The organism is Ferdinandcohnia sp. Marseille-Q9671 (assembly GCF_976954385.1).
Genome location: NZ_CDRJTA010000001.1, coordinates 2,262,501 through 2,320,171 on the forward strand (window position 1 = coordinate 2,262,501; position 57,671 = coordinate 2,320,171).

At 39.2% G+C, this 57,671-nt stretch carries 54 protein-coding genes, 1 tRNA gene, 4 rRNA genes, 1 other RNA gene and 1 other annotated feature (1 of these 61 only partly in view); of the genes, 54 read left to right on the plus strand and 6 right to left on the minus strand.

Annotation, left to right across the window (positions count from 1 at the left end; all coding sequences use genetic code 11):
• Nucleotides 1–114 (plus strand): 5S ribosomal RNA (gene rrf / locus ACWNMY_RS11150); it begins 2 nt to the left of the window's first position.
• Nucleotides 115–809: 695 nt separating this feature from the next.
• On the opposite strand, the gene ACWNMY_RS11155 is transcribed toward rrf (ACWNMY_RS11150), so the two are convergent.
• On the minus strand, nt 810–1,802 hold the full coding sequence (locus ACWNMY_RS11155; RefSeq protein ID WP_449538291.1) for a YaaC family protein: 993 nt from the start codon (nt 1,800–1,802) through the stop codon (nt 810–812).
• Between the two features lie 161 nt (nt 1,803–1,963).
• Here ACWNMY_RS11155 and guaB point away from each other — a divergent pair, with 161 nt between their 5' ends.
• The 6 genes from guaB (at nt 1,964) to ACWNMY_RS11185 (ending at nt 8,489) form a co-directional block, all read left to right on the plus strand.
• On the plus strand, nt 1,964–3,430 hold the full coding sequence (gene guaB / locus ACWNMY_RS11160; protein ID WP_449538292.1) for an IMP dehydrogenase: 1,467 nt from the start codon (nt 1,964–1,966) through the stop codon (nt 3,428–3,430).
• A 138-nt stretch (nt 3,431–3,568) separates the two neighbouring features.
• The gene (locus ACWNMY_RS11165) at nt 3,569–4,924 is read left to right on the plus strand and encodes a D-alanyl-D-alanine carboxypeptidase family protein (protein WP_449538293.1); all 1,356 of its coding nucleotides are present in this window, start codon (nt 3,569–3,571) and stop codon (nt 4,922–4,924) included.
• 218 nt (nt 4,925–5,142) lie between these two features.
• Entirely contained in the window at nt 5,143–6,027 is an 885-nt protein-coding gene (gene pdxS / locus ACWNMY_RS11170) for a pyridoxal 5'-phosphate synthase lyase subunit PdxS (protein ID WP_449538294.1), read from the plus strand.
• An 18-nt stretch (nt 6,028–6,045) separates the two neighbouring features.
• On the plus strand, nt 6,046–6,636 hold the full coding sequence (pdxT, locus tag ACWNMY_RS11175; protein WP_449538295.1) for a pyridoxal 5'-phosphate synthase glutaminase subunit PdxT: 591 nt from the start codon (nt 6,046–6,048) through the stop codon (nt 6,634–6,636).
• Nucleotides 6,637–6,689: 53 nt separating this feature from the next.
• Nucleotides 6,690–6,918 (plus strand) — a binding site (T-box leader).
• Nucleotides 6,919–7,005: 87 nt separating this feature from the next.
• Nucleotides 7,006–8,286, plus strand: a complete 1,281-nt coding sequence (serS, locus tag ACWNMY_RS11180) for a serine--tRNA ligase (RefSeq protein ID WP_449538296.1) — start codon at nt 7,006–7,008, stop codon at nt 8,284–8,286.
• A gap of 110 nt (nt 8,287–8,396) precedes the next feature.
• Nucleotides 8,397–8,489: transfer RNA gene (locus tag ACWNMY_RS11185), tRNA-Ser, on the plus strand.
• Between the two features lie 138 nt (nt 8,490–8,627).
• On the opposite strand, the gene ACWNMY_RS11190 is transcribed toward ACWNMY_RS11185, so the two are convergent.
• From ACWNMY_RS11190 to ACWNMY_RS11200, 3 genes are all read right to left on the minus strand, one after another.
• Nucleotides 8,628–9,296, minus strand: coding sequence for a deoxynucleoside kinase (locus tag ACWNMY_RS11190; protein ID WP_449538297.1), 669 nt, complete (start codon nt 9,294–9,296; stop codon nt 8,628–8,630).
• A complete protein-coding gene (locus ACWNMY_RS11195) occupies nt 9,283–9,939 on the minus strand; it encodes a deoxynucleoside kinase (protein ID WP_449538298.1) in 657 nt (218 codons plus the stop codon). Before ACWNMY_RS11195 ends, ACWNMY_RS11190 begins: the two co-directional genes overlap by 14 nt.
• Before the next feature lie 214 nt (nt 9,940–10,153).
• On the minus strand, nt 10,154–11,440 hold the full coding sequence (locus ACWNMY_RS11200; protein WP_449538299.1) for a LysM peptidoglycan-binding domain-containing protein: 1,287 nt from the start codon (nt 11,438–11,440) through the stop codon (nt 10,154–10,156).
• 163 nt (nt 11,441–11,603) lie between these two features.
• Between ACWNMY_RS11200 and tadA the strand changes: the two genes are divergently transcribed.
• The 10 genes from tadA to rrf (ACWNMY_RS11250) all read left to right on the plus strand — a co-directional run bounded on the left by tadA (nt 11,604) and on the right by rrf (ACWNMY_RS11250) (nt 21,344).
• Nucleotides 11,604–12,092, plus strand: a complete 489-nt coding sequence (gene tadA / locus ACWNMY_RS11205; RefSeq protein WP_449538443.1) for a tRNA adenosine(34) deaminase TadA — start codon at nt 11,604–11,606, stop codon at nt 12,090–12,092.
• Nucleotides 12,093–12,186: 94 nt separating this feature from the next.
• An RNA gene (gene ffs, locus ACWNMY_RS11210) (signal recognition particle sRNA large type) lies at nt 12,187–12,451 on the plus strand.
• A gap of 147 nt (nt 12,452–12,598) precedes the next feature.
• The gene (dnaX, locus tag ACWNMY_RS11215; protein WP_449538300.1) at nt 12,599–14,290 is read left to right on the plus strand and encodes a DNA polymerase III subunit gamma/tau; all 1,692 of its coding nucleotides are present in this window, start codon (nt 12,599–12,601) and stop codon (nt 14,288–14,290) included.
• 37 nt (nt 14,291–14,327) lie between these two features.
• The gene (locus ACWNMY_RS11220) at nt 14,328–14,648 is read left to right on the plus strand and encodes a YbaB/EbfC family nucleoid-associated protein (RefSeq protein ID WP_449538444.1); all 321 of its coding nucleotides are present in this window, start codon (nt 14,328–14,330) and stop codon (nt 14,646–14,648) included.
• Nucleotides 14,649–14,888: 240 nt separating this feature from the next.
• Nucleotides 14,889–15,485 carry a recombination mediator RecR gene (recR, locus tag ACWNMY_RS11225; RefSeq protein WP_449538301.1) on the plus strand — a complete coding sequence of 199 codons (597 nt, stop codon included), beginning with the start codon at nt 14,889–14,891 and terminating at the stop codon, nt 15,483–15,485.
• Nucleotides 15,486–15,495: 10 nt separating this feature from the next.
• Nucleotides 15,496–15,708, plus strand: coding sequence for a YaaL family protein (locus tag ACWNMY_RS11230; protein ID WP_449538302.1), 213 nt, complete (start codon nt 15,496–15,498; stop codon nt 15,706–15,708).
• Nucleotides 15,709–15,827: 119 nt separating this feature from the next.
• A complete protein-coding gene (locus tag ACWNMY_RS11235) occupies nt 15,828–16,094 on the plus strand; it encodes a pro-sigmaK processing inhibitor BofA family protein (RefSeq protein WP_449538303.1) in 267 nt (88 codons plus the stop codon).
• Nucleotides 16,095–16,403: 309 nt separating this feature from the next.
• Nucleotides 16,404–17,953 (plus strand): 16S ribosomal RNA (locus ACWNMY_RS11240).
• Between the two features lie 281 nt (nt 17,954–18,234).
• A 23S ribosomal RNA gene (locus tag ACWNMY_RS11245) occupies nt 18,235–21,168 on the plus strand.
• Nucleotides 21,169–21,228: 60 nt separating this feature from the next.
• A 5S ribosomal RNA gene (gene rrf / locus ACWNMY_RS11250) occupies nt 21,229–21,344 on the plus strand.
• The 16S, 23S and 5S rRNA genes sit together here, the layout of an rRNA operon.
• 779 nt (nt 21,345–22,123) lie before the next feature.
• Here the strand turns inward: rrf (ACWNMY_RS11250) and ACWNMY_RS11255 are convergent.
• A complete protein-coding gene (locus ACWNMY_RS11255; RefSeq protein ID WP_449538304.1) occupies nt 22,124–22,408 on the minus strand; it encodes a hypothetical protein in 285 nt (94 codons plus the stop codon).
• 338 nt (nt 22,409–22,746) lie between these two features.
• Here ACWNMY_RS11255 and ACWNMY_RS11260 point away from each other — a divergent pair, with 338 nt between their 5' ends.
• From ACWNMY_RS11260 to rsmI, 11 genes are all read left to right on the plus strand, one after another.
• The gene (locus tag ACWNMY_RS11260; RefSeq protein ID WP_449538305.1) at nt 22,747–22,965 is read left to right on the plus strand and encodes a sigma factor G inhibitor Gin; all 219 of its coding nucleotides are present in this window, start codon (nt 22,747–22,749) and stop codon (nt 22,963–22,965) included.
• 153 nt (nt 22,966–23,118) lie between these two features.
• On the plus strand, nt 23,119–24,552 hold the full coding sequence (locus ACWNMY_RS11265) for an aminotransferase class I/II-fold pyridoxal phosphate-dependent enzyme (protein WP_449538306.1): 1,434 nt from the start codon (nt 23,119–23,121) through the stop codon (nt 24,550–24,552).
• A gap of 15 nt (nt 24,553–24,567) precedes the next feature.
• Nucleotides 24,568–25,200, plus strand: coding sequence for a dTMP kinase (gene tmk, locus ACWNMY_RS11270; protein ID WP_449538307.1), 633 nt, complete (start codon nt 24,568–24,570; stop codon nt 25,198–25,200).
• Between the two features lie 505 nt (nt 25,201–25,705).
• Nucleotides 25,706–26,035, plus strand: coding sequence for a cyclic-di-AMP receptor (locus ACWNMY_RS11275; RefSeq protein ID WP_449538308.1), 330 nt, complete (start codon nt 25,706–25,708; stop codon nt 26,033–26,035).
• A 121-nt stretch (nt 26,036–26,156) separates the two neighbouring features.
• Nucleotides 26,157–26,597 (plus strand): YaaR family protein, encoded by a 441-nt coding sequence (locus ACWNMY_RS11280; protein WP_449538309.1) that lies wholly within the window; start codon nt 26,157–26,159, stop codon nt 26,595–26,597.
• A 19-nt stretch (nt 26,598–26,616) separates the two neighbouring features.
• On the plus strand, nt 26,617–27,621 hold the full coding sequence (gene holB / locus ACWNMY_RS11285; RefSeq protein WP_449538310.1) for a DNA polymerase III subunit delta': 1,005 nt from the start codon (nt 26,617–26,619) through the stop codon (nt 27,619–27,621).
• Nucleotides 27,614–28,441 carry a PSP1 domain-containing protein gene (locus ACWNMY_RS11290; protein ID WP_449538311.1) on the plus strand — a complete coding sequence of 276 codons (828 nt, stop codon included), beginning with the start codon at nt 27,614–27,616 and terminating at the stop codon, nt 28,439–28,441. The genes holB and ACWNMY_RS11290 overlap by 8 nt, the downstream gene beginning before the upstream one ends.
• Nucleotides 28,442–28,454: 13 nt before the next feature.
• Nucleotides 28,455–28,808: a DNA replication initiation control protein YabA gene (gene yabA / locus ACWNMY_RS11295; protein WP_449538312.1), complete on the plus strand. Its 354-nt coding sequence runs from the start codon at nt 28,455–28,457 to the stop codon at nt 28,806–28,808.
• Between the two features lie 95 nt (nt 28,809–28,903).
• Complete coding sequence (locus ACWNMY_RS11300; RefSeq protein WP_449538313.1) at nt 28,904–29,647, plus strand: tRNA1(Val) (adenine(37)-N6)-methyltransferase; 744 nt, start codon at nt 28,904–28,906, stop codon at nt 29,645–29,647.
• Complete coding sequence (locus ACWNMY_RS11305) at nt 29,634–29,933, plus strand: GIY-YIG nuclease family protein (protein ID WP_449538314.1); 300 nt, start codon at nt 29,634–29,636, stop codon at nt 29,931–29,933. Before ACWNMY_RS11300 ends, ACWNMY_RS11305 begins: the two co-directional genes overlap by 14 nt.
• Entirely contained in the window at nt 29,899–30,774 is an 876-nt protein-coding gene (gene rsmI, locus ACWNMY_RS11310; RefSeq protein ID WP_449538315.1) for a 16S rRNA (cytidine(1402)-2'-O)-methyltransferase, read from the plus strand. The genes ACWNMY_RS11305 and rsmI overlap by 35 nt, the downstream gene beginning before the upstream one ends.
• Before the next feature lie 78 nt (nt 30,775–30,852).
• On the opposite strand, the gene ACWNMY_RS11315 is transcribed toward rsmI, so the two are convergent.
• Nucleotides 30,853–31,137, minus strand: a complete 285-nt coding sequence (locus tag ACWNMY_RS11315) for an AbrB/MazE/SpoVT family DNA-binding domain-containing protein (protein WP_449538316.1) — start codon at nt 31,135–31,137, stop codon at nt 30,853–30,855.
• A 585-nt stretch (nt 31,138–31,722) separates the two neighbouring features.
• On the opposite strand from ACWNMY_RS11315, the gene metG reads away from it, so the two are divergent.
• From metG to ACWNMY_RS11445, 26 genes are all read left to right on the plus strand, one after another.
• Entirely contained in the window at nt 31,723–33,675 is a 1,953-nt protein-coding gene (metG, locus tag ACWNMY_RS11320; RefSeq protein WP_449538317.1) for a methionine--tRNA ligase, read from the plus strand.
• A 94-nt stretch (nt 33,676–33,769) separates the two neighbouring features.
• Nucleotides 33,770–34,537, plus strand: coding sequence for a TatD family hydrolase (locus tag ACWNMY_RS11325; protein ID WP_449538318.1), 768 nt, complete (start codon nt 33,770–33,772; stop codon nt 34,535–34,537).
• A gap of 237 nt (nt 34,538–34,774) precedes the next feature.
• A complete protein-coding gene (locus tag ACWNMY_RS11330; RefSeq protein WP_449538319.1) occupies nt 34,775–35,965 on the plus strand; it encodes a ubiquitin-like domain-containing protein in 1,191 nt (396 codons plus the stop codon).
• Nucleotides 35,966–36,131: 166 nt separating this feature from the next.
• Nucleotides 36,132–36,695 (plus strand): ribonuclease M5, encoded by a 564-nt coding sequence (gene rnmV / locus ACWNMY_RS11335; protein WP_449538320.1) that lies wholly within the window; start codon nt 36,132–36,134, stop codon nt 36,693–36,695.
• Complete coding sequence (rsmA, locus tag ACWNMY_RS11340) at nt 36,688–37,566, plus strand: 16S rRNA (adenine(1518)-N(6)/adenine(1519)-N(6))-dimethyltransferase RsmA (protein ID WP_449538321.1); 879 nt, start codon at nt 36,688–36,690, stop codon at nt 37,564–37,566. Before rnmV ends, rsmA begins: the two co-directional genes overlap by 8 nt.
• 241 nt (nt 37,567–37,807) lie before the next feature.
• Nucleotides 37,808–38,695 (plus strand): sporulation peptidase YabG, encoded by an 888-nt coding sequence (gene yabG / locus ACWNMY_RS11345; protein WP_449538322.1) that lies wholly within the window; start codon nt 37,808–37,810, stop codon nt 38,693–38,695.
• Nucleotides 38,696–38,939: 244 nt separating this feature from the next.
• Nucleotides 38,940–39,209 (plus strand): biofilm formation stimulator Veg, encoded by a 270-nt coding sequence (gene veg / locus ACWNMY_RS11350; protein ID WP_449538323.1) that lies wholly within the window; start codon nt 38,940–38,942, stop codon nt 39,207–39,209.
• Between the two features lie 280 nt (nt 39,210–39,489).
• The gene (locus tag ACWNMY_RS11355; protein ID WP_449538324.1) at nt 39,490–39,675 is read left to right on the plus strand and encodes a small, acid-soluble spore protein, alpha/beta type; all 186 of its coding nucleotides are present in this window, start codon (nt 39,490–39,492) and stop codon (nt 39,673–39,675) included.
• A gap of 181 nt (nt 39,676–39,856) precedes the next feature.
• Complete coding sequence (gene ispE, locus ACWNMY_RS11360) at nt 39,857–40,726, plus strand: 4-(cytidine 5'-diphospho)-2-C-methyl-D-erythritol kinase (protein WP_449538325.1); 870 nt, start codon at nt 39,857–39,859, stop codon at nt 40,724–40,726.
• Nucleotides 40,727–40,781: 55 nt separating this feature from the next.
• Nucleotides 40,782–41,642 carry a pur operon repressor gene (gene purR / locus ACWNMY_RS11365; RefSeq protein ID WP_449538326.1) on the plus strand — a complete coding sequence of 287 codons (861 nt, stop codon included), beginning with the start codon at nt 40,782–40,784 and terminating at the stop codon, nt 41,640–41,642.
• Entirely contained in the window at nt 41,639–42,013 is a 375-nt protein-coding gene (locus ACWNMY_RS11370; RefSeq protein ID WP_449538327.1) for a RidA family protein, read from the plus strand. The genes purR and ACWNMY_RS11370 overlap by 4 nt, the downstream gene beginning before the upstream one ends.
• A 218-nt stretch (nt 42,014–42,231) precedes the next feature.
• Nucleotides 42,232–42,522 carry a septation regulator SpoVG gene (spoVG, locus tag ACWNMY_RS11375; protein WP_193470921.1) on the plus strand — a complete coding sequence of 97 codons (291 nt, stop codon included), beginning with the start codon at nt 42,232–42,234 and terminating at the stop codon, nt 42,520–42,522.
• A gap of 377 nt (nt 42,523–42,899) precedes the next feature.
• Nucleotides 42,900–44,279, plus strand: coding sequence for a bifunctional UDP-N-acetylglucosamine diphosphorylase/glucosamine-1-phosphate N-acetyltransferase GlmU (glmU, locus tag ACWNMY_RS11380; protein ID WP_449538328.1), 1,380 nt, complete (start codon nt 42,900–42,902; stop codon nt 44,277–44,279).
• Between the two features lie 16 nt (nt 44,280–44,295).
• Nucleotides 44,296–45,249 carry a ribose-phosphate diphosphokinase gene (locus ACWNMY_RS11385; RefSeq protein ID WP_449538329.1) on the plus strand — a complete coding sequence of 318 codons (954 nt, stop codon included), beginning with the start codon at nt 44,296–44,298 and terminating at the stop codon, nt 45,247–45,249.
• Nucleotides 45,250–45,448: 199 nt separating this feature from the next.
• The gene (locus tag ACWNMY_RS11390) at nt 45,449–46,081 is read left to right on the plus strand and encodes a 50S ribosomal protein L25/general stress protein Ctc (protein ID WP_449538330.1); all 633 of its coding nucleotides are present in this window, start codon (nt 45,449–45,451) and stop codon (nt 46,079–46,081) included.
• A 196-nt stretch (nt 46,082–46,277) separates the two neighbouring features.
• The gene (pth, locus tag ACWNMY_RS11395) at nt 46,278–46,841 is read left to right on the plus strand and encodes an aminoacyl-tRNA hydrolase (RefSeq protein WP_449538331.1); all 564 of its coding nucleotides are present in this window, start codon (nt 46,278–46,280) and stop codon (nt 46,839–46,841) included.
• A gap of 87 nt (nt 46,842–46,928) precedes the next feature.
• A complete protein-coding gene (locus tag ACWNMY_RS11400) occupies nt 46,929–47,159 on the plus strand; it encodes an anti-sigma-F factor Fin family protein (protein ID WP_449538332.1) in 231 nt (76 codons plus the stop codon).
• A 334-nt stretch (nt 47,160–47,493) separates the two neighbouring features.
• Nucleotides 47,494–51,030, plus strand: coding sequence for a transcription-repair coupling factor (gene mfd, locus ACWNMY_RS11405; RefSeq protein WP_449538333.1), 3,537 nt, complete (start codon nt 47,494–47,496; stop codon nt 51,028–51,030).
• Between the two features lie 408 nt (nt 51,031–51,438).
• Nucleotides 51,439–51,975: a stage V sporulation protein T gene (gene spoVT / locus ACWNMY_RS11410; RefSeq protein WP_449538334.1), complete on the plus strand. Its 537-nt coding sequence runs from the start codon at nt 51,439–51,441 to the stop codon at nt 51,973–51,975.
• 282 nt (nt 51,976–52,257) lie between these two features.
• Complete coding sequence (locus ACWNMY_RS11415) at nt 52,258–53,877, plus strand: putative polysaccharide biosynthesis protein (RefSeq protein ID WP_449538335.1); 1,620 nt, start codon at nt 52,258–52,260, stop codon at nt 53,875–53,877.
• Complete coding sequence (gene yabN / locus ACWNMY_RS11420; RefSeq protein ID WP_449538336.1) at nt 53,874–55,337, plus strand: bifunctional methyltransferase/pyrophosphohydrolase YabN; 1,464 nt, start codon at nt 53,874–53,876, stop codon at nt 55,335–55,337. Before ACWNMY_RS11415 ends, yabN begins: the two co-directional genes overlap by 4 nt.
• A gap of 21 nt (nt 55,338–55,358) precedes the next feature.
• Nucleotides 55,359–55,625, plus strand: coding sequence for an RNA-binding S4 domain-containing protein (locus tag ACWNMY_RS11425; protein WP_449538337.1), 267 nt, complete (start codon nt 55,359–55,361; stop codon nt 55,623–55,625).
• 165 nt (nt 55,626–55,790) lie between these two features.
• Nucleotides 55,791–56,096, plus strand: coding sequence for a sporulation protein YabP (gene yabP / locus ACWNMY_RS11430; protein ID WP_449538338.1), 306 nt, complete (start codon nt 55,791–55,793; stop codon nt 56,094–56,096).
• The gene (yabQ, locus tag ACWNMY_RS11435; RefSeq protein ID WP_449538339.1) at nt 56,093–56,728 is read left to right on the plus strand and encodes a spore cortex biosynthesis protein YabQ; all 636 of its coding nucleotides are present in this window, start codon (nt 56,093–56,095) and stop codon (nt 56,726–56,728) included. Before yabP ends, yabQ begins: the two co-directional genes overlap by 4 nt.
• Before the next feature lie 15 nt (nt 56,729–56,743).
• On the plus strand, nt 56,744–57,118 hold the full coding sequence (locus tag ACWNMY_RS11440; RefSeq protein ID WP_449538340.1) for an FtsB family cell division protein: 375 nt from the start codon (nt 56,744–56,746) through the stop codon (nt 57,116–57,118).
• Between the two features lie 79 nt (nt 57,119–57,197).
• Nucleotides 57,198–57,620, plus strand: coding sequence for a S1 domain-containing RNA-binding protein (locus ACWNMY_RS11445; protein ID WP_449538341.1), 423 nt, complete (start codon nt 57,198–57,200; stop codon nt 57,618–57,620).
• Nucleotides 57,621–57,671: the final 51 nt, after the last annotated feature.

Consider the following 57,671-nt stretch of genomic DNA (forward strand, 5'->3'; position numbering starts at 1 on the left):
TAGTGACGATGGCGAGAAGGTCACACCCGTTCCCATACCGAACACGGAAGTTAAGCTTCTCAGCGCCGATGGTAGTTGGGACTTTGTCCCTGTGAGAGTAGGACGTCGCTAAGCAAGTGGAAGATCAGTCTATATGGCTGATCTTTTTTTGTGTCTATTCAAAGAAACATCCTTTGTTTTATGATTCAATGACTGATAGATATGCGGTTGGAAAAACAGACGGTAAAGGCCAGGCAATTTGATATCCTATGGCAGGTATAAACAGTATAAGCCTAGGCTGAGAAACGATAAGTGATACACCGCAAATGCTCTAAACAGTATAAGCCTAGGCTGAGAAACGATAAGTGATACACCGCAAACGCTCTAAACAGTATAGGCCTAAGCTGCAAAACGATAAGTGATACACCGCAAATGCTCTAAACAGTATAAGCCTAGGCTGAGAAACGATAAGTGATACACCGCAAATGCTCTAAACAGTATAAGCCTAGGCTGAGAAACGATAAGTGATACACCGCAAATGCTCTAAACAGTATAAGCCTAGGCTGAGAAACGATAAGTGATACACCGCAAACGCTCTAAACAGTATAGGCCTAAGCTGCAAAACGATAAGTGATACACCGCAAATGCTCTAAACAGTATAAGCCTAGGCTGAGAAACATAAGTGATATACTCAAACGCTCTAAACAGTATAAGCCTAGGCTGGGAAACGATAAGTGATATACCGCAAATATCAAAACTGTAAAAAGTGAAAGTAAAAAGAGCTCCTACTTAACCGCAATATGCTGTTCAATTTCTTAAAAGATAGTCCCCTAGACACCATCAATCTTCCCCTTTAAAAATAAATAAAGTAAAAAAGGTACTTTATCCGCTGAAATGGCTAAGAATTGTCTTATAAAAGGATAGTCATTGCTAGAGTAAGTATGGAGAAGCTCACTCCACCATTCGGTTTCATACCTTGAGATCATACTTAGGTTGTATAGTAGTAAATAATGAGTCATAACCTCCGGGAATACAGATAACAACTCGCGCTCCCTTGGTAAATAGAAAGTATCTTCATAAATTTGATACAAAAGTGGAGAGCTGGAGAGTGGTAATAAATAGTTTGGTGTATTTACTTTGAAATTCATCATGTCACTCGCCCCTGTTCCCCCATCATTTGGGATAAGAGAAATAGGAAAAGGAATTGTACTCTCAATAAAATCTAAAAACCTACGTGATGTCATATGGTAGGTATCTAATGCTTCATTAGGGATTGTTAAAATATTTTCAACAGAAATAGGTGTATGAATATATAAACTCTGTTGAAAATGAAGTGTAAATAAATTATGTAATTCTGGAATTCGTTTAAACAATTGTTCCATAGTAAACTTTTCTCCCTCCATTTGTTTCACATGAAACATCTGTTCTGAAAAGTGGGAGAAGAGCCCATTCTTTTGTACCTTTACTTCATCATGAAAAAACTCATAGCTTTGTTTTTTTCTTTTTCGAGTAGATACCCCATGTGCCAGTACTGAAGTTGATTCTGGATATTGTGGATCAACGGTGAGAAGACAGGCCTTTAACAACTGGACCATTCCATAAAATAGCAATACGGGTTTGATCGCTAAGGGTGCATCTTTTGAAAGCTGATAATAATTTTGACCATGTTCTAAATAATAAATAAACGGGTAACAGTTTTCGTAGCTCTTTTTTTCTGCATCAGGGACTGTTGCTTTCTCATAGCATTTCTGAAGGAGTTGCTGGGTGGTATTTGCTGCATGTAAAGCATTAAATGATTGCCAAATAAACCGATATTCAAACAAATTATAAACCTCCAATAAAAAACAAGAAAGTGCGACTATATTCAGGCCAATAAATAACGTAAAAACTCTGAATTATTAAATATATTATTCGTTCCTTGACAGTAGTTTACCCAGTTGATAATCTACTAATAATATTTTGCATTCAAAGGGGGATTTATTACATGTGGGAAACTAAATTTGCCAAAGAAGGATTAACATTTGATGATGTCTTGCTTTTACCAGCAAAGTCAGAAGTATTGCCTAAGGATGTAAGTCTAGGTGTCGCATTAACAGAAACGCTCAAGTTAAATATCCCAATTATTAGTGCGGGTATGGACACTGTTACGGAGCATGAAATGGCTATAGCAATGGCACGCTCAGGTGGGCTAGGTATCATTCATAAGAATATGTCGATTGAACAGCAAGCTGAACAGGTTGATAAGGTAAAGCGTTCAGAAAGTGGCGTAATAACAGATCCATTTTTCTTAACTCCAAGTCATCAAGTATTTGATGCTGAGCATCTCATGGGAAAATACCGCATTTCTGGTGTTCCAATTGTAAACAATCCACAAGAACAAATATTGGTAGGAATCATTACCAATCGAGACCTTCGTTTTATCCAGGATTATTCCATTCTTATATCTGATGTTATGACAAAGGAAGACCTTGTAACAGCCCCAGTAGGAACAAATTTAGAACAAGCAGAAAAGATTTTACAGAAGTATAAGATCGAAAAACTACCTCTTGTAGATGAGAATGGGGTATTAAAGGGCCTTATAACAATTAAAGATATCGAAAAAGTAATCGAATTCCCAAATTCCGCTAAGGATGCACAAGGACGTTTATTAGTAGGGGCTGCTGTTGGTGTAACCAAGGATACCTTACTCCGTGTTGCAAAGCTAGTTGAAGCAGGTGCTGATGCTGTTGTTGTTGATACGGCACATGGTCACTCAGCAGGTGTACTAGAGACTGTAAAATCGATTCGGAATGAATATCCAAGCTTAAATATTATTGCAGGTAATGTGGCAACTGCTGAAGCAACTAGAGATCTAATTGAAGCAGGAGCTAATGTTGTAAAAGTAGGAATAGGCCCAGGTTCAATTTGTACAACACGTGTTGTTGCTGGTGTAGGTGTACCACAAATTACTGCGGTATACGATTGTGCTACAGAAGCTAGAAAACATGGAGTGTCAATTATTGCAGATGGTGGTATTAAATACTCAGGTGATATCGTGAAAGCTCTAGCATCTGGAGGACATGCAGTAATGCTAGGAAGTCTACTTGCAGGTGTGTCTGAAAGCCCAGGAGAAACAGAGATTTTTCAAGGGCGCCGCTTTAAGGTGTATCGTGGAATGGGATCAGTCGCAGCAATGGAAAAAGGAAGCAAGGATCGCTATTTTCAAGAGGACAATAAGAAATTTGTTCCTGAGGGTATCGAAGGGCGTCTTCCTTACAAGGGGCCACTTAACGATACAATCTACCAACTGATTGGTGGTATCCGATCAGGAATGGGATATTGTGGCACAAAGAATTTAGAAGAATTAAGAGAAAATGCACAATTTATTAAAATGACAGGTGCTGGATTACGTGAAAGTCATCCACATGATGTTCAAATTACGAAAGAAGCACCAAATTACTCTACTCTTTAAGGTATAGTAAGTAGATAAATAATCCATTGGTAGGATTTTTATAAAGTGGTAGATAGAGTCACGTGCTCTATCTATTTTTTTTATACTCACTGTGATAAAATATAATTTGTGTGTAAAACGAAACAGGAGGTTTAATACGTGAAAAAACAAACACAAAAAAGATTGTTGATTAGTTTAGTGGCAATCTTTTTATTATCAATTTTTATAAATCCACTTACGAATGTCCAAGCAGAAACTGCAGGTCCTGAAATAGAAGCAAAATATGCTATTTTAATAGATGGTGACACGGGAAGAGTCCTCTATGAAAAGGATGCAGATGTTGCTGCACCGATTGCAAGTATGACCAAGATGATGACTGAATACCTAGTGTTAGAGGCTATAGACGAAGGTAAAATTTCATGGGATGACACAACTGTTATTAGCGATTATTCATTTGAAATCTCAAAACCTAGTAATGGGTTTTCAGGTGCAGGTCTTACACAAGATAAGCCATACAAAGTAGAAGATTTATATAATGCAATGGCAATTTACTCTGATAATGCTGCAACAATAGCTTTAGCTGAATTAGTAGCCGGTACAGAGGCAAACTTCATTAAAATGATGAATGAAAAAGCAGCAGAGTTGGGACTACCAGATTATCATTTTGCAAATAGTACAGGTTTAACGAATCAAATGCTCGAAAATGTTTACCCAGATGGAAGAGATCCGAATGGAGACAATGTATTATCGGCTGAATCCGTTGCTCTTTTGGCATATAATTTAATTAAAGATTATCCAGAGGCTTTGGATCATTCTAGTATGCCACAAATGACTTTTGAAGGTAAAAAATTAAATAATTACAACTGGATGTTAAAGCATGACCCTAAAGAATCACCTAACTTTGTCCCTTATTATTATGAGGGGATGGATGGGCTAAAAACTGGATATACTGGCGAAGCTGGAAAATGCTTCACAGGTACAGCTGTAAGAAATGGGCAGAGATTAATTTCTGTTGTGATGAATACGACGATTGAGGAAGATGCTCCTCGTTTTGTAGAAACGAAAAAACTATTAGATTATGGATTTAATAACTTCGAGAAAGTTGAAATTTATCCTGAAGGCTATCAATTAAAAGGGCAAGAAGAACTTAAAGTTCTAAAGGGAAAAGAAAAAGAAGTTGAAATCGAAACAAATAAGCCTATCTCAATCTTGATTAAAAAAGGTGAAGATAAATCATTATATGAGGCATCATACGTACTCGATAAATCTATTGTTTCCAAAGATGAAGTAACAGCACCAATTAAAAAGGGTGAGAAAGTTGGTACAATGAAGATTACGTATAAAGGTGATGGAGACATCAGATTTATTACTGGACAAGATGGTGTTCAAACAGATCTTGTAACAAAAAACGAAGTAGAAAAAACAAATTGGTTTGTAATCATGATGAGAGGTATCGGCGGTTTCTTTGGCGACATTTGGTCAAGTGTAGCTGATACAGTTAAAGGTTGGTTCTAATTTTTTAATAGTATATAACGTGGACTCCTTCTTGTTTTAGAAGGAGTTTTTTTTGGAAACATTTGATAGATAGATTAAATACATAGAAATACTAGGATAATAATTTAAAATAGGATAGAATATTCTTAAGTTTTTTTTAATAGAGCATTTACTATCTAGTAAAGTGTGATATTATAAAGCCTATAATAAATGTACTCATACATGTAGGGGGAATCGTAATGGCAAATACAGGTACAGATCGTGTAAAACGAGGAATGGCTGAAATGCAAAAAGGCGGCGTTATAATGGACGTTGTCAATGCAGAACAGGCTAGAATAGCAGAGGAAGCAGGAGCTGTTGCAGTAATGGCATTAGAGCGTGTGCCAGCTGATATAAGAGCAGCGGGTGGAGTTGCTAGAATGGCAGATCCAACGATAGTTGAGCAAGTTATGAATGCTGTTACTATTCCAGTTATGGCAAAGGCTCGTATAGGTCATATTGTAGAGGCACGTGTGCTAGAAGCATTAGGTGTCGACTATATCGATGAGAGTGAAGTGCTAACACCTGCCGATGAAGAGTTCCATTTAAATAAACGTGATTTTACAGTACCATTTGTGTGTGGCTGCCGTGATTTAGGTGAAGCAACTCGCCGTATTGCAGAGGGTGCGTCAATGCTACGTACAAAAGGGGAACCTGGAACAGGAAATATCGTAGAAGCTGTTCGTCATATGAGAAAAGTGAATGCTCAAATCCGCAAGGTAGTTGGAATGAGTGAAGATGAGATTATGACAGAAGCGAAAAATCTAGGTGCACCATATGAATTATTATTACAAATTAAGCGTGAGGGGCGTTTGCCAGTTGTAAACTTTGCAGCAGGCGGTGTTGCAACTCCAGCTGATGCTGCTCTAATGATGCAACTTGGCGCGGATGGCGTATTTGTAGGTTCAGGTATCTTTAAATCTGATAATCCTGCTAAATTTGCCCGTGCAATTGTAGAAGCAACTACTCATTATGAGGATTATGAATTAATTGCACAGCTATCTAAAGGATTAGGAAACGCCATGAAGGGTGTTGAAATTTCATCATTATTACCAGAACAACGTATGCAAGAACGAGGCTGGTAAGTAAGAGGGTGTTCATAAGTGGTTAAAATTGGAGTATTAGGTCTTCAGGGCGCAGTTAGAGAACATACTCGCTCAGTAGAAGCATCTGGTGCAGAAGCAATCGTCATAAAAAAGATTGAGCAATTAGATGAAATAGATGGGCTCATCATTCCCGGTGGAGAAAGTACAACAATGCGTCGATTAATTGACAAGTATGGCTTTTTAGAGCCACTGCGAAAATTTGCTGAACAAGGGAAACCGATGTTCGGAACTTGTGCTGGGTTAATCTTACTTGCCAAAGAGATCGTAGACTATAAAGAACCACATCTAGGTCTAATGGATGTAACGGTAGAACGTAATTCATTTGGTCGCCAACGTGATAGCTTTGAGGCTGAGCTTATGATACCTGGAATTGCAGAAGACTTTCTTGGTGTTTTTATTCGTGCACCACATATTGTGGAAGCCGGAGAAAATGTTGAAATACTTGCAAAGCATAATGGCAGGATTGTTGCTGCTCGCGAAGGCCAATTTCTAGGCTGTTCCTTCCATCCTGAGTTAACGGATGATCATCGCTTAACAGGGTATTTTGTTAAAATGGTGGAAGAGGCGCAAACCAAAAACCTTGTATAAACTCTTGAAACATGGTAAAACTTAATATAAATTAATAAATAAGAGTTAAATATATGAAATCTATGACAGGAAATAGTAGCTCGTCTTTTTTCTTTAGAGAGTCGGTGGTTGGTGTGAACCGATGAAAATGGCTTGTGAATCCATCCTTGAGTAAAATACTGAACCTTACGCTAAGGTGCATTTGATAGTAGGTATTTTCGGTAAATCCGTTATCTTTTCAAGAGGGGAATACTTTTGTATTCCCAACTAGGGTGGTAACGCGGGTTAACTCTCGTCCCTTTATTGGGGCGGGAGTTTTTTGTCGTTTCCGCAACTGTCGATAAGCTCAAATTTGTTTTTAACATGTATTTTATAGGAGGTTTTTTGATTATGTTAGATATTAAATTTTTACGTAGTAATTTTGAAGAGGTAAAGGAAAGGCTCAAATTCCGTGGGGAGGACTTAAGCGATCTTGGGCGCTTTGAGGACTTAGATAAGACACGTCGCGATTTGATTGTTAAGGCAGAAGAATTAAAAAGCAGAAGAAATGAGGTTTCTGGCCAAATCGCTATTTTAAAGCGAGAAAAGAAAGATGCAGAAGCTTTAATACTAGAAATGCGCGAAGTTGGCGAAAAAGTAAAGGAATTAGATAATGAGTTACGTGGTGTGGAGGAAGAATTAGAACAGCTCTTATTGTCTATTCCTAACATCCCACATGAGAGTGTTCCAATTGGGGAATCTGAAGATGATAATGTAGAGGTTCGAAAGTGGGGGGAGATTCCTCAGTTTTCATTCGCGCCAAAGCCACACTGGGAAATTGCAGATGAGCTTCGTATACTAGACTTTGAAAGAGCTGGGAAGGTAACCGGAAGTCGATTTGTATTTTATAAAGGATTAGGTGCAAGACTTGAAAGAGCGCTCTTTAACTTTATGTTAGATCTGCATGTGGAAGAACATGGGTATGAGGAGGTTATTCCTCCGTATTTAGTAAACCGTACAAGTATGACAGGAACTGGTCAGTTACCAAAATTCGAAGAGGATGCTTTCCTTATTGAAAATGAAGACTACTTCTTAATTCCTACTGCAGAAGTGCCAGTTACGAACATGCATCGTGATGAAATTGTTAGTGGAGAGGAACTCCCAATTAAATATGCAGCATTTAGTGCATGTTTCCGTTCTGAGGCAGGTTCAGCTGGTAGAGATACAAGAGGCCTGATTCGCCAGCATCAATTTAATAAGGTCGAGCTAGTAAAGTTTGTTAAGCCAGAAGATTCATATGCAGAATTAGAGAGCTTAACGGCAAATGCAGAAAAGGTGCTTCAACTATTAGGTCTTCCATATCGTGTGTTGAGTATGTGTAGTGCAGACCTAGGGTTTACGGCTGCGAAAAAGTACGACATTGAAGTATGGATACCAAGCTATGAAACGTATCGTGAAATTTCTTCTTGCAGTAATTTTGAAGCGTTCCAAGCGAGACGTGCAAATATCCGTTTCCGTCGTGACCGCGATTCAAAACCTGAACATGTTCATACATTAAATGGATCTGGTTTAGCAATTGGGCGAACAGTTGCAGCCATCTTAGAAAATTATCAACAGGAAGATGGAACAGTTATTATTCCAGAAGTATTACGTCCTTATATGGGCAATAAGGAAGTTATCGCTCCAAAGTAATGGTAAAAAAGCATGGCCAGGATTTTCTATAAAACCTGGCCCTAAAAAATTTTTTATTAGATTGTTGACATCTACTTCCGATATATGATATATTAATTTTTGTCCGATACGGAGGAATACCCAAGTCCGGCTGAAGGGATCGGTCTTGAAAACCGACAGGGGTGTTAAAGCCCGCGGGGGTTCGAATCCCTCTTCCTCCGCCATATTATTAATATAAATACTTAGCGCATAAAGTATTGGAGATGAACTCGTTACCTACATGGTACCGAGTTTTTTACTTTCTAAAACAAATTGGCTCATAAATTAACCCCTTTGAGATTTTTTCTCAAAGGGGTTTGTTTTTAGCTTTTTAATAGTTCTGTTTGACGAAGGAAGGTCGATATCTTTTCGATAACAGGTTCAATTGACGTTTCGTCTTTAACGATATCATAGTCATTGATATTAAGACGTAGAACAGGACACGCATTGAAGTTATTGATCCATTTTTCATAACGTCCGTGCATCTCTTCCCAATAGGAGATTGGTGTTTGTTGTTCCATTGGTCTGCCACGTTCCTGAATGCGACTAATGATATCATCCAGACTGCCCTCAAGGTAAATTAATAGGTTAGGATGAGGGAAATAAGGTGTCATTACCATTGCATCAAAAAGGTTAGTATATGTTTCGTAATCAACGGGTGCCATTGTTCCTTTTTCATAATGCATTTTTGCAAAAATCCCTGTATCTTCATAAATAGAGCGGTCCTGTACAAATCCACCGCCATATTCAAAGATTTTCTTTTGCTCCTTAAAACGTTCTGCAAGAAAATAGATTTGAAGGTGGAAGCTCCATCTTTCAAAGTCTGCATAGAATCGGTCTAAATAAGGATTTGTATCTACCTTTTCAAAGGAGGTTCTAAATCCAAGTGCATTTGCTAACGCATTTGTCATCGTAGACTTCCCTACACCGACTGTACCAGCAATCGTAATTACTGAATTACTAGGGATATTATATTTATTACGCAAATTCATTGTACCTAACTCCTCTTTCATGAATGGTATCTTCCACTTTTGATAAAATAAGTTCCAAATCTTGCTTATTTTGTACAAAGTCCAATGTATCTCCATTAAATCGAATCACAGGAATATCTGGATGGGACTTCTCAAACTGAGACATCGATTGTTCATAATCAAGGCTAAGTTGACTAAGATACGCAGGATCAATATTTTTCTCAATATCTCTTCCGCGCTTTTCAATCCGTTCAAGTAATGTATCTAAACTTGCATGTAAATAAATAACAACATTAGGAACCGGCATATCAGCAGTTAATATATTATAGATTTGCAGGTACTTTTGAAACTCATGTTTTTTTAGTGTGCGTTCTGCAAATACAAGATTCTTTAAGATGTGATAGTCTGCAACAACGGGTAGGTTTTTTTGTAAATAGTATTGATTAATGTCCTCTAGTTGTTTATAACGATTACAGAGAAAAAACATCTCTGTTTGAAAGCTCCACTCATCTATATTTGTATAAAATTTACCCAAAAAAGGATTCTCATCCACAATTTCTTTTAATAGAGTAAAATCAAATTGTTCAGATATAGCTTTTGCGAGTGAGGTTTTTCCAACTCCAATGGGACCCTCTACAGTTATAAAAGGAATCCTGCTGCCCATTACGTATCCCCCTTTTTACAACAAATCCCTTGGGGTATTACGCCCTGCGGGAAAATTACATTTTTAAAAATTAACAGATAAGCTTTATTTTATCATAGGAGATAAGAAGATTGTTATGTATTGTCGAAAAAAATGACTGGGAAAAATTGAGGTTTTCTTTTCACCTTAGTATACAAAAAAGGAACCCATATCATGAGTTCCTTTGAATGAAATCCTACCTCTTTACGACTTGGAAATTGCCCGTAATTAAAAGCCAATTTTGTGGGAATGGGAGACCGAGCTTCCAGTAACTAATTCCACGGATATTGAGCTCCTTGATTAAATCGAATTTTGCTTGAATACTTCTCGCATCTTCAAACCATACTTTATGTTGTTTTCCATCTGTGTCTGTATAGTCAAAGTGTGGAGCTTGGGCCTTTGTATCATATTGAATGGGTACATTGTTCTGTGAAGCTATTTCAATGGCTCGTTGCGGGCTTACTGCCTTTGCATAGTCTCCACCTTCTACAAAAGGCAATGTCCAATCATACCCGTATAAGTTTTGACCCATCATAATTTTAGAGGATGGCATTTCGGTTAGTGCATATTCAAGTACTTCCCGAACAGGCCCAATTGGAGACACAGCCATTGGTGGTCCACCACTATATCCCCATTCATAAGTCATTATTACAACAAAATCCACAATTTCTCCATGGGCTTTGTAGTCGTGCGCCTCATACCAACGCCCCTTTTGAGTCGCACTTGTTTTAGGGGCTAGAGCAGTTGAAACTAACCAACCTTCTTGGCTAAATCGTTGCTTTGCTTTCCGTAAAAAGTTATTATATGCTTCCCGATCTTCAGGACGTAGATATTCCATATCAAAATGTATATCACGAAAGCCATATTTTTTTGCCGTTTGTACGATATTACTTATAAGTGTATTTTGGATATCTTCATTTGTTAGTACTATTCGACCTAATTCATCACTAAATTGACCACCTTCTAGATTTGTGACCACCATCATTAATGTGACATTGTTAGATCCTGCGATAGTTGGAAAATTATTGAGTAGTGGTTCTTTTAACGAGCCGTCACGTTGAATTTGAAAGCTAAAAGGGGCTAAGTATGTTAAGTATGGGGCTGCTTGTCGAGTGCTTCTTTCAATAGCGGGACTAACTGTATTTCCTAAAGGCTCTACATAGGCATTAATTTCAGCATTTCTTTTTGGTCGTTCAGGTATATAGAGTCTGAGTCCTACTTGTAATGGTCTAGTGGCTGGTATTTGGTTAATTTGCGCCAATTGCTGATAGTTCACGCCAAATTTATTGGCAATTGACCAAAGACTATCACCTGACTGTACCCAATAAAATTGCCCAACAATTGGTATGACAAGCGACTGTCCAATGACCAAATTATTAGGATTTGGAATTTGATTTGCACGAATTAGTTCATCCGTCGTTGTTCCATAGGCTTGTGCAATCCCAGTTAAGGTTTGTCCCCGATCTACAACATGAATTTGCATCTTTACCCTCCTCATTCTAAAATCTAGGTAACACCTTTATTACTGTATGAGAGAAAATGAAAGATGATGCTTGACTACTTTTATTCAGTTGGAACTACATATTGTAAGTGATAGAGGGACAATTTCTAAAAAACACCATGGTTGTTTAGTAAAGGGAGAAAATATGCGGACAGACGAGTATTACATGAAATTAGCAATAGATGAAGCAAAAAAAGCTGCAGAAATAAATGAAGTCCCAATTGGTGCGGTCCTTGTAATCGATGATGAAGTGGTTGCAAAAGCCCACAATCTAAGAGAAACAGAACAGCGTTCTATAGCACATGCAGAACTTCTAGCTATTGATGAGGCGTGTAAGCGTACAGGCTCTTGGAGGTTAGAAAATTCTACGCTCTACGTAACGCTAGAGCCATGTGCTATGTGTGCGGGAACCATTGTTCTTTCCCGCGTTAGTCGAGTTGTATTTGGTGCCCACGATCCAAAGGGCGGATGCGCAGGAACGTTGATGAACCTTTTGCAGGAAGAACGGTTTAATCACCAGGCTGAGATTGTATCTGGTATCTGTGAGGAAGAGTGTAGTCACCTTCTACGCTCATTTTTTAAAGAGATTCGGCAACGAAAAAAGGAAAAAAAGAACACAAGTGAATTGACTTGAAGAAATTTACAGGTAGTATTCGTTGATTTTTTTTGCATGAACCTATATACTAAGAATGTGTCACAAAGACACCTAACATTTGGTTTCAATTTTGCCGTGCTAAGCGGGGAGGTAGCGGTGCCCTGTACTCGCAATCCGCTCTAGCGAGGCCGAATCCCTTCACAGAGGGTAGTTATTGTAGGGTCTGCCTCAAGTAAGTGGTGTTGACGTCTGGGTCCTACGCAATGGGAACCCACGAACCCTGTCAGGTCCGGAAGGAAGCAGCAGTAAGTGGATCATCCCATGTGCCGTAGGGTTGCCTGGACCGAGCTAACTGCTTGAGTAACGCCTGGGGTAACTATTCGACGGAAGGTGCACGGCAGTTATCTACATAAACAAACTCACTCATTCGGGTGAGTTTTTTTATTTCATACGAATTTATCTCCGCGAATGATAGAATCACTTTGAACACGATATTCACTTCCTGTATAATAAGAAATGAACAAAAGAAGGAGGGGCAATGGACAATGGCATATCAAGCATTATACCGTGTCTTTCGACCGCAAACATTTCATGATGTTGTTGGACAAGAACATATTACAAAAACCTTGCAGAATGCCCTTCTTCAAGAGAAGTTTTCACATGCTTACCTATTCTCTGGACCAAGAGGGACAGGTAAAACAAGTGCTGCAAAAATATTTGCAAAAGCAGTCAATTGTGAACGTTCTCCTATCTCGGAACCCTGTAATGAGTGTGCGGCGTGCAGAGGAATTACAGATGGGTCTATCTCTGATGTGATTGAAATTGATGCAGCTTCTAATAACGGGGTCGATGAAATCCGGGATATTCGAGATAAGGTGAAGTATGCCCCAAGTGCTGTACGATATAAAGTCTATATAATAGATGAAGTACATATGCTTTCCATTGGTGCCTTTAATGCCTTATTAAAAACATTAGAGGAACCACCGAGACACGTCATTTTTATCTTAGCGACTACCGAACCACATAAAATTCCACTTACGATTATTTCGCGTTGTCAACGTTTTGATTTTCGTCGCATTACAGCGCAAGCTATTGTGGGGAGAATGAAAACGATTATTACAGAGCAAAATGTTTCTGTTGATGATCAAGCGCTTTATATGATTGCAAGAGCTGCTGAAGGTGGAATGAGGGATGCATTAAGTCTTTTAGACCAAGCCATCTCTTTTAGTGATGAAACGGTTCAGTTGGAAGACGTTCTCACCATTACCGGTGCTGTATCACAGTCGTTTTTAACAAATCTGGTACGCGCGGTGCGAGACCGAGATGTCCGTACAGCCTTAAAGACACTAGATGAAATGATGGATCATGGGAAGGACCCAATGCGCTTCATAGAGGATTTAATATTCTATTATAGGGATATGCTTTTATATCAAACAGCCCCTCAGCTAGAAGAGGTACTTGAGCGGGTTATGGTGGATGAGGAATTTACGGAGCTAGCCAAAAGCATACCTAACCATGAAATATACGATACGATTGATATATTTAATCAAGCTCAACAGGAAATGAAGTGGACAAATCACCCACGTATCTTTTTAGAGGTTGCGCTTGTAAAACTCACACAACTGGAAAACCAACAATCTCTTGAGACGTTGCCACAAATAGATGGTTTGATGAATAAAATAAATCAATTGGAATCAGAACTTGCATCAATTAAAGAAAAAGGAATCACTGTTCAAACGAGTGATGCTAAACCAGCAGCTGAAAAACGTCCGCAAAAGTCATCTAGAAATAACTATAGGACACCTGTTGGAAGAATAAATGAGATATTAAAGCAAGCAACCCGTCAGAACCTGGAACTATTAAAAGGTAAATGGGGCGATATGCTTGAACATCTACGCAGCCAAAATAAAGTGTCACATGCAGCCCTTTTAATTGAAAGTGAACCAGTTGCTGCTTCTACAAATGCCTTTGTGTTAAAGTTTAAATATGAGATTCATTGTAAAATGGCTTCAGAAAACGCAGAGGTTCGAGAAAATCTTGAAAATATACTTTATACATTAACGGGACGACGATTTGAAATGGTTGGTGTTCCAGACGATGATTGGGGTACTATTAGAGAAGAGTTTTTACGTGGGCAACGTACTGATGATGAAGAAAATGTAGAGGAATCAGAAGATCCACTCATTTCAGAAGCAATGAAAATCGTTGGTGCAGAACTCATTGAAATAAAAGAATAACTTAATTTTATATATTATAAAGGAGGAAACAAACATGATGCGTGGTGGCGGAATGGGAAATATGCAAAAAATGATGAAACAAATGCAAAAAATGCAAAAGGATATGGCAAAGGCACAGGAAGAGCTAGCAGAAAAGGTTGTTGAAGGTACTGCTGGTGGCGGTATGGTAGTTGTGAAAGCAAACGGACAAAAAGAAATTATCGATGTTATCATTAAAGAAGAGGTTGTAGACCCAGAAGATATTGAAATGCTTCAAGATTTAGTGTTAGCAGCAACAAATGATGCACTAAAGAAAATTGAAGAAATGACTAACGAAACGATGGGCCAATTTACAAAAGGAATGAACCTACCATTCTAATAGTATGAAGTAAGTGAATTTCGGTGGTTTGATACATTAAGAGTATATAATTAATTGAGGGCTCAAACCCTAGCTGGATAAGGGTAAAGGCCTTTGGCGGATTTCAAGATTTAAACGAAATCAAAGACTAGGGATGTCACGTTCTGTAGCAACGTCTTTGACTCACCTCTTAAAGGTCTAAAATTCGTGTATAAATCCGCCAAAGGCGCATTTGATTCAGCTGAAAGGACTTAGATTGTTATGCATTATCCTGAACCAATATCTAAGCTTATTGATAGCTTTATGAAATTGCCAGGTATCGGTCCAAAAACGGCCGTTCGTCTGGCTTTTTTTGTATTAAGTATGAAAGAAGATGTAGTGCTTGATTTTGCTAAAGCACTCGTAAATGCTAAGCGTAATCTCACATATTGTTCAAATTGCGGACATATAACTGATAGGGACCCTTGCTATATTTGTGAAGATGTTCGCCGTGACAAAACAGTCATCTGTGTCCTTCAGGATCCAAAGGATGTTATTGCGATGGAGAAAATGAAGGAATATAACGGGTTATATCATGTGTTGCATGGAGCAATATCGCCAATGGACGGTATTGGTCCAGAGGATATAAAAATTCCAGAATTATTAAAAAGACTTCAAGATGATACTGTACAGGAAATTATTTTAGCGACTAACCCTAATATAGAAGGGGAAGCTACTGCTATGTATATTTCACGATTATTAAAACCATCAGGGATTAAAATCACAAGAATTGCACATGGATTACCTGTCGGTGGTGACTTAGAATACGCTGACGAAGTGACACTTTCAAAGGCGCTAGAAGGACGTCGTGAATTATAGGAGGTCTTTTATGCTTTTTAAAAAGAAGGGATGGCTTCGGGAAGAATTTAACCAAGAGCTTTTAAGTCAATTAGAGTCCGCCAAACAAGAATGGATGAGACAAAAGAACTTAATTGAAAAAAGTGTAGAGCCTTCCGATGACATACTTAACGAATTAAGGGTAGCCGAAACAAAATACTTCTTTCTTTTACGTGAGGCAAAAAACAGAAAAGTGTTTCTATAAAAAAATCCTACTAGGAACGAAGATCATTCCCAGTAGGATTTTTTATATAAATGAAGTTCTTAAAATGAGCCCGGTACATACACTAATAGTACAAGTTGTCTCGAAGGAGTGAAGTTTGATTGGAACCAACGGTCGTTATATCTATACTGGGAGGATTAATCGTACTCGTACTTCTAATGGGAGCACCACTTAAGCCTATTCGCTTTGTTGGACAAGTTTTTGTAAAAGTACTAATCGGTGCCTTATTTCTTTTCTTTTTAAATGCATTTGGTACTTCTTTTGATTTACATGTTCCCATTAACCTTGTTACATCTGCAGTATCTGGCCTACTTGGAATACCAGGATTGGTAGCCCTTGTACTTATAGATATATTTATAGTAGGATAAAAAAACAAATGCATTTGCCATTTGTTTTTCTTTTTTAGTTTCACAGAAAATGAAGGATAGTGTGTGAAAAACTATTTCAATATAAGTTATTGACTTTCATTTAATACCGTAGTATATTTATATATCTCACCGGGAATACCTAAAATGGTAAATAACATATTTTAAAAATATGTTGACTTATCTTTGTGAGGATGTTATATTAATAAAGTCGCTTCTGAGCGGCAAGTTAAAAAGTTCTTTGAAAACTGAACACAATACAAGCGTCAACGTTTTAATTCTAAGTAACAAATTATTGAGCAATCAATACTCTTATTGGAGAGTTTGATCCTGGCTCAGGATGAACGCTGGCGGCGTGCCTAATACATGCAAGTCGAGCGGATCTTTGGGAGCTTGCTCCCAAAGATTAGCGGCGGACGGGTGAGTAACACGTGGGTAACCTGCCTGTAAGACTGGGATAACTTCGGGAAACCGGAGCTAATACCGGATAACATATAAGACCACATGGTCTTATATTAAAAGATGGCTTTTAGCTATCACTTACAGATGGACCCGCGGCGCATTAGCTAGTTGGTGAGGTAACGGCTCACCAAGGCGACGATGCGTAGCCGACCTGAGAGGGTGATCGGCCACACTGGGACTGAGACACGGCCCAGACTCCTACGGGAGGCAGCAGTAGGGAATCTTCCGCAATGGACGAAAGTCTGACGGAGCAACGCCGCGTGAGCGATGAAGGCCTTCGGGTCGTAAAGCTCTGTTGTTAGGGAAGAACAAGTACCGTTCGAATAGGGCGGTACCTTGACGGTACCTAACCAGAAAGCCACGGCTAACTACGTGCCAGCAGCCGCGGTAATACGTAGGTGGCAAGCGTTATCCGGAATTATTGGGCGTAAAGCGCGCGCAGGCGGTCCTTTAAGTCTGATGTGAAAGCCCACGGCTCAACCGTGGAGGGTCATTGGAAACTGGGGGACTTGAGTGCAGAAGAGGAGAGCGGAATTCCACGTGTAGCGGTGAAATGCGTAGAGATGTGGAGGAACACCAGTGGCGAAGGCGGCTCTCTGGTCTGTAACTGACGCTGAGGCGCGAAAGCGTGGGGAGCGAACAGGATTAGATACCCTGGTAGTCCACGCCGTAAACGATGAGTGCTAAGTGTTAGAGGGTTTCCGCCCTTTAGTGCTGCAGCAAACGCATTAAGCACTCCGCCTGGGGAGTACGGTCGCAAGACTGAAACTCAAAGGAATTGACGGGGGCCCGCACAAGCGGTGGAGCATGTGGTTTAATTCGAAGCAACGCGAAGAACCTTACCAGGTCTTGACATCCCATGACAACTCTAGAGATAGGGCTTTCCCTTCGGGGACATGGTGACAGGTGGTGCATGGTTGTCGTCAGCTCGTGTCGTGAGATGTTGGGTTAAGTCCCGCAACGAGCGCAACCCTTGATCTTAGTTGCCAGCATTCAGTTGGGCACTCTAAGGTGACTGCCGGTGACAAACCGGAGGAAGGTGGGGATGACGTCAAATCATCATGCCCCTTATGACCTGGGCTACACACGTGCTACAATGGATGGTACAAAGGGCAGCGAAACCGCGAGGTTAAGCAAATCCCATAAAACCATTCTCAGTTCGGATTGCAGGCTGCAACTCGCCTGCATGAAGCCGGAATCGCTAGTAATCGCGGATCAGCATGCCGCGGTGAATACGTTCCCGGGCCTTGTACACACCGCCCGTCACACCACGAGAGTTTGTAACACCCGAAGTCGGTGGGGTAACCGTAAGGAGCCAGCCGCCTAAGGTGGGACAGATGATTGGGGTGAAGTCGTAACAAGGTAGCCGTATCGGAAGGTGCGGCTGGATCACCTCCTTTCTAAGGAAACTGAAGTTCTACGAACTTCATAAAAAGACGCTTTGTATTGTGGTCAGTTTTGAAGGAACTTTCCTTCTTAACTCGTTCCTTGAAAACTAGATAACGTAACAAAACATTCATTGAAGTAAGTAAAGTTCTTTAAACTTAGTAAGTTTAAAGACAAACAAGAAGCAAGAAGGTCGAGGAAGCAAAGTTCTGGAGGAACGGAGCGTAGTTTTCGCTACGTGAGTACCGGAAGAACGAAGCTGACGAAGAGATTCGACGCTTATCAAAGCCGAATAGGTTAAGTTATGAAGGGCGCACGGTGGATGCCTTGGCACTAGGAGCCGATGAAGGACGGTACTAACACCGATATGCTTCGGGGAGCTGTAAGTAAGCATTGATCCGAAGATTTCCGAATGGGGAAACCCACTGCCCGTAATGGGGTAGTATCCATACCTGAATTCATAGGGTATGAGAAGGTAGACCCGGGGAACTGAAACATCTTAGTACCCGGAGGAAGAGAAAGCAAACGCGATTTCCTGAGTAGCGGCGAGCGAAACGGAAGATAGCCCAAACCAAGAGGCTTGCCTCTTGGGGTTGTAGGACACTCTATACGGAGTTACAAAAGAGCGAAGTAGACGAAGCGACCTGGAAAGGTCCGTCAGAGAAGGTAACAACCCTGTAGTCGAAACTTCGTTCTCTCTTGAGTGGATCCTGAGTACGGCGGGACACGAGAAATCCCGTCGGAAGCTGGGAGGACCATCTCCCAAGGCTAAATACTCCCTAGTGACCGATAGTGAACCAGTACCGTGAGGGAAAGGTGAAAAGCACCCCGGAAGGGGAGTGAAATAGAACCTGAAACCGTGTGCCTACAAGTAGTCAAAGCACATTTATGTGTGATGGCGTGCCTTTTGTAGAATGAACCGGCGAGTTACGATCCCGTGCAAGGTTAAGTTGAAGAGACGGAGCCGCAGCGAAAGCGAGTCTGAATAGGGCGAAATAGTACGTGGTCGTAGACCCGAAACCAGGTGATCTACCCATGTCCAGGGTGAAGTTCAGGTAACACTGAATGGAGGCCCGAACCCACGCACGTTGAAAAGTGCGGGGATGAGGTGTGGGTAGCGGAGAAATTCCAATCGAACTTGGAGATAGCTGGTTCTCTCCGAAATAGCTTTAGGGCTAGCCTCGAGTATAGAGTCTTGGAGGTAGAGCACTGATTGGACTAGGGGCCCTCATCGGGTTACCGAATTCAGTCAAACTCCGAATGCCAAAGACTTGATTCTCGGGAGTCAGACTGCGAGTGATAAGATCCGTAGTCAAGAGGGAAACAGCCCAGACCACCAGCTAAGGTCCCAAAGTATACGTTAAGTGGAAAAGGATGTGGAGTTGCTTAGACAACCAGGATGTTGGCTTAGAAGCAGCCACCATTTAAAGAGTGCGTAATAGCTCACTGGTCGAGTGACTCTGCGCCGAAAATGTACCGGGGCTAAACGTATCACCGAAGCTGTGGATTGTTCTTACGAACAATGGTAGGAGAGCGTTCTAAGTGCAGCGAAGTCAGACCGGAAGGACTGGTGGAGCGCTTAGAAGTGAGAATGCCGGTATGAGTAGCGAAAGAGGGGTGAGAATCCCCTCCACCGAATGCCTAAGGTTTCCTGAGGAAGGCTCGTCCGCTCAGGGTTAGTCGGGACCTAAGCCGAGGCCGAAAGGCGTAGGCGATGGACAACAGGTTGATATTCCTGTACCACCTCTTTACCGTTTGAGCGATGGAGGGACGCAGGAGGATAGGGTAAGCGCGCTGTTGGATATGCGCGTCCAAGCAGTTAGACTGGTAAGTAGGCAAATCCGCTTACCGCGAAGGTTGAGCTGTGATGGCGAGGGAAATATAGTACCGAAGTTCCTGATTCCACACTGCCAAGAAAAGCTTCTAGCGAGGTAAATGGTGCCCGTACCGCAAACCGACACAGGTAGGCGAGGAGAGAATCCTAAGGTGATCGAGAGAACTCTCGTTAAGGAACTCGGCAAAATGACCCCGTAACTTCGGGAGAAGGGGTGCTTTTTAGGGTGAATAGCCCTGAAAAGCCGCAGTGAATAGGCCCAGGCGACTGTTTAGCAAAAACACAGGTCTCTGCGAAGCCGCAAGGCGAAGTATAGGGGCTGACACCTGCCCGGTGCTGGAAGGTTAAGAGGAGGGGTTAGCTCTAAGCGAAGCTCTGAATCGAAGCCCCAGTAAACGGCGGCCGTAACTATAACGGTCCTAAGGTAGCGAAATTCCTTGTCAGGTAAGTTCTGACCCGCACGAAAGGTGTAACGATCTGGGCACTGTCTCAACGAGAGACTCGGTGAAATTATAGTACCTGTGAAGATGCAGGTTACCCGCGACAGGACGGAAAGACCCCGTGGAGCTTTACTGCAGCCTGATATTGAATTTTGGTACAGCTTGTACAGGATAGGTAGGAGCCTTGGAAGCCGGAGCGCTAGCTTCGGTGGAGGCGTCGGTGGGATACTACCCTGGCTGTATTGAAATTCTAACCCGAAGGCCTTATCGGCCTTGGAGACAGTGTCAGGTGGGCAGTTTGACTGGGGCGGTCGCCTCCTAAAAAGTAACGGAGGCGCCCAAAGGTTCCCTCAGAATGGTTGGAAATCATTCGTAGAGTGTAAAGGCACAAGGGAGCTTGACTGCGAGACCTACAAGTCGAGCAGGGACGAAAGTCGGGCTTAGTGATCCGGTGGTTCCGCATGGAAGGGCCATCGCTCAACGGATAAAAGCTACCCCGGGGATAACAGGCTTATCTCCCCCAAGAGTCCACATCGACGGGGAGGTTTGGCACCTCGATGTCGGCTCATCGCATCCTGGGGCTGTAGTCGGTCCCAAGGGTTGGGCTGTTCGCCCATTAAAGCGGTACGCGAGCTGGGTTCAGAACGTCGTGAGACAGTTCGGTCCCTATCCGTCGTGGGCGTAGGAAATTTGAGAGGAGCTGTCCTTAGTACGAGAGGACCGGGATGGACACACCGCTGGTGTACCAGTTGTTCTGCCAAGGGCATCGCTGGGTAGCTATGTGTGGAAGGGATAAGTGCTGAAAGCATCTAAGCATGAAGCCCCCCTCAAGATGAGATTTCCCATAGTGTTAAACTAGTAAGATCCCTCGAAGATGACGAGGTTGATAGGTCAGAGGTGTAAGCATGGTGACATGTGTAGCTGACTGATACTAATCGATCGAGGACTTAACCAAATTATCAATGAATGTAAATACGTTATCTAGTTTTGAAGGAATGAATATTTCTTCATATAGTTTAGTGACGATGGCGAGAAGGTCACACCCGTTCCCATACCGAACACGGAAGTTAAGCTTCTCAGCGCCGATGGTAGTTGGGACTTTGTCCCTGTGAGAGTAGGACGTCGCTAAGCAAACGAAAGATCAGCTATAATGGCTGATCTTTTTTGATTTTAATAAACCGGAAGGTTTAGTGGAAGCAAAGAATCATTAGGATATAAATAAAGAAAATGAAGAATAAATGGTTGGGTTTCGAGGAGCAAGGAGTTCAAGGAAGCAAGTGAGCGACAACCGGAGTGTACAGCGTACATGAGGATTGGAGGGAGTGAAGCTGACGCAGAAATCCGAAGTTCATCGGAAGCCAACCACCGAACGCGGAAGTTAAGCTTCGGCGCCGATGGTAGTTGGGACTTTGTCCCTGTGAGAGTAGGACGTCGCTAAGCAAACGAAAGATCAGCTATAATGGCTGATCTTTTTTGATTTTAATAAACCGGAAGGTTTAGTGGAAGCAAAGAATCATTAGGATATAAATAAAGAAAATGAAGAATAAATGGTTGGGTTTCGAGGAGCAAGGAGTTCAAGGAAGCAAGTTTTGTCAGGACGAAGGCTAAGTACGCAACGTCCTGTTGCAACGCCTTCATGACCTACATCCTGTAAGCCTCCGGAGTGTACAGCGTACATGAGGATTGGAGGGAGTGAAGCTGACGCAGAAATCCGAAGTTCATCGGAAGCCAACCACCGAACGCGGAAGTTAAGCTTCGGCGCCGATGTAGTTGGGACATTGCCCAATTGGGAAGTCTAGAATGTAAATAAAGGATAGTTGTTTTTTTACAATGTAACATACGAAACTAACTTAAAAAATATAAGAAAGAGATATAACAATTTTTGTTACACCTCTTTCCTCAAAATCATTTTATCTATCTTTCATGTGAGTGAATACAGCGACGATTACATCAATATTATTATCAATAAAGGTAAGACGTTCCCGTGATACTCTTGTCCATTCATCAGAGAAGTGTGCCGAAGATAAGATATGTCTCAAACCAAATGTATAGATTGCATGAAGCTCGGAGATAACATAACTTGCCCCAACTTGTCTCCCTGCCTTATGTAGAATGCTTTGAATATCATCCTTTATCCAATCAGGAGCAACTTCTACGGACTTTCTTAATAGTACTTCATATTCTTGATTTAACATACTCTGACTCCTCCATTACCTACTGTTATTTCTGTAATTTGATTTCCTTCATCATTGTGTCTTGTCTCCTTACTATCTATTTTACTAGAAAATTTATAATATGTAATATACCCCTTTACTTGGTTCGAAGGAAATGAAGACAAAAGAAGCTTTCTTCTGTAGATTATCTAACAAAAATGCTTTCCCCTCGCAAATTTTGTTCAAATCTTTACTATTTCTACTCTAAGACATACACAAACTAGCCACAGAGGAACATAGATTACTAAATAGGTTAGTAAAACTGTTCGTTATTTTTGAAATTGTGTATACATTTTGAGGAATCGGGACAAAATATGTGTATGGAGGTGGAGGGAGTGGAATCACTCGCAAATAGTAATAAACTTGGGGAAACGTGTATTATATGTGAGCAAGAGAAGAAAAACGGCATACACCTTTATACAAGATTTATTTGTATGGATTGTGAACAAGATATTATTCATACGGAAACGAATGATCCAAAGTACCAGTTTTATTTAGATAGGCTTAGAAAGGTTTCAACACCGGAGATATATTCATAGTTTCTAAGTGTATAATCCCATTATTTTAAAAATACATTTGTATTATTTGAATCGCCATATACGCGTTAGGCAGCGATTCCTAAATGGACCTAGTATAGGTCCGTTTTTTTGTTTTATAATAAAAGAAAATGCATTCGGAAAGGTTTATGCTTTATGAATCAACATTGCACCCCACTTTTTGACGCACTAGATAAACATGCGAAGAAACAAACACAGTCAATGCATGTGCCAGGACATAAATATGGACAAGTATTTTCAAATAAGGGTAATCCATATTTTCAAAAGTTATTAGAAATAGATGTTACGGAATTATCAGGACTAGATGATCTACATCAACCTGAAGGAGTCATTTTAGAGGCAGAGACATTATTGGCTGAATTATATGGAGTAGAGAATAGCTTCTTTCTAGTTAATGGTTCAACTGTAGGAAACTTAGCCATGATCCTTGCCACATGTTCGGCAAATGATACAGTACTTGTTCAACGAAATTCGCACAAATCCATTATCAATGGTTTACAATTGGCTGGAGTTCGTCCTGTCTTTCTTCATCCGGAATATGATTCGGATGTACAGGTTGCCTCATACGTTTCCTTTGAAACGGTAAGAAGAGCATTTCAAACGTATCACAATATAAAAGCTATCATTTTAACAAGCCCTAATTATTATGGAATGCTAAATCCTATAGAACTAAGAAAAATCATTACATACGCACATACAAAGAATGTGGCGGTTCTAATTGATGAGGCCCATGGTGCACATTTTTTAATGGAAGGTTTTCCTGCTTCGGCATCATCACTTGGTGCGGATATTGTTGTTCAATCAGCACATAAGACACTCCCAGCAATGACAATGGGTTCTTATATGCACGTGAATAGTAGGTTAGTTAGGAAATCAGAAGTTGAAAAATATCTTCGCATGTTGCAAACCAGTAGTCCGTCCTATCCCATTATGGCATCTCTTGACCTTGCGCGGCATTATCTTGCCTCTGTAAAAAAGAAGGGCTCAACTGAAATACGTAAAAAGATAGAGCAGTTTATACAAAAACTAAAAACCATCCAACAACTTAAGGTTGTGACATCAAGGAACCCAAATCTCGAGACGGATTTATTAAAAGTTACGATTCAGTCACAATGCGAGGCAAATGGCTTTCAACTTCAGAGTTTATTTGAACAGGAGGGGTTGTATACAGAACTAGCAGACCCTAACAACGTTTTACTCGTGTTACCATTATCAAGTACATTTGATGATGAAGAAGCATATGTAAAAGTAAAGAGAGCCGTAAAAAATTTCATACCCGAAAAAAGAGATAGATCCGACTTACTTCTTGAAACAGAGAAAATCACTACTCTATCTATTTCCTATAATGAAATAAAAGGGTACAATAGAAAGACTGTTTCCCTTCAAGAATCAATTGGAAAAATTTCCGGAGAAATGATTATTCCGTATCCCCCTGGGGTTCCCCTTCTGATGGAGGGTGAGAATATTACAAGGCAACACATAGATTTATTAGAAACATATGTTGAGACAGGTGCACGATTCCAAGGTTGGGAAGTGCAGCGAACATATATACATATATTAGATAAGTAAGGAGCTTGAGTAGTTGTGGCAGGTTATTTTATTACATTTGAAGGTCCCGAAGGCGCAGGTAAGACTACAATCGTTAGGATCCTTCAAGACGAGCTTATAAAAAAAGGATATGATGTGGTTTCTACCAGAGAGCCAGGTGGCATAGAAATAGCAGAGCAAATTCGTTCTGTTATTCTTGACCGAAATAACACGAACATGGACAGTCGTACAGAAGCTCTATTATATGCAGCATCGCGTCGTCAGCACTTAGTGGAGAAAGTAATACCAGCGCTTGAAGAAGGCAAGGTCGTACTCTGTGACCGCTTTGTTGATAGTTCGTTAGCTTATCAAGGGTATGCACGGAAATTAGGAATTGACGAAGTTTTATCAATCAATGAGTTCGCCATAAACGGACTAATGCCGTCACTTACCCTGTTCTTTGATATAAACCCTGAAAAAGGGCTGACAAGAATTAGCAATAGTGATAACCGTGAAGTGAATCGTCTTGACTTAGAGACCTTATCCTTTCATCAAAGAGTCTACGAAGGCTACACAATCTTGGCAGACCGTTTTAAAAACCGATTCCATACACTGAATGCTGAAAATTCGATTGAAAAAGTCGCACAGGAAGCCCTTGCTATTATTGAAAAACATATGAATCAAGAGTAATAAGATGAATTACCTCAAAAGTCTGATGATTTTTGAGGTTTTTCTTTTTATTATGGCTATACTTGTTATAGAATAAAGACAACTAATAGAGGATGTCCAAAAAGGTCCGGTGTAAATGACGATTCTTTAGAGGAGCTTCGACTAAATACCGACTCTTCCTGTGTCGAACGTCGAAGTCACCACATCCTGTGGAAGCTCGTTGGCTTGTTTTTCCGTTCCTCGGAAAAGAAAAACACTTTTCCGTCGTGCGAAGCGGATTCTTAGAAGCACTCCTTGTGCTCACGTATTAACTACATACGTTCCGCTACTCAAAACTGCGCCGCCTCGAACTTTCGACGCACAGGACGTGCTAGTGTCGACAAGACATAAGGACGTGGCGTTCTTGTCGACGGTCCTTTCATCCTCCTTTCTGAACATCTACTAATAGGACACACGCACACATAGTTACCAAATTTCGTAATATGAAGTAGCATATAAAAGTGATAAAATAAAGGGAGGCAAAACGATGAAGCTAGTCGTTGCAGTTGTGCAAGATAAAGATAGCAACCGTTTGTCACAGGCATTAGTAGAACATAATTTCCGAGCAACCAAGCTTGCTACAACAGGTGGTTTTCTAAAATCGGGGAATACAACGTTCCTTGTAGGAACTGAGGATATCCGAGTTAATAAATTATTAGATATTATCAACGATAATTGTAAACATCGGGAACAGATGATTTCACCAGTTTCTCCAATGGGTGGTAATGCGGATTCTTTTGTTCCATTTCCAGTTAAGGTAGAAGTGGGTGGAGCAACGGTGTTTGTTTTACCAATTGATGAGTTCCATCAATTTTAACGTTATACAGTCGGAATTAAAAACCCGTCTGAAGAAGGAAGCCTTCAGCAGATGTCACGATTTTTGTAGAATTCAAAATTAGCCAAGGCTATTTGATTTTATGTAAAGGTGTTTTTCATTCATGAAGATAAACCAGGATTTTCGTTTAAATATAGATAAAAATAGTGTTAATGTACCAAATAAAACGATGGGAAATCTCAGTTTTGGTAAAATTGTTCATCAAGAGGAAAATAAACTGCAGATGGAGCAATTGTCTAAGTTATTTTCTCAAATTGATAAGGCAGGCGAACGTTTATCAAGATCACAAACCTTTAGTGATTTAGCTTCTTATAAATCCCTTGTTAAACGTTTTATCTATGAGGCGGTAGAGTATGGAATGGATATCAAGCAGTCTCATAGTTGGGATTCAAATGGACAAAGTAGAACTCATAAGTTAGTTGAGGAGATTGACCAAGAATTATTGGAGTTAACACAAAACATGGTAAACCAGGAAAAGGGTTCAATTGATATACTTGGAAAAGTCGGATTGATAAAAGGTTTATTAATCAATTTGTATACGTGATTTGAAAGAGTGATGCATGGTGGAAAAAACATGGGAACAGCTTCAAGAATATCAACCACTTGTCTTAAAAATGGTTGGGAATAGCCTACAGAAGAATAGAGTGGCCCATGCTTATTTATTTGAGGGAAGCAGAGGGACAGGTAAAAAAGACGTAGGATTTCTTCTAGCAAAGAGTCTATTCTGTCAGCAACCGGTAGGATATAAGCCTTGTAATGAATGCACAAATTGCCGTAGAATTTCGTCTGGAAACCATCCAGATGTTCATGTCGTAGAGCCTGATGGGCTATCGATAAAAAAGTGGCAAATTCAGGCATTACAAGAGGAGTTCTCCAAAACGGGTGTTGAATCTAACCGTAAAGTATATGTAATCAACCACGCTGATAAGATGACAACAAATGCTGCGAATAGTTTGTTGAAGTTTTTAGAAGAGCCGACAAGTCAAACGGTAGCAATTCTATTAACTGAACAAATTCATAGGATATTAAATACGATTCTATCGAGGTGCCAAGTCTTATCATTTCAACCATTGGCACCAAAGGTCATCGCGCAGCAGCTCAGTAAGGAAGGCATATCACCTACCATTGCTTCACTTGTTGCACAAACGACAAATAATTTAGAAGAAGCCCGTGAGCTTTCAACAGATGCTTGGTTTGGACAGTCCCGTTCGATAGTGTTACAATTATATGAAGTATTAAATACAAGACCAACTCATGCTTTCTTTTTTTTACAGGACCAATGGTTACCTCATTTTAAAGAGAAAGAGCAGCTTGGTTTTGGTTTAGATATATTATTGCTAGTTTACAAAGATTTATTATATGTTCATCTAGGTGATGAGGATAAGCTTGTATTCCATGACCAGATTACTAGCTTCAAACAATATGCACTACAGACGTCGACAAGGCGGATTAGTGATCAGATAACAGCTGTATTAGAAGCAAAACGTCGTATACACACCAACATGAATCCACATTTATTAATGGAACAATTGGTATTAAAGTTACAGGAGGGATTTAAGCTTGTATGATGTAGTTGGTGTACGCTTTAAAAAAGCGGGTAAAATATATTACTTTGACCCAAATGGCTTTACAATTCCTGACGGTGAATATGTCATCGTGGAAACCGTTAGAGGAATTGAATTTGGCAAGGTTGTTATAAATAAGAAACAGGTTGATGAAAATGACATCGTCCTGCCGTTAAAAAAGGTAATCCGGATTGCGGATACAAAGGATAAATTAATTGTAGAAGAAAATAAACAAGCTGCAAAAGAGGCATATGATGTATGCCTTGAGAAAGTGGTTGAACATAGCCTAGATATGAAGCTTGTTGATGTAGAATATACGTTTGATAGAAATAAAGTGATCTTCTATTTTACAGCAGATGGACGAGTGGATTTCCGTGAATTAGTAAAGGATCTTGCTGCTATCTTCCGTACGAGAATTGAACTCAGACAAATAGGTGTACGGGATGAAGCGAAGATGCTTGGTGGAATTGGTCCATGTGGAAGAATGCTTTGTTGCTCAACCTTCTTGGGTGATTTTGAGCCAGTTTCAATTAAGATGGCGAAGGATCAAAACCTTTCATTAAACCCTACTAAAATATCAGGTTTATGCGGCCGATTAATGTGCTGTCTAAAATATGAAAATGACGAGTACGAAAGTGCAAAAGAGCAACTTCCTGATCTTGGCGATGTTATTGAAACGACAAGTGGAGCAGGTAAGGTTGTCGGTCTAAATATTTTAGAGCGTGTGCTACAACTAGAACTAGTTGGTCGAGAACGTGTTGTTGAATATACGTGGGAGGAACTATTGAGAGAAGGAGCGATTTCGATTCAAGCCACAGAATAACGAGGTGGAGTACGTGGACAAAAAAGATATTTTTGAATCTGTTAGTAGTATGGAGACTCAAATAGGAAATCTGTACAAACAACTAGGAGAATTAAAAGAACATCTTGGACAATTACTTGAAGAGAATCACAATCTGAGAATGGAGAACGATTTATTACGACGTCGACTAGATCAATCCATATCTAAGAAAAAGGTAGAAAAGGCTGACAAAGCTATACATGAAGCAAAGCAAATGGATATAGGAGAAGGATACGATAATTTGGCAAGGCTTTATCAGGAAGGCTTTCATATCTGTAATGTCCATTATGGAAGTGTCCGTACTGAAGGCGACTGTTTATTTTGTCTATCCTTTTTAAATAAGAAGTGACCCTTTCTAATTAGAAAGGGTTTTTTCAATTTATGGGAAAAAGCATTATAATAGTAAAAAGACAATTAATTTGTAACGAAAGGAATCATTACTCCATGGTTCAATTACAAGATGATGAAAGATTAGATCATTTATTAGCAGAAAACTTACGAATCATTCAAAGCCCTTCCGTCTTTGCATTTTCATTAGATACGGTACTCTTAGCTAAGTTTGTGTATGTACCGATCCAAAAAGGAAATATTATTGACCTATGCACTGGGAACGGGGTTATTCCATTGCTACTTAGTCGCAGGTCAAAAGCACAGATAACGGGAATTGAAATACAAGAGCGTATTTATCATATGGCGAAAAGAAGTATTGAGTATAACCATCTTGAAAGTCAGTTGTCCATTCTCCATGGAGATATTAAAGATATGCCAGACAAGCTTGGTCATGCTAAATACGATGTAGTTACCTGTAACCCACCCTATTTTCCAACACCAAAAGCAGATGAAATAAATAAAAATGAACATTTAGCTATAGCTCGTCACGAGATTCACTGTACATTAGAGGATGTTGTTCGCGTAAGTAGTCATTTGGTGAAACAAGGGGGGAAAGTCGCGTTTGTTCATCGACCAGGTCGATTAATGGATATCCTTACCTTAATGAGAAAATACCGGGTAGAACCAAAACGATTACAGTTTGTGTACCCAAGGCTTGGGAAAGAAGCGAATACGATATTAATAGAGGGAATCAAACATGGAAATGCAGATCTCAAAATTTTACCTCCATTATATGTCTATGATGAAAACAATGAGTACACGAAGGAAGTTAGGAAAATTCTATATGGCGACGAATAAGCATTACTTTTATGTATTGGAATGTAAGGACGGAAGTTATTACGCAGGGTACACAACTGACATCGTACAGCGATTAAAGAAGCATAATGAGGGAAAAGGTGCAAAGTATACAAGGGGAAGGGGTCCGCTTCACTTAGTCCTTTCCCAGGAATTTGAGACGAAGGAAGAAGCAATGCGTGCAGAATATAGATTTAAACAGCTAAAGCGGCCAGAGAAGGAAAGGTTGCTTACAATGGAAAGTGAGGAACAATATGTGGCAGCAAAAAAGCTTTCAACCAAATTATGAATACGGAACATTATATCTCGTTCCAACGCCAATCGGAAATTTAGAGGATATGACATTCCGAGCAATTAAGATATTAAAAGAGTCATCAGTCATCGCGGCGGAAGACACAAGGCAAACCAAGAAGCTTTGTAATTATTTTGAAATCCAAACTCCTGTAATTAGCTATCACGAGCATAACAAACAGGTTAGTGGAGATAAAGTTCTCGCCTATCTACGAGATGGAAAGGACGTTGCTCTTGTGAGTGATGCTGGGATGCCAACTATCTCTGACCCAGGCTATGAGTTAGTGGTGGATGCTATCCAAGAAAAAATGTATGTTGTTCCATTACCAGGGGCTAATGCCGCCTTAACATCCTTAATTGCTTCTGGATTACATACACAGCCTTTTTATTTTTATGGATTTTTGGATAGAAATAAGAAAGAAAAAAGAAAACAGCTTGAGGGCCTCCAACATGTACAAGCAACTTTACTTTTTTATGAAGCTCCACACCGGTTAAAGGAAACACTTCAAATCATGTTAGACGTACTAGGGAATCGAAAAGTGACCGTTTCACGTGAACTAACAAAGAAATTTGAAGAGTTTATCCGTGGTGACCTTGAGGATTTATTAGCATGGACAGAGAAAGATACCATTCGTGGTGAATTTTGTCTGGTAGTTGAGGGAGCATTACATAGTGAGGAAATACCACTAGATATATGGTGGGAAGGTTTGTCAATTGAATCGCACGTAAATCATTATGTAGAAACACAATCACTGACAACGAAAGAAGCAATGAAACAAGTCGCCAAGGATCGTGGTCAGCAAAAGAGGGACATTTATCAAGCCTACCATGGATTATAAACTTTATAAGACGCTAAATTTAGCGTATATCAAACAAAAAAGCTTCTCAAAGATGAGAAGCTTTTTTCGTTATCTATATTATTTAGCACCAGCTAGGTTGGACTGAAGCTCTTGAAGGATTTTTTCAGCGCCTTCACGACTTAGAATGATTTTACCACCAGCAAGTGTGAGATTATCATCTGAGATTTCACCAGTTACCTGGCAAGTCATATTTGGCTTGTATTTCTTTAAAATAATCTTGTCATCGTCAACGTAGATTTCAAGTGCGTCTTTTTCAGCGATGTCTAATGTACGACGAAGCTCAATAGGGATAACAACACGACCTAATTCATCAACCTTACGAACAATACCTGTAGATTTCATTTATTTTTCTCCTCTCAAAGTAATATTTATTTTTCTCTCTCTATCGTCAATTTTCGACAAATTGATTTCTAGATAATAATATCAAGATTTCCAATTAACGTCAATCATTTTTAACTACAATTCTTTTAAATTCTGTATAATAATGGAATGCATTGTCCTATAACAGAGGTGTTTTGACAAGATTAGTAGCCTATAAATCTATTAGATAGGAACCATATAAATTCCCATATTTGAGAGGAGACTCGAAAGATTATTCGACAAATTACTACAAAAGTATGATGCAAGATGTCGAAATGAGTATGGGTATTCGGGAAGAAAGGTCCAATTTATCTCTTCTTTTAGCTGATCATGTTAATTTTCAATTGTTATATTTCTGGTAGTCTAGATTAAAAAGTACATTGGGAATTTTAAACATATAGGGATGGTAGTGTAAACAGAAAATCTAGAGAAGGAATCCTTATCATGTATGACTTTGTCATAGATAGGAGATGCTTGCGCATTTCTCGTGTTTTATGTATATTTTGAAGATATAATAGGAATAGATGTATAGTATTGTCTACCTGATTATGAAGAGGAGGTTCACCAATGACTCAAGAAAATAAAACATTTTATTTAACAACCCCCATCTATTACCCTAGTGGGAAATTACATATTGGACACGCTTATACAACCGTAGCCGCTGATGCTATGGCTCGATATAAAAGATTACGTGGATATGACGTAATGTTTTTAACGGGAACGGATGAACATGGTCAAAAAATCCAACGTTCTGCTGAGGAAAAAGGAGTTTCACCACAAGCATATGTAGACGAAATTGTGGCTGGAATTCAAGAATTATGGCAGAAACTCGAAATCTCTTATGATGATTTTATTCGTACAACCGAAAATCGTCATAAAGAAGTTGTCGAAAAGATTTTTGATCAATTGGTAAAACAAGGTGACATTTATTTAGACCAGTATGAAGGTTGGTATTGTACACCATGTGAATCTTTCTTTACGGAACGACAATTAACTGAAGGTAATTGTCCAGATTGTAACCGTCCGGTTGAAAAAGTGAAAGAGGAATCTTATTTCTTTAAAATGAGTAAATATGTCGATCGCCTCCTTACGTACTACGAGGAGAATCCGGAATTTATCCAGCCAGAGTCTAGAAAAAATGAAATGATTAATAACTTTATTAAACCTGGTCTTGAAGATTTGGCTGTTTCAAGAACGACATTTGATTGGGGAGTAAAAGTCCCTGGTGATCCGAAACACGTTATATATGTTTGGATTGATGCTTTATCAAATTATATTACTGCGTTAGGGTATGGAACGGATAATGATTCGAAGTATCATAAATACTGGCCTGCAGATGTTCACTTAGTAGGAAAAGAAATTGTTCGTTTCCATACAATCTATTGGCCAATCATGCTGATGGCATTGGATTTACCATTACCAAAAAAGGTATTTGCACATGGTTGGTTACTTATGAAGGACGGAAAAATGTCGAAATCGAAGGGGAATGTAGTTGACCCAGTAACATTGATTGATCGCTACGGTCTTGATGCCCTTCGTTATTATCTATTGCGTGAAGTTCCTTTTGGAGCAGATGGTGTATTTACTCCTGAGGGATTTGTCGAAAGAATTAACTTTGATTTAGCAAACGATTTGGGAAATTTGTTAAATCGTACAGTTGCAATGATTCAGCGTTACTTTGATGGTAACATCCCAGCTTATCAAGGAAATAAATCTGAGTATGATACACAGTTAGCAAATGCTGCAGCTGAGACAGTTGCGAAATATGAGGAAGCTATGGAGAAAATGGAATTTTCCGTGGCACTTACCGCATTATGGCAGTTTATTAGCCGTACAAATAAGTATATTGACGAAACAAGTCCATGGGTTGTTGCAAAAGATGAAGCGAAAAAAGATGAACTAGGATCCGTCATGAGTCATTTAGCTGAATCATTACGCTATGCAGCTATTATGCTCCAACCATTCTTAACAAAAACACCATCTAAAGTGTTTGAGCAGCTTGGTATAAATGATAATGCCCTTAAAACATGGGAAAGTCTTGCAGAGTTTGGAATTAAGCAGGAAGGATTACAGGTCACAAAAGGCGATCCAATCTTCCCACGTTTGGAAATTGCAGATGAGGTTGAATATATTAAAAACAAAATGCAGGGTGGAAGTACGGCAAAGGAAGAACCTGTAAAAGAGGTAGAGGAAGTTGAAGAAATCACGATTGATGATTTCATGAAAGTTGAGCTTCGTGTAGCAGAAGTTCTACAAGTAGAACCAGTGAAAAAAGCCGATAAGCTCTTAAAGATTCAGTTAGATTTAGGTTTTGAAAAGCGCCAAGTTGTATCAGGAATTGCCCAATACTATAAACCGGAGGAATTAGTTGGTAAAAAGGTAATTTGTGTAACGAATCTGAAGCCTGTTAAGCTCCGTGGTGAACTATCACAAGGAATGATTTTAGCAGGTTCAGTTGACGGAAAGCTATCAGTTGCAACCATTGATCAAAGCCTTCCTAACGGAGCAAAGGTAAAATAATAAAAGGGACAGAGTAGCTTCTGTCCTTTTTATGTAGAATAAAAGAATAGGTTGTTGTCTACACGCTATTTTTAGAAAAAGGAGTCTTACTAGGATGTTAATTGATACACATGCACACTTAAATGCGATTCAGTATCAAGATGATTTAGAAGAGGTCATCGAGAGAGCACAAAAAGAGGGAGTCACGACCATTGTGGTTGTTGGCTTTGACCGAGAAACTATTACACGGGCAATTGAACTAGCGGAACAATATGAGTTTATCTATGCAACTGTAGGATGGCATCCTGTAGACGCAATCGATATGACAGACGAAGACTTACAATGGATTGAAGAGCTTTGCTCCCACCCAAAAGTTGTAGCGTTAGGAGAAATGGGTCTCGATTACCATTGGGACAAGTCTCCAAAGGATATTCAAAAAGAAGTGTTTCGTAAACAAATTGCATTAGCCAAAAAAGTGAAGCTTCCAATCATTATTCATAATAGAGAGGCCACAGCTGATATTATTGAAATTTTAGAAGAGGAAAATGCAAGGGAAGTAGGAGGCATCATGCATTGCTTTACTGGAAGTGTAGAGGTAGCAAAACAATGTATGGATATGAACTTTTACATATCATTTGGTGGTCCTGTGACCTTTAAAAATGCAAAGAAACCGAAGGAAGTGGCGGTTGAAATTCCACTTGACCGATTGTTAATTGAAACAGACTGCCCATATTTAACTCCGCATCCATTCCGAGGAAAACGTAATGAACCGAGTTATGTGAAGTATGTTGCAGAGCAATTGGCAGAGCTAAAAGGGGTCTCATTTGAGGAAATTGCACAAAAAACAACCGACAATGCGAAAAGATTTTTCGGCATAAAATGATAGCAAATCTTGTCAATTAATACGATAACTTGTCCAACTATAAGTTGGTTAGAAAAAGTTCTACATGTCTCCTTCGTCTCATATATATCTTTGTCGACAACTAAATCTTCCTTTTTTAAATTTCTTCTTGCATAATATTGAATACGGTTAGCAAAAGAAGGGGTGGGGTTGACAGATTTTTATAAACTTAATATAATCCACTGAGAGAAGGAGGCGTTTTTCATTTTACTTCAAAACATGAAAAAACTGTTTTCCGAGCCAAAACACAAAAAGAGATTAATAGTCTCGATTAGTAGTTTTATATTCTTAGCAGCAGCTGGAACTGGATATGCTGCTTATGAAACCACAAAGGATACAGTTACCTTAACATTAAATGGAGAAGAGCAAGTTATAAAGACGCATGCAAACACGGTTGCTGAAGTTTTACAGGACCTAGAGGTTGAAGTCTCGAAGCATGACCAGCTAACTCCTACGATGGATACGGCAATCAAGGACGACATGAAAGTGGTTTGGCAGGAAGCCATCCCTGTTGAAGTTGTAGTAGATAATCAGCCGAAAAAGGTATGGACAACAGAAAAAACTGTAGCAGATCTTTTTATTCGGGAAAAGATTGAGGTTACAGAACATGATAAAATCAATCCAGGTTTAGATACAAAGCTGAAAGAGGATATGAAGGTATCCGTTGATAAGGCATTTCAGCTTACGTTAAATGACGGCGGTACTGAGAAACAGGTTTGGTCAACTTCGACTACTGTCGCTGACTTTTTAAAAGGTCTAGAAGTTACACTAAATGAATTGGATCGAGTAGAACCAGGAATGGAAGAGCAGATTACAGCAAATAGTGTCGTAAATGTTGTACGCGTAGAAAAAGTCACCGATGTAGTGGAAGAATCAATTGCCTTTGCGGTTGTTAAGAAAAAAGACAGCAACATTGATAAAGGCAAAGAAAAAGTTGTAAGTCCTGGTCAAGAAGGTAAAGTTGCGAAGCATTTTGAAGTTGTACTTGAAAACGGAAAAGAAGTCTCTCGCAATCTTATCAAAACGGAAACATTAAAGGAAAGCGAACAAAAGGTCGTTGCTGTAGGTACAAGAGAAATCGTTCAACAGGTTTCACGTGGTACTTCAGATGGTAATGTTTCAAAAGAGTTTTATGTATCTTCTACAGCCTACACTGCTTATTGCAGCGGGTGCTCGGGTTATACAGCAACAGGTATTAATCTTCGAGCTAATCCAAATGTAAAGGTTATTGCAGTTGATCCAAGTGTGATTCCATTAGGTACAAAAGTGTATGTTGAAGGATATGGCTATGCTATAGCTGCTGATAAGGGCACTAATATTAAAGGTAACAAGATTGATGTCTTTTTTGCTGAAAAATCACAAGCTTATCGTTGGGGTCAACGCAAGGTTAAAATACAAATTTTAAATTAACAAGTATGACAGAGGATGTATCCTCTGTTTTTTTATGGTTGAAAGTACATATTGGCTAACTAAGGTATTTGCACTTTTGTTCATTATATTTCTTTTTTGTTATAATTATGTAATATTTGTATCTATATTGTTAGACGAAATAAAACCCAGAAAGGTTTCAATAAAAATGAAAATAAAAGAAATAATTGTTGTGGAAGGAAAAGACGATACCGTTGCAATCAAAAGAGCGGTTGATGCTGACACAATTGAAACAAATGGTTCTGCTGTTAATAAGGAAGTATTAGAAAGAATTAAACTTGCTCATGAGGTTAGAGGTGTTATTGTGTTTACAGACCCAGATTATCCTGGTGAGCGAATACGCAAAATAGTGGCAAATGCCGTTCCAGGATGTAAACATGCCTTTCTGCCCAAAAATGAAGCATTAGCAAAGTCGGGTAAAAAGGTAGGGGTCGAGCATGCTACGCCAGAAGCCATTAGAAGGGCCCTAGAGGAAGTTAAACAGGAGCGAGAGGAATTTCACTCTGAGATTGAATTCGACTCGTTAGTGGATGCAGGATTGATTGGTGGAAGCAAGTCCAAGGAGCGAAGAGAAAAACTAGGTGTCCTATTGAAAATTGGGTATACTAATGGAAAACAACTATATAAACGTCTACAAATGTTTCAGATTACGAAGGAGGCATTTGAACAAGCCGTCGAAAAAGTGTTACAGGGGGAAAGGCATTGTGAGTAAGGATATAGCCACACCACTAAGAACCCGAGCGATTTTAGAAAAACATGGTTTTTCATTTAAAAAGAGCTTAGGACAGAACTTTTTAATAGATACGAATATTCTTCATCGAATTATTGACCATGCAGAGATAACAGATGAAATGGGAGCAATTGAAATTGGTCCAGGAATTGGAGCATTAACGGAACAGCTTGCTAAGAGAGCTAAGCGGGTCGTAGCATTTGAAATAGATGGTCGTCTGCTTCCTATTTTAGATGACACCTTATCTCCGTATTCAAATGTTGATATTATCCATGAGGATGTTCTTAAGGCAGATGTACGAGCTGTTATACAAGACAAAATGCAGGATATTGATGATATTATGGTCGTGGCCAATCTCCCTTATTATGTGACGACTCCAATTATTATGAAGCTGTTAACAGAAGATCTTCCTCTAAGAGGGATTGTTGTCATGCTTCAAAAAGAGGTGGCAGATCGCATAGCAGCAGAGCCAGGGACGAAAGAATATGGATCTTTATCGATTGCTATTCAATATTATACAACAGCTGAGACAGTCATGACGGTGCCAAGAACCGTATTTGTTCCTCAGCCTAATGTTGATTCCGCAGTAATCCGCTTGTTAAAGCGAAGTGAACCTGCAGTAAAAGTACAGAATGAGTCCTTCTTTTTTGAGGTTGTTCGTGCTTCTTTTGGACAGAGAAGAAAAACAATCTTAAATAACCTAACATCCCATTTACCTAATGGAAAGGCACGTAAAGAGACAATAGAAGGCTGTTTAGCAGACTCTGATATTGATCCAAGACGCCGTGGAGAAACATTATCCATTGAGGAGTTTGGAAGATTAAGCGATGCACTATATCACTCTTTCCAGTAAAGTTTCTAAGCTCTTCTTTAGAGTGATAAAAGTCTGAGATTATAACGATATCCATGATGTTGAAATGATATGTATGACAAAAGGCCTACAACAGTAGGTCTTTTTTTAATCCTTTATCGTGTTAACGGTGTATTGCTGTTTCTTTCATCTTCTTTCTCCTCACCACTTATAGAGATACTGCATAGGCTAACAAGTAGGCATCTCAAAAGCGGAAATAACCTCAAAGTTGGAGTTGGTGAGGATGAGTATAAAGGTAGGCGATATTGTCGCTCGTAAGTCATATAATTTTGATTTATTGTTCAAGGTTATAGAAATCACACAAGATCAGATTGTTTATTTATATGGAGAAGATGTTAGGTTGATTGCGGATGCACCATACACTGATTTATTCCTTATCGATGAACGTGAAAGACAAAAGAGGCAGCATAGTGAACGAGAGAAAGTTGATCAATCTTATCGACTTTTTCGACAAGATTATCAACTAGTAAGAGAAAAAAATGAATATCATGCAACAGGTGGATATACAAATAATGCGGAATACTTTCAAATTCCAGGGAGGGTATTACACATTGATGGTGACCCAAACTATTTAAAAAAATGCATGGATCTGTATGAGAAGATTGGTGTCCCAGTGTATGGAGTTCACTGCCACGAAAAAGAAATGCCAGAGAAAATAGATGAATTACTTGAAAGGTACAGGCCAGACATACTTGTCATAACTGGGCATGATGCTTATTCAAAGTCAAAGGGGAAAATTACAGAGCTTAAAGCATATCGTCATTCACGTCACTTTGCTCAAACTGTTCGTCAGGCCAGAAAAAAGGTCCCTCATTTAGATCAACTAGTTATTTTTGCGGGAGCATGTCAATCTCATTTTGAATCATTGATTCGTGCAGGGGCTAATTATGCAAGCTCCCCATCAAGGGTAAATATCCATGCACTAGACCCTGTCTATATCGTGGCAAAGATAAGTTTCACACCATTTGATGAAAGAGTGAATGTATGGGACGTATTACGTAATACCTTAACAGGTGAAAAAGGTCTTGGAGGCATTGAAACAAAGGGTATATTACGAACAGGAATGCCGTTTCAAGTTCATTTAGATGAAGACGAAAAAGGGGATCACTAACGGAAGTCCGTTAGGGTCCTTTTGGTATTTTATTGCATGAAAAGTATCATGAAAACGTGGATAAGTAAAGAAAAGATGAATTATATACATATTAGCCAAAATTTAGAACATACTATTTGTTGTGCAGTGAGAAATTTGTAGGAAAAAATACGTTGACAAGTATTTTGTATCATTGTTATAATTTTAGTTTTATTTGACGTTTTATTGTTTTTTTGGTATACTTAAAATAGTGAGGTGGAGTGAAATGGGAAAAACTTTGCTTGATATTAAAAGGTCCCTAGATACAAATCTAGGTAAGCGGCTCACATTAAAAGCTAATGGTGGTCGTAGAAAGACAATTGAACGTTCAGGAGTGTTAGCAGAAACATATCCTTCTGTATTTGTGATTGAATTAGACCAGGATGAAAATTCCTTTGAGCGAGTTTCATACAGCTATGCTGATATTCTTACCGAAACCGTTCAATTAACCTTCTTTGATGAAACAACTGGGAAAGTAGCGATAAGTGGGCAGTAGACAACTTTGTTTGCTGCTTTTTTATTTTGCCTAAAAACGTGTGGTTTTGTTATACATTTTCAGTTGTAGTTTTTTAAAATAAAAAAGTATAATTTCCTTATGGATTGTAAACAATGGTTGAAGTTAAACTCCCGGTTGTTGTATATGATATAACAAGGAAAAGCATATCCTGTGGCTACGTCTTTGTGACCCACATCGAGTAGGCCCAAAATTTGTTACTATAATGAACCTTTCTTATTCAAATACTAAGATTGTCGTAGATGGAAAGGGGTTGTGGTTATTGGGAAGACGTAGAGGTATCATGTCTGACGCATTTAAAGAAGAGCTAGCAAAAGAACTAGGGTTTTACGATACCGTTAAAAACGAGGGTTGGGGTGCCATTCGATCACGTGATGCAGGAAATATGGTAAAGCGTGCTATTCAAATGGGACAACAACAACTTGCCAATAGAAGAGAAAATCAGTAACTGTTTCTTTACTACGACGCCGAAGCATATTTGCTTCGGCTTTCTTTATATAGACAAGCATCTGGAACACAAATAAGGGGCAATGCAAAAAACACCAAGGACTTTTACCCTATACTGTTTTACACTTCCAGGTTTGTGGTACAATGTCAATATTGAATTTACGTTTAAAGCAGGTGTTTTCATGAAATTATTAGTTAAGGCCCCGGCAAAAATTAACCTGGCCCTCGATGTGTTACATAAACGCCAGGATGGCTATCATGAGGTACGGATGATCATGACGACCATTGATTTGTCGGACAGGCTTGAGTTATTTGACTATGCGGGGGATGAAATAAAGGTTATCTCTCATAATCGTTTTGTACCAGATGACAGCCGTAATTTAGCTTATCAAGCTGCAAGTTTACTCAAGAAAAGGTACGGTGTAAAAAGAGGCGTCGTCATCTCAATTACAAAATCAATCCCCGTAGCAGCCGGTCTAGCTGGAGGTAGCAGTGATGCAGCAGCGACCTTAAGGGGGCTAAACAAATTTTGGGAATTAGGGCTTAGTTTGGATGAATTGGCTTCTCTCGGTGCAGAAATAGGGTCAGATGTATCCTTTTGTGTATATGGCGGTACCGCTCTTGCTACTGGTAGAGGAGAAATCATAACGGAACTGCCGGCTCCGCCTCATTGCTGGATCATACTAGCGAAACCAACCATTGGCGTGTCAACAGCAGATGTATATCGAAACTTATCTATTGATCAGATTACTCATCCGGATGTCGATGGGATGATTGATGCTATAGGGAATAAGGATTTTGAAGGAATCTGTAGTCGTGTCGGCAATGTTCTAGAGGATGTAACGTTAAAACTACACCCTGAGGTAGCTCATATAAAGGATCAAATGAAGCGTTTCGGTGCAGATGCCGTTTTAATGAGTGGAAGTGGACCTACCGTTTTTGGACTCGTTCAAAGAGAATCAAGAATGCAACGAATATATAATGGATTACGGGGTTTTTGTGACCAGGTTTATGCAGTACGATTACTTGGTGAGCGGAATACAGTTGAATAAATACGTATATTAGTGTTATATTAACTGTAAAACATTCGGTTTTTGGAGGCGTGCTATGAAATTTAGACGGAGTAGTAGACTTGTTGATATGACGAATCACTTGCTTTTACACCCACAGCACCTCGTATCTCTTTCTTATTTTGCTGAAAAATATGATTCCGCTAAATCATCTATAAGTGAAGATTTAGCTATAATTAAACAAACATTTGAGCAACAGGGAATTGGATCCTTAGTTACTGTGGCAGGCGCTGCCGGCGGAGTGAAATTTATTCCAATGGTTAAGGAAGAGGATGCAAGCGAGGTTGTCAGGGAGCTTTGCAAGGTAATTGCGAATCCAGACCGGCTTCTACCGGGAGGATATTTATATTTAACTGATATTCTTGGGGATCCAAGAATTGTGAACAAGATAGGGAAGATATTTGCTTCTATCTATTCGAACCATGAAATAGATGTTGTCATGACAGTTGCGACGAAGGGTATACCATTAGCGTATGCTGTTGCTTCTTATCTAGATGTCCCAGTAGTAATCGTGCGCCATGGTAATCGGGTTACAGAAGGTTCAACTGTTAGTATCAATTATGTATCAGGTTCAACTAAACGGATACAAACGATGGTCTTGGCAAAGAGAAGCCTAAAGGAAGGATCTAATGTCCTAATCATTGATGATTTTATGAAAGCTGGCGGTACTGTAAATGGTATGGTGAGTATTCTAGAAGAGTTCAATGCCAATGTAAAGGGAATTGGGGTCCTCGTTGAATCTGAAGGAGTCGAAGAGCGCCTTGTAGATGAATACATATCCTTAGTTAAGCTTACAGAAGTTGATGTGAAAGAAAAACAAATTAAGGTTGCTGTTGGTAATTATTTATCACATTTGCGTGAAGTCGAAATCGAGGATGAGATGGGGGAAGAAGAATGAAAGAGGTACAGACAAATCTTGCACCACAAGCAATTGGACCATATTCGCAAGGTATCGTTGTAAATAATATGTTTTTCAGTTCTGGTCAAATTCCTTTAACACCTAATGGTGATTTAATCGGTGGCGGTATTAAAGAACAAACAACTCAAGTATTTAAAAACTTGCAAGCTGTTTTATCAGCAGCTGGAGCATCATTGCAAACCGTTGTGAAAGCAACTGTATTCATTAAAAATATGGATGACTTTGCAGAGTTAAATGAAGTGTACGGTGAGTTCTTTGCTGAACACAAACCTGCTCGATCAACGGTAGAAGTTGCAAGACTGCCTAAGGATGTATTAGTTGAGATTGAGGTAATTGCGCTCGTAAAATAATAGGTATGATTATTTAGGATGTAGGACCTCAGCTATTCGTAGTGGGGTCTTATTCTTATTATCGTTATAAAAAGTACTAAGATTTCAAGAGTATTTCACCTGTTCACAAAAAAGTATGAATCTTTTTAAAAAATTATTTAATATTTAGCAGGAGATTGCGATTTTTCGTTGAATTGAATAACTACTAAGTTTTTATTACTTTAAAGGTGGTGAACAGAATGGAAGTGACAGACGTAAGATTACGCCGCGTTAGTACTGAAGGTAGAATGAGAGCGATTGCATCAATTACGCTAGACCATGAATTTGTTGTTCATGATATCCGTGTAATCGATGGTAATAATGGTTTGTTTGTTGCAATGCCAAGTAAACGCACACCAGATGGTGAGTTTCGTGACATCGCTCATCCAATTAACTCAGGTACTCGTGGAAAAATCCAAGACGCAGTACTAGCTGAGTATCACCGTTTAGGTGAGCTAGAGGTTGAGTTTGAAGAAGCGGGAGCATCATAAATAAATGTATAAATCAAAGGGCCTACTTGTATAATAGGCTCTTTTTTCATGCCTCAACTTCCCCAAAATATAAGTCCCCGATGGAATAGTTTTGTTAGTTTCCTTGAAAATGGTCTTTTTTTAAGATATATTCAAAATGGATAATAAGGTTAAATTTATTCAGCATAAGTACCCGATCCATAAGAATTGGGATGTATGCTAGGAATACTATATAATCCGGTTGGGCTCGAATCCAACTGAATAAAGGTAAAGCCTTAGGATAACTTTCGGTTTTTGATAAAAAGTGTAAGACATCGAATGCTATTCGCAGTGGCAGGGTCTTTCTAAACAAAATTGAAAGTAGTCCATCAAGGTGAATCTGATTTGGAGGCTTGGAAATGACAAATCGATATGGCGTAATTTTAGCTGCAGGACAAGGAACTCGTATGAAATCTAAACTCTATAAAGTTTTACATCCTGTATGCGGAAAACCAATGGTTCAGCATGTAGTGGATCAACTTTCAACACTCTCTCTGCAAAAGCTTGTTACTGTTGTTGGTCATGGTGCGGAAAAAGTTAAATCGCAAATTGGAGATAAAAGTGAATATGCCCTTCAGGAAGAGCAGTTAGGAACTGCACATGCTGTCATGCAGACAACTTCCCAATTAGCAAATGAAAAAGGAGTAACCCTAGTCGTTTGTGGTGATACTCCACTTATCACTGCAGAAACAATGGAAGCATTGATTGCCCAGCATGAAGGTGTAGGGGCTAAAGCAACAATTCTTACAGCTGTAGCAGATGAGCCAACTGGATATGGAAGAATTGTTCGTAATAGCCAAGGACATGTGGAACGCATTGTTGAACATAAGGATGCAACAGAAGAAGAACGTTCTATTACTGAAATTAATACAGGTACATATTGTTTCGATAATGAAGCATTATTTGAAACTCTCTCGCTTGTTTCAAATGATAATGTACAGGGGGAATACTACCTTCCAGATGTGATCGAGATTCTAAAAAATAAAGGTGAGATTGTATCTGCGTTCCAAACAACTTCTTTTGAGGAAACACTTGGGGTTAATGACCGGGTTGCTTTATCACAAGCAGAAAAACTAATGAAGCAGAGAATCAATAGGCAACATATGGTGAATGGGGTTACAATTATTGATCCTGAAAACACGTATATTTCGCCAGATGCAAAGATTGGACCTGATACAGTACTACACCCAGGGACTGTCCTAATGGGAGAAGTGGAAATTGGTGCGGACTGTGAAATTGGCCCCCATACAGAAATCAAAAACTGCAAAATTGGGGAAAGAACTGTAATTCGACACTCAGTTGCGCATGATAGTAATATTGGTAACGATGTAGCGGTAGGTCCGTTCGCTCATATTCGACCTGCAACCGAAATAAGTGATGAAGTGAAAATAGGCAACTTCGTAGAATTGAAGAAAGCTTCGTTTGGAAAAGGTAGTAAAGCATCGCATCTAAGTTATATCGGCGATGCAGAAGTTGGTTCAGATGTAAATATCGGGTGTGGCTCTATTACAGTGAACTATGACGGAAAAAATAAATTCCTTACAAAAATTGAAGATGGTGCATTTATTGGTTGTAATTCCAATCTTGTTGCACCAGTTACAGTAGGAAAAGGGGCATATGTGGCTGCAGGCTCTACAATTACAAATGAGGTTCCCACTAATGCTCTTTCAATTGCAAGAGCCCGACAAGTGAATAAAGAAAATTATGTAGAACGACTTAATCAAAAGAATAATTCCTAATGGAGGTCAATAGATAATGTCTAATCAATACCGTGATAAAAGTTTAAAGGTCTTTTCGTTAAACGCGAATGCACCTTTGGCTGAGGAAATAGCAAAGTCTGTTGGTGTCGAGCTTGGTAAGTGCTCTGTAACACGCTTTAGCGATGGAGAAATTCAAATTAACATTGAAGAGAGTATCCGTGGATGCGACGTATATGTGATTCAATCAACGAGTGCTCCTGTTAATGAGCATATCATGGAAGTATTGATTATGATTGATGCTCTTAGACGTGCCTCCGCAAAAACAATTAATATTGTTATGCCATACTATGGATATGCACGACAGGATCGTAAGGCACGTGCTCGTGAACCAATTACAGCCAAGCTAATTGCTAACCTACTCGAAACAGCGGGGGCAGACCGTCTTATCACTTTAGACCTTCATGCACCACAAATTCAGGGCTTCTTTGATATCTTAATTGACCATTTAATGGGAGTACCGATTTTATCTGAGTACTTTAAAAACAAGAATCTAGAGGATATTGTCATTGTTTCTCCTGATCATGGGGGAGTGACTCGTACACGGAAAATGGCAGATCGTCTTAAGGCTCCTATCGCTATTATTGACAAACGTCGCCCTCGTCCGAATGTGGCGGAGGTTATGAATATAGTGGGGAACATTGAGGGGAAAACAGCTATTTTGATTGATGATATCATTGATACGGCTGGCACGATTACATTAGCAGCGAATGCTCTTATGGAAAATGGTGCAGCTGAGGTATATGCTTGTTGTACCCATCCTGTACTCTCAGGTCCAGCGATTGAAAGAATTCAGAATTCGAAAATTAAAGAACTAGTTGTAACCAATACTATTCTTTTACCAGAAGAGAAAAAGATCGATAAGATCAAGGAACTTTCTGTAGCTCCACTTATTGGAGAAGCTATTATTCGCGTTCATGAACAACAATCTGTTAGTACACTCTTTGATTAAAAGATAAACGACAGTTTCTTAAAAGTGAAAGGTCCACTAGAGGCCTCCACGTCCTGTTGTAAGGCGGACGTCAGCACGGCGAGAAGCTTTGTACTTAAGCCAGACATTAGCCATTCTTTTTAAAAAGCAGGTTTAGACAGCCATTTTTAGGGGAAATTTAGTAGTATGAGACTAACTATTCCAAGGATGGTGTATAAAAATGTCTGCAGTTTTAGAAGCGACAGATCGAGTAAAAGATAAACAATCAACTATACGAAAAATTAGACAAGCCGGAAATATTCCAGCGGTACTAAATGGACCTGAATTAAGTAAGCCTATTTACGTCAGTAGTGCGGATTTCCTAAAAACAATTCGAGTAACTGGTCGTAATGGGATTATCAAACTGGCACTCGATAATGAACAACACTCTGTCATGTTACAGGAAGTGCAAACAGATCCAATTAAAAGTGAAATTATCCATGCTGATTTCCATATCGTAAATATGTCAACTGAAGTTACTGTGGATGTAAATATCAATTTGGTAGGGGAGGCTATTGGTGTTAAGGATGGTGGGGTACTTCAACAGTCAATCCATCTGATATCAATAACTGCCCTTCCATCAGATATTCCGCAGACAATTGATGTTGATGTTTCACAGCTTGAAGTTGGGCAGGTTATTACGCTTGAAGATATTAATACTCAAGGTAAATACACAATAAACCAAGATACTTCACAGGTAGTCGCATCTGTTCTTCCTCCTAGACAGGAAGAAGAGATTAGTACTGGTGAAGAGCAAGAACCAGGTGAGCCTGAAAACCTAGAAGGCAGAGAAACAAATGAGGCAAAAGAGTAAACGTAGTAAAATAGGTTGGACGTAACCAGTTTGGTTACGTCCTTTTGTCCTAGCCTGCTCCGGTGCCTAGCCATACTAGAGGTAATAAGCCAATTCAATGTATGTAGGTAAGAGGACTCCTCCTATCTACATATTGTTTTGTGTTTATAGGCTGAGCGAGTCGTTTATTGATAGAATAAGTGAGGGATTGTAAAACATGAAGTTAATCGTAGGGTTGGGAAATCCAGGTAGGCAGTATGAAGATACAAGACATAATGTAGGTTTTAAAGTGATCGATGAGCTTTCAATAAGATTACAAATATCATTAGATAAAGCAAAATTTAATGGAGTGTTTGGTCAAGGTTTGGTTCGTGGGGAAAAGGTTCTACTTTTAAAACCTCTTACATATATGAACTTATCGGGAGAAAGTATCAGGCCCATCATGGATTATTATGATATTGTAGTAGATGATATACTTGTTGTATATGATGAACTTGATCTTCCTGTTGGTAGAATAAGGCTTAGGGAGAAAGGAAGTGCTGGTGGACATAATGGGATGAAATCCATAATCCAACACATCGGCACTCAAGAATTTAAACGAATTCGAATCGGAATAGACCGCCCGAAAAACGGAATGAAAATTACCGATTATGTACTTGGGCGTTTCCAAGAGGAAGAATCGCTAGGTATCAAAGAGGCAATCCAACGATCAGCAGACGCGGCTGAACAATGGGTAACAACACCATTTTTACAGGTGATGAATGAGTTCAATTCAAAATAATCAATACTAAGCTGTGAATAAAGATTCCCATCGCTGTTTATACTAGAGATGTAATCTACGGTATGTAAACTCGCGAGGAGGGTTTTTATGTCACTACACTACCATTGCCGACATTGCGGTGTTAAGGTTGGTAGCATTGATAACCTATCTCTACATAGTGAAAGTCTAGGGTTTCATCAATTAACTGATCAAGAGCGACAAGAGATGATTTCATACGAATCAAATGGTGATATCCAGGTAAAGACCATATGTGAAGATTGTCAGGAAGCGCTACAGCGGAATCCTGAGTTACATCAATATGAGTCATTTATCCAATAAGAGGATGTTCAAAAAGTCCGGTGAAAATAACACTTCGAATTTCTGCGTTGGCTTGCTTTTCCGTTCCTCACGTATTAATTACATACGTTCCGGTACTCACAGCTTCGCCGCCTTGAACTTCTTGGTTCTTTTCATCCTCCTTTTTGAACAAGCACAATAAGAGGAAAAGCTTTGGCCTATAAACCAAAGCATTTTTCTATTTATGTAAAACGGGAATTTAAATAATTAAGAGATCTTATGAAAATAGTGAAATACTTCATAAACTATCTTTTACAGGTATTCATATAATAATTACAAACAAAGGGTTAGAACAACTCGAGAGGGGGGTTTTTAGTTGCTACAGGGATTACAACACTACGTTGGAAACAATGACGAGTTAAAATCAATCATTAATGGAATAGATGGGGGACTGCGCGAACAGTTAATAGCTGGTTTATCAGGGTCAGCTCGTACTGTGGTTGCAGCAGCTCTATATAGACAGACAAACAGACCGATATTAGTCGTTACTCATAATTTGTACCAAGCACAGAAAATCTATGAGGACTTAAATGGCCTTTTACAGGAAGATGAAGTGTTTCTTTACCCAGTAAATGAATTAATAGCTTCCGAAATAGGTATTGCCAGTCCTGAACTTAAGGCACAAAGAATTGAAGCGCTTAATTATTGGAGTCATCAATCAAAAGGAGTTATTGTTGCACCGATAGCAGGATTAAAAAGGCTTCTTCCACCTAAGCAATTATGGGGTGATAGTCAGCTTATCTTTGCAGTTGGTGACGATATTGAGGTAGATAAAACATTAGAAAAATTAGTCTTGATGGGGTATGAACGAGTATCAATGGTATCAGCACCGGGCGAATATAGTGTAAGGGGTGGAATTCTTGATATCTATCCGTTAACAGAGGAATATCCGGTACGTATTGAGCTTTTTGATACAGAGATAGATTCCATTCGAACGTTTACATTAGAGGATCAACGCTCTCACGGAAAGATCAACACGATATCAATTGGTCCTGCAACGGAGATATTAACAACACCTGAACAACTGTCTAAAGGATCAAGTGCAATCGAGGCTGGTCTTGCCAAAAGCTTAAAAAAGATTAAGGATGAAAAAACGAAGGAACTACTACTGGAGAATATTTCATATGAAGTAGAGCAACTAAAAAATGGTCAAGTGCTTCAGCAAATGTTTAAATACTTGTCACTTATTTATGATCAGCCTGCTAGTTTACTAGACTATGTTCCTGAAAACGGGCTAATTCTATTAGATGAAATTAGTAGGATTCAGGAAATGGCAGATAGTCTGGACAAAGAGGAAGCTGATTGGGTTACAAGCCTCCTAGCACAAGGGGAGATTATCCACGGGCTTACCCTATCACATCAATTTGCAAAGCTTCTTCAAAATGCAAATAACCCGATGATTTATCTTTCGCTTTTCTTACGACATGTGCCATATACAAGCCCACAAAACATCTTAAATATGTCTTGTAAACAAATGCAAAATTTTCATGGGCAAATGCATGTACTAAAGGCAGAACTTGAGAGATGGCAAAAAGGAAACTACTCTGTAATCTTTCTAGGATCAAATGAGGAGCGGGTGAAAAAACTTCAACAGGTTCTTGCGGATTATGATGTTAATGCAATGACGAGTATAAGCGATAGTGAGATTTCACTAGGAAAACCACAAATCGTACTTGGTGATTTACAAGACGGATTCGAATTGCCTCTACAACGAATTGCCGTCATTACAGAGGAAGAGCTTTTTAAGAAGAAAATGCAAAAAACAAAACGAAAGCAAAAGCTTTCCAATGCTGAGCGTATTAAAAGCTACTCTGAATTACAAGTTGGAGATCACGTTGTACATGTAAATCATGGGATTGGAAAATACCTAGGAATTGAAACCCTTGAAATCAATGGTATTCATAAAGATTATTTGCATATTCGCTACCAGGGAGATGACAAGCTTTATGTTCCGGTCGACCAAATCGAGTTAGTACAAAAGTTTGTGGGATCTGAGGGGAAAGAACCAAAAATCTACAAACTGGGTGGAAGTGACTGGAAGAAGGTTAAGAAAAAAGTAGAGTCATCCGTTCAAGATATTGCAGATGACCTCATTAAGTTATATGCGGAACGTGAGGCAAGCAAGGGTTATGCCTTTTCTCCAGATGGAGAAATGCAAAGAGAATTTGAGGCAATGTTTGCTTACCAAGAGACAGATGACCAATTAAGATCTATTCATGAAATCAAAAAAGATATGGAACGTGAACGCCCCATGGATCGTCTGCTTTGCGGTGATGTTGGGTATGGAAAAACAGAGGTGGCCATTCGTGCTGCGTTCAAAGCAATCATGGATGGAAAACAGGTTGCATTTTTAGTACCAACTACCATACTAGCTCAACAGCACTATGAAACGATTCGCGAGAGATTCCAGGACTTCCCGATCTCAATTGGTCTGCTTAGTCGTTTCCGCTCTAAGAAACAGCAAACTGAAGTGATTAAAGGACTAAATGCAGGAACGGTTGATATCGTCGTTGGAACACATCGTTTGCTATCAAAAGAAATCGCATATAAGGATCTAGGACTTTTAATTATCGATGAAGAACAGCGTTTTGGGGTTACACATAAGGAAAAAATTAAAAAGCTAAAAGCAAATATTGATGTTCTAACTCTCACAGCGACACCAATTCCAAGAACATTGCACATGTCCATGCTAGGCGTTCGGGACTTGTCAGTTATTGAAACACCACCTGAAAATCGGTTCCCTGTTCAAACATATGTAGTTGAATATAATGGTGAACTGATAAGAGAAGCAATTGAACGTGAGATGGCAAGGGACGGGCAAGTATACTTTTTATATAATCGTGTTGAAGATATTGAGAGGAAAGCAGAAGAGATTTCCATGCTGGTTCCAGATGCTAGAATTGCCTTTGCACATGGAAGAATGTCAGAAAATGAGCTTGAAGCGGTCATACTAAATTTCCTTGACGGCCAATATGATGTTCTTGTTACAACTACCATTATTGAAACGGGCGTTGACATTCCTAATGTAAATACATTGATTGTTCAAGATGCTGACCGTATGGGTCTTTCGCAACTTTATCAACTAAGAGGGCGTGTGGGCCGTTCAAATCGAGTAGCATATGCGTATTTCACCTACCGTAAGGATAAGGTGCTTAATGAGGTCGCAGAGAAAAGACTACAGGCGATTAAGGAATTTACAGAGCTTGGCTCAGGATTTAAAATTGCAATGCGCGATTTGTCTATTAGAGGTGCAGGAAATATTCTTGGGGCACAACAGCACGGATTCATTGACTCAGTTGGATTTGACCTTTATTCGCAAATGTTGAAAGAGGCTATTGAGGAACGTAGAGGAGATGTAAGTGCAGTCAAAAAGACAAATGTCGAAATTGATGTTGAAGTTGATGCGTATATTCCTGACTCGTATATTTCAGATGGTCGTCAAAAAATAGATATGTATAAGCGTTTTAGAGGAATATCAACAATGGAAGATGTTAATGAACTTCAAGAGGAAATGGTTGATCGTTTTGGAGAATATCCAGAAGAAGTGGAGTACCTATTCCATATCTCAAAAATAAAGGTGCATGCATTAGCAGAAGACGTTATTTCTATAAAGCAATCTAAACAAGGTGTCACCATTCTTCTATCCGAAGAGGCTAGCAGCCAGATTGATGGACAAAAGATCTTTAAATTAGGTAATTCATTTGGTCGGATGATAAGCCTAGGGATGGAAGGTAGCAAATTAAAAATTGTAGTTCAGACTAAGGGAATGGAAGCGAATAAATGGCTGGCTATCATTCACGATATGGTGAAGGGCCTACAAGATGTAAAAAAAGAAAATGCAAGTGTTGTTTAAATCATAGTGGGTTCTCCTGCCTTTTGCTGAGTGAAAACTCCGATGAATAGAACTAAAGAATGATGGGCCTATAGTTCTGAAGTATGGTTATTTTTTCCTCCCTAGAAAAAACACTTTCATCGTGAATAGAACTTTGTTGGTGTAAGATACTAAACTCAACAACAAATGGTGATTTATTCAAATCCAGTCAAATTGTACATCAAGTGGATGTTCAAAAGGAGGGTGAAAAGGACCAAGAAGTTCGAGGCGGCGCAGCTTTGAGTACCGGAGCGTATGCAGTTAATACGTGAGGAACGGAAAAGCAAGCCAACGAAGAAATTCGATGTGTCATTTTTACCGGACTTTTTGAACACTCCCATCAATCACCACTATTCTTTAATCATCAGATGAAAGTGAGGCATCATAAGAATGAAGGCAACTGGAATTGTTCGTCGAATTGATGATTTAGGTCGAGTAGTAATCCCTAAAGAAATACGCAGAACACTACGCATTAGAGAGGGAGACCCATTAGAAATTTTTGTTGACCGAGATGGGGAAGTAATCTTAAAGAAATATTCTCCTATAAGTGAATTAAGCGATTTTGCGAAGGAATATGCGGAGGCACTTTTTGATAGCTTAGGACACCAGATTCTAATTTGTGACCGTGATCAATTTATAGCGGTTGCAGGAGGGTCTAAAAAAGAATACTTAAACAAGAACATTAGTGAAATGATAGAAAAATCAATGGAAGATAGAACTTCTATCTTAGAAACAGAAGAGCGTCAGGCATCAATTGTAGAAGGCAATGAGGAAACTATCTCATCCTACACGATTGGCCCGATTATTGCAAATGGGGATCCAATCGGAGCGGTTGTCATTTTATCAAAAGAAAAAACACTTGGCGAAGTAGAACAAAAGGCAGTTGAAACGGCCGCTGGATTCCTAGCTCGACAAATGGAGCAATAAAACAAGATGGTCAAGAAAAAGGCAGCTATTTAGCTGCCTTTTTCTTCTGTTAAAGGGTTTCCTTTGGTAATAATAAGAGTCTCACTTCATTCTTCATCATCCGAGGAGGAAGTGTGTTATAATACACTGGAAATTTAAAGTTTTCAGTAGGGCTGGAAACTTTTGATAAAGACTAGAACGCCACATCCTGTGGCAACGTCTTTGTGCCCCACCTTGTGTAGGCCTAAAAAATCTGGGCGCGAATACGCCAAGGTGTATTTATTTTAGGGAAGGAGATGGGCGATGAACGTCCAATCCGAAGAACGTTCAAAACGAATATGGGAAGGCGCATTTGTGCTTACCCTTGCAGGACTTATTACAAAAATACTAAGTGCCGGCTACCGAATCCCCTATCAAAATATAGCAGGGGATGTCGGATTTTACATATATCAACAGGCTTATCCGATTTATGGAATTGTTCTAGTGTTTTCTACGTATGGATTTCCGGTTATTATCTCAAAGATGTTAGCTGAAAAATTGGAACAGAATGATTATGCCTCAGTTGGGAAAATTGTGTATACAACTTTACTTACGCTACTCGTCATGGGAGTAACCATCTTTAGCTTTTTATATTGGGGCGCTAGTATAGTTGCAGGCTGGATGGGTGACAAAGAACTTGCTAACCTTATACGTGTCATCGCCTTTTCGTTTCTATTATTACCTTTTATCTCTGTATTCCGTGGTTTTTTCCAAGGGCATAAAAATATGGTACCAACTGCTGTTTCTCAGGTAACGGAGCAATTTATTAGAGTTGTCACGATCTTAGTTGCATCATTCATTCTGTTGGATGTAGGGTATGGTGCGTATGAGGCTGGTGCTGGGGCTATCTTTGGCTCAGTTACAGGCGGATTTGCAGCAATCTCCATTCTGATGTTCTTTTTACTAAAAGGGAGAAAGCCCTATAAGGAATTTTTGTTCAGAAGGGCTACCATAAAGACAACAGAAATTATAAAAATCCTTTTAACGCAAGGAATGACCATTTGTATTAGTGCTCTCTTGCTTATCCTTTTTCAGCTGGTCGATTCTTTCACTGTATATTCGATGTTAGTATCAGGAGGAATGGATGAACTGACAGCTAAACAAGCAAAGGGAATTTATGATCGAGGACAACCGTTACTTCAACTCGGGACAATTGTTGCAACATCTTTAGCTTTATCCCTTGTTCCCTTAATCGCAAGTGCAAAAGCTAGAAATGACATCCCATTTATTTCAAAGAAGGTCGAGTTAACGTTCCGTTTAAGTGTTGTGGTTGGTCTCGGGGCAGCTGTCGGGCTTGCATGTGTTCTACAGCCTACAAATATTATGCTCTTTCGAAATGATATGGGGACAAATGTGTTAATCATCATTGGTTTTTCTATTTTTTTTACTACCCTCTCGCAGACCATTACAGCTATTTTACAAGGATTAGGACATTCCTTCCTACCGGCTCTTGTAGTTTTAGCTGGAATGCTATTAAAATGGGTATTAAACGTTTTATTAATCCCAGATTATAAAACGTTTGGAGCGGCTATTTCAACATTCGTTGCCTTTGGAGTTATAACGGTGTTACATATCTCAATTGTAAAACGGAAGCTACCAGGTACCCTACGAAACTGGGGATTTATGTACCCGATTATGTTCGCTGCAATCGCAATGATAGTCGTTATTCTTTGTTATACGTTTGCGTTGCACTTTGTCTTTCCGAATGCTAATCGTTTACTTGCAAGCGTTGAAGCACTATCATCGGTTTTACTTGGAGGTTTAACATATTTATTTTTTATCATACGAGGACGCGTGTTTTCTGAGGATGAACTCTCTGTTATCCCAATGGGGACAAAAGGGAATTCTCTAATCAGGTTACTTAAAGGGGGAAGGAAATCATGAAACACACCATCACTGTTGTAGGACTAGGTGCAGGTGACTTGTCACAGCTTCCACTTGGTATCTATCGAAGACTTACATCAACTGAACATTTGTTTCTTCGCACAAAGGAGCATCCGGTTATTAAAGAATTAGAGGACGAAGGTATTGCCTATCAATCCTTTGATGAAATCTATGAAAAACATGATCAGTTTGAATCCGTATATGAAGAAATTGTCGGGATTCTTAAAAAGGAAGCAACCACAAAGGATATCGTATTTGCCGTACCAGGACATCCAATGGTTGCTGAGAAGACGGTGCAGCTTTTACTCAATGAGGCGGATAATCTACAGGTGAACATTGAAGGTGGTCAAAGCTTTATTGACCCTCTACTGGCATCTTTAAAAATTGATCCAATTGAAGGCTTTCAATTTTTAGATGCTCTTTCCCTTGAAAAAGATGAATTACAGCTATCACAGCACATCATAATCTGTCAGGTATATGATCAATATATAGCCTCTAATGTAAAGTTAACCTTAATGGAACAGCTTCCAGATGAATATGAAGTATATATTGTAACAGCAGCTGGAAGTAGAAGCGAACGTATAGTTAAAGTCCCTCTCTATGAATTAGATCGAGGGATTGAAGTGAACAACCTGACAAGTGTCTATGTCCCACCAGTAAAGGATGAGCAGCTTCTTTACCATGACTTCCGCACCTTTACACGTATTATTGCGGCTTTACGTGGACCTGGAGGATGCCCGTGGGATCAAAAGCAGACCCATGAATCCTTAAAAAAGTATTTGTTAGAAGAAGCCTATGAAGTGCTAGAGGCTATTGACAATCAAGATGATGAACATATGGCAGAGGAACTAGGAGATGTTCTCCTCCAAATTGTTCTACACGCGCAAATTGGTGAAGAGGAAGGAATGTTTACAATCCAGGATGTTATTCGCGGTATATCTGAGAAGATGATTCGTAGACATCCACATGTCTTTGGAACTGTAACAGCAGATACTGCTGAAGAGGTTGTCACCAATTGGGAGCAGATTAAGAGATTGGAAAAAGGTAATAGTGAAGATGATGTATCGATCTTAGATGGTGTAACAAAAGGATTACCAGGCCTTATGAAAGCTGTTCAATACCAAAAAAAGGCCGCGAAGGTTGGATTTGATTGGGAAACGGTAGAACCCATGTGGGAAAAAGTATTTGAAGAAGTAAATGAATACAAAGAGGCAGTAGCACTTGGAAAAGAAAAGATGGAGACCATTCAAGAGTTTGGTGATATTCTATTTGCCCTAACAAATATTGCAAGGTTTTATCAAATTGACCCTGAGGAAGCTATAACGATGACCAATCAGAAGTTTGCTAGACGATTTCGTTTTATGGAAGGTGAACTAAAGAAACAAGGTATGCAGATGGAAGAACTTACACTTACAGAATTAGATGAGGTTTGGGAGAAAGCAAAAAGGCAAGGTTTATAAAAGTAGATAGAGGTGAAAGAGATGCGATTAGATAAGTTCTTAAAGGTTTCTCGTTTAATAAAAAGACGAACACTGGCAAAAGAGGTGGCTGATCAAGGTAGAATCCTTATTAATGGGATAGCAGGAAAGGCTAGCTCAAATGTAAAGGTGGGGGATGAATTAGCCATCCGGTTTGGTCAGAAAATTGTAACTGTAAAAATTGACGATTTGCAGGATACTACTAAAAAAGAAGATGCAAATAAGCTTTATACTCTTATCAAGGAAGAAAAGGTAGAAGCAGAATTTTGAATAATTCATCATTCACGTAAGGGCTTGTTCTAAATTCCAACACTGACTCATACATTTTACTAAGAATCGAATGGTTTGTAGAGAGCTTTAAGAGCCACTTAAAAAGAGTTTGGCTTTAAATAAGGTTCTGGAAGACTGTTCAAGTATGAATGTGGGGGATAGAAGATGAACCAATACTATGATGGAAATTCATCCAATAAAGGTACCGTGCAAGAGCATGATGTGATCATGAGAAGTCGTAAACTTCTTGATATAACAGGTGTGAAACATGTTGAAAGCTTTGATAATGAGGAGTTTTTACTTGAAACTGTAATGGGATTCTTAGCAATACGTGGTCAAAACTTGCAAATGAAGAATCTGGATGTTGAAAAAGGTATTGTGTCAATCAAGGGAAGAGTATACGACATTAGTTATTTGGACGACCATCAGACGGAGAAGGCTAAAGGATTCTTTAGCAAGTTATTTAGATGACCTTGTCCACACAGTTTTATACATTACTTGCTATGATTTGTATGGGGGGATGGCTTGGAGCCTCTCTTGATACATATCATCGTTTTTTACAACGGTCAAGACGCAACAAATTTTTAGTGTTTATTAACGATGTTCTTTTTTGGGTTGTACAGGGCCTTTTATTCTTTTACACGCTATTGCTAGTAAATGAGGGCGAACTCCGTTTTTATGTATTTATTGCCATACTATGTGGGTTCGCTGCTTATCAAAGCTTGTTAAAATCATTCTATGTAAGAGCATTAGAACATATCATTCAAGCCATCATACGTTTCTATCAATTTTTATTGCGGACTGGAGAATTGCTCATTGTTCGACCAATAAAAATGCTGTATCAGCTTATTATTGTGATATTACTGGGAATAGTAAATGTATTGATGGTTATTGGAAACATACTTCTTAAAATCTGCTGGATGCTCATCAAAGTATGTTTCGCCCCAATAAAGTGGACAGGGATCTTAATCTGGAGGATGTTACCTTCCGCATTTACGAAATATGTAGAAAAGATTTTTAGAAAATGTGCAGGATTTTTGAAAAAAGTAGAGAATACCAAACCTATACTGATAAAATGGTGGAAAAAGATACGAAAATCATAGGAGGCATTCTCTATAATGAGTGCAGTTCGAAAGAAAAATGTGACACAATTACAATCAACCTATATGGAAAAGTATAAAGAGCAAGAGCAAGCTCACCAGATAAAACGAAAAGGTTTAATCAGGAGATTACTTGCTTTTGCAATGCTAGTTGCCATCGTTTCTTATGTGCTTGTTTCAATGGTTGTTTCTCAACATAAGGCGATGGATGAAAAGCATTCACAAAAAGAACAATTACAGAAAGAACTAACATCACTAAAAGATGAACAGGTTCTTCTTGAAGAGGAAATCGTAAAACTGAATAATGATGAGTACATTGAAAAAATAATTCGAAGAGATTATTTCTTGTCAAAAGAGGGTGAAATCATCTTTAAAGTTGGAGATGGGTCTTAGCCTTATTGACACTTGATTTTTATATTATGTATAATATAGTTAAATGATTTGTTCAATTTTAAGGAGGAGCATTTTTTTTATGTCAATCGAAGTAGGCAGCAAGGTTCAAGGTAAGGTAACGGGTATTACGAATTTCGGTGCGTTTGTGGAGCTGCCAGAAGGCTCAACAGGTCTTGTCCATATTAGTGAGGTTGCTGACAATTATGTTAAAGACATTAATGAGCATTTAAAAGTTGGTGACCAAGTAGAGGTCAAGGTTATTAATGTTGAGAAGGACGGAAAAATTGGTTTATCTATTAAAAAGGCCAAGGAAACGCCACAACCACAACGTCCACGAAGCAATGGTCCGCGTAATAATAGAAAGGACCAAAATCATAATAACAAACCAGAAAGCTTTGAACAAAAGATGAATCGCTTTCTAAAGGACAGTGAAGATCGTCTATCTTCCTTAAAGCGTCACACCGAGTCAAAACGTGGTGGACGTGGAGCGAGAAGAGGATAACCTGCTGCTGTAGCTATCATATATAAATGATAAAGCACCCTATAGGGTGCT

Bases quoted from the DNA above. Each gene is read 5' to 3' on its own strand.
- veg (WP_449538323.1), top strand. From the start codon at position 38,940: ATGGGAAAAACTTTGCTTGATATTAAAAGGTCCCTAGATACAAATCTA.
- ispE (WP_449538325.1), top strand. From the start codon at position 39,857: ATGAAATTATTAGTTAAGGCCCCGGCAAAAATTAACCTGGCCCTCGAT.
- ACWNMY_RS11445 (WP_449538341.1), top strand. From the start codon at position 57,198: ATGTCAATCGAAGTAGGCAGCAAGGTTCAAGGTAAGGTAACGGGTATT.
- recR (WP_449538301.1), top strand. From the start codon at position 14,889: ATGCATTATCCTGAACCAATATCTAAGCTTATTGATAGCTTTATGAAA.
- ACWNMY_RS11200 (WP_449538299.1), bottom strand. From the start codon at position 11,440: ATGCAAATTCATGTTGTAGATCGGGGACAAACCTTAACTGGGATTGCA.
- yabQ (WP_449538339.1), top strand. From the start codon at position 56,093: ATGACCTTGTCCACACAGTTTTATACATTACTTGCTATGATTTGTATG.
- ACWNMY_RS11230 (WP_449538302.1), top strand. From the start codon at position 15,496: ATGCTTTTTAAAAAGAAGGGATGGCTTCGGGAAGAATTTAACCAAGAG.
- ACWNMY_RS11390 (WP_449538330.1), top strand. From the start codon at position 45,449: ATGTCTGCAGTTTTAGAAGCGACAGATCGAGTAAAAGATAAACAATCA.
- ACWNMY_RS11440 (WP_449538340.1), top strand. From the start codon at position 56,744: ATGAGTGCAGTTCGAAAGAAAAATGTGACACAATTACAATCAACCTAT.
- rsmI (WP_449538315.1), top strand. From the start codon at position 29,899: ATGTGGCAGCAAAAAAGCTTTCAACCAAATTATGAATACGGAACATTA.
- ACWNMY_RS11300 (WP_449538313.1), top strand. From the start codon at position 28,904: ATGGTTCAATTACAAGATGATGAAAGATTAGATCATTTATTAGCAGAA.
- serS (WP_449538296.1), top strand. From the start codon at position 7,006: ATGTTAGATATTAAATTTTTACGTAGTAATTTTGAAGAGGTAAAGGAA.
- yabG (WP_449538322.1), top strand. From the start codon at position 37,808: ATGAGTATAAAGGTAGGCGATATTGTCGCTCGTAAGTCATATAATTTT.
- ACWNMY_RS11425 (WP_449538337.1), top strand. From the start codon at position 55,359: ATGCGATTAGATAAGTTCTTAAAGGTTTCTCGTTTAATAAAAAGACGA.
- ACWNMY_RS11315 (WP_449538316.1), bottom strand. From the start codon at position 31,137: ATGAAATCTACAGGTATTGTTCGTAAGGTTGATGAATTAGGTCGTGTT.
- spoVT (WP_449538334.1), top strand. From the start codon at position 51,439: ATGAAGGCAACTGGAATTGTTCGTCGAATTGATGATTTAGGTCGAGTA.
- yabP (WP_449538338.1), top strand. From the start codon at position 55,791: ATGAACCAATACTATGATGGAAATTCATCCAATAAAGGTACCGTGCAA.
- ACWNMY_RS11400 (WP_449538332.1), top strand. From the start codon at position 46,929: ATGTCACTACACTACCATTGCCGACATTGCGGTGTTAAGGTTGGTAGC.
- ACWNMY_RS11325 (WP_449538318.1), top strand. From the start codon at position 33,770: ATGTTAATTGATACACATGCACACTTAAATGCGATTCAGTATCAAGAT.
- ACWNMY_RS11280 (WP_449538309.1), top strand. From the start codon at position 26,157: ATGAAGATAAACCAGGATTTTCGTTTAAATATAGATAAAAATAGTGTT.
- ACWNMY_RS11385 (WP_449538329.1), top strand. From the start codon at position 44,296: ATGTCTAATCAATACCGTGATAAAAGTTTAAAGGTCTTTTCGTTAAAC.
- ACWNMY_RS11265 (WP_449538306.1), top strand. From the start codon at position 23,119: ATGAATCAACATTGCACCCCACTTTTTGACGCACTAGATAAACATGCG.
- spoVG (WP_193470921.1), top strand. From the start codon at position 42,232: ATGGAAGTGACAGACGTAAGATTACGCCGCGTTAGTACTGAAGGTAGA.
- glmU (WP_449538328.1), top strand. From the start codon at position 42,900: ATGACAAATCGATATGGCGTAATTTTAGCTGCAGGACAAGGAACTCGT.
- dnaX (WP_449538300.1), top strand. From the start codon at position 12,599: ATGGCATATCAAGCATTATACCGTGTCTTTCGACCGCAAACATTTCAT.
- ACWNMY_RS11275 (WP_449538308.1), top strand. From the start codon at position 25,706: ATGAAGCTAGTCGTTGCAGTTGTGCAAGATAAAGATAGCAACCGTTTG.
- ACWNMY_RS11415 (WP_449538335.1), top strand. From the start codon at position 52,258: ATGAACGTCCAATCCGAAGAACGTTCAAAACGAATATGGGAAGGCGCA.
- ACWNMY_RS11305 (WP_449538314.1), top strand. From the start codon at position 29,634: ATGGCGACGAATAAGCATTACTTTTATGTATTGGAATGTAAGGACGGA.
- ACWNMY_RS11370 (WP_449538327.1), top strand. From the start codon at position 41,639: ATGAAAGAGGTACAGACAAATCTTGCACCACAAGCAATTGGACCATAT.
- metG (WP_449538317.1), top strand. From the start codon at position 31,723: ATGACTCAAGAAAATAAAACATTTTATTTAACAACCCCCATCTATTAC.
- yabN (WP_449538336.1), top strand. From the start codon at position 53,874: ATGAAACACACCATCACTGTTGTAGGACTAGGTGCAGGTGACTTGTCA.
- ACWNMY_RS11190 (WP_449538297.1), bottom strand. From the start codon at position 9,296: ATGAATTTGCGTAATAAATATAATATCCCTAGTAATTCAGTAATTACG.
- ACWNMY_RS11220 (WP_449538444.1), top strand. From the start codon at position 14,328: ATGCGTGGTGGCGGAATGGGAAATATGCAAAAAATGATGAAACAAATG.
- guaB (WP_449538292.1), top strand. From the start codon at position 1,964: ATGTGGGAAACTAAATTTGCCAAAGAAGGATTAACATTTGATGATGTC.
- ACWNMY_RS11255 (WP_449538304.1), bottom strand. From the start codon at position 22,408: ATGTTAAATCAAGAATATGAAGTACTATTAAGAAAGTCCGTAGAAGTT.
- ACWNMY_RS11260 (WP_449538305.1), top strand. From the start codon at position 22,747: ATGGAGGTGGAGGGAGTGGAATCACTCGCAAATAGTAATAAACTTGGG.
- tadA (WP_449538443.1), top strand. From the start codon at position 11,604: ATGCGGACAGACGAGTATTACATGAAATTAGCAATAGATGAAGCAAAA.
- ACWNMY_RS11330 (WP_449538319.1), top strand. From the start codon at position 34,775: ATGAAAAAACTGTTTTCCGAGCCAAAACACAAAAAGAGATTAATAGTC.
- rnmV (WP_449538320.1), top strand. From the start codon at position 36,132: ATGAAAATAAAAGAAATAATTGTTGTGGAAGGAAAAGACGATACCGTT.
- purR (WP_449538326.1), top strand. From the start codon at position 40,782: ATGAAATTTAGACGGAGTAGTAGACTTGTTGATATGACGAATCACTTG.
- ACWNMY_RS11195 (WP_449538298.1), bottom strand. From the start codon at position 9,939: ATGGGCAGCAGGATTCCTTTTATAACTGTAGAGGGTCCCATTGGAGTT.
- pth (WP_449538331.1), top strand. From the start codon at position 46,278: ATGAAGTTAATCGTAGGGTTGGGAAATCCAGGTAGGCAGTATGAAGAT.
- pdxS (WP_449538294.1), top strand. From the start codon at position 5,143: ATGGCAAATACAGGTACAGATCGTGTAAAACGAGGAATGGCTGAAATG.